The sequence below is a fragment of the Psychrobacter immobilis genome, assembly GCF_003148585.1.
GTDB classification, from domain to species: domain Bacteria; phylum Pseudomonadota; class Gammaproteobacteria; order Pseudomonadales; family Moraxellaceae; genus Psychrobacter; species Psychrobacter immobilis.
Genome location: NZ_QGGM01000004.1, coordinates 160,366 through 218,036, shown reverse-complemented (window position 1 = coordinate 218,036; position 57,671 = coordinate 160,366). Strand labels below are relative to the sequence as shown.

Sequence of the window (57,671 nt, the reverse complement as noted above, 5' to 3'; positions counted from 1 at the left end):
GGTCTTTATCCAGCTTCTTCTTAGTCGTCTTGTCCCAAATACGGCAGCCATCTGGTGAAAACTCATCCCCTAAGACGATACGGTCATGGAACACACCAAATTCTAGTTTGAAATCAACCAGTATCAAATCACCTGCTTCGAATAACGCCTTTAACACTTCATTTACTTGATGAGTCAGCTCTTCCATTCTTGCCAGTTGTGCTTCGGTTGCCCAGCCAAGAGACACAGCAAGTGACTCATTGACCATTGGATCACCCAGCGCATCATCTTTATAAAACAGCTCATAAGTAGGTGGCGTCAATGCTTGCCCTTCTTCTAAGCCTAAACGACGCACCAAACTGCCCGCAGCAAAGTTACGCACCACGCACTCAACCGGAATCATATCCAAACGCTTGACCAATACTTCATCTTCAGACAATTGCTTTTCAAAATGCGTTTCGATACCAGCATCAGCCAATTTTTGCATGATGAAAGCATTAAAACGATTATTGACGACGCCTTTGCGGGCTAACTGTTCAATACGCTTGCCATCAAGCGCTGAAGTATCATCACGGAAATGTAGAATCAAAAGATCATTATCTTCAGTTTCATAGACAGATTTGGCTTTGCCTTTATACAGCAGTTGTTGCTTTTGCATTATGGGAATTCCTGTTCGTTCAAGCTTATGTGGTAAAAACGCGCAGCGACCGCTGATTTTTGTATGACAGAATGAATAATATTTACATTAATCACTGTAAAATGTCAGCGGTATAAATAAGGGAATAGCTTTAATTCGAAGGACTACTGACAGCGCGCTCAGGCTTCGGTAGCTGGTACTGATTACCTGATTCGTTCTGTAATTTCAGCGTATTTGCACCAGCATTAGGAGTTGCATACAAAGGTACAAAAGGCGCTGGTTCTTTGTTAGCAGGCAGCTCTATTGGCACAAGCTTCTTGCTTTGCTGATATTCTAAGCTACCATTGTCACGCTTACTAAGTAAGTTTTTAGCACTTTGGCAACCGCTCAATACTAAAGTACTTCCCAATATTAAGGTCAGCAGCGCAGGGAATATTTTTGCAGTCGGTGATGATGTTTTCATCATATTATCTCTCTGAGTTAGCATTTACACGCATCATTTTATAATAAGTTCGCACGCACCAAGGCGTCATCAATAGTGGCATGATGTTGTTCAGCCAACCATACCAAAGGCAGACGAATACCAGTATCTATCATACCCATTTTATGAAGCGCATATTTTGCTGGGATAGGACTTGACTCAATGAACAAGTCACGGTGTAAATGCTTGACCACATCATGTACTTTATGAGCCGCATCAAAATCACCACGAAGCGCCGCTGTAAAAGTCTCGCTCATCGCTTTCGGGGCGACGTTGGCAGTGACTGAGATATTACCTTTACCACCAAATGTCATCAAATCAAGCGCCGTACTGTCATCGCCAGATAGCACGACGATTCTATCGCCCACTGCTTTGATCAATTGCTCACCGCGAGCAATAGAGCCTGTGGCATCTTTAATTGCGACGATATTATCGATATCAGCCAGACGTTCTACGGTCTCTTGTGCAATATCAACGACCGTACGTCCTGGCACATTGTAAAGCATCTGCGGGATATTTACCGCGCGCGCGATAGCCTTATAATGTTGGTATAAGCCTTCTTGTGGCGGCTTGTTATAATAAGGCGCAACCAATAATGCACAATCTGCACCAGCGTCGGCAGCATCTTGGGTCAGCTTAATGGCTTCCATCGTATTATTGGCACCTGTTCCAGCAATCACTGGTACACGACCTTTGACATGCTGAACAAAGTAGCGAATAACATCGCTGTGCTCTTGCATAGATAGGGTCGCTGACTCGCCAGTAGTACCAACGGCAACGAGACAATGCGTGCCTTGCTCAATCTGCCAATCTATGAGATCCGCCAGACGTTTATAATCGACCGTGCCGTCAGGATGCATGGGCGTTACCAAGGCTACCATTGAGCCTTGTAGTCGGGTTTTGATCTCGTCGTATGCTGTGCTCATAACCGTGCCTTACTGTATTATCCTAGCTTTTTTCAAAGCTGTCACATGATAGGTCGTTGGCAAGTGTCAATGATTACATCTACGCCTGTACTCATATTGTGTACATTCATAGGCGCCATTGGCAATATCTTGCTTGATATTAATGCTGAGTATTTTTTATGATCAATCTTTTTCTATGATAAAAGCGTTCGCAATATAGATGCTCAAAGCCGTCTTAGCTTTATTTTTGCCAATGACCGACAACGCTTATTTAGTGCTAAAAATAGAATAATAAAAACGCCTGCTAGTGTAGCATATTTTGATTTGACCGCTATCAATCAATTAACGTTCAATCAATTGAATTGCTGACATGCCATTACAACCTACAAACCAGTAGCCTTATTATTCAACTCTCAGTTTAGCGCAATGAATCAGCACTGATAAGTCTTTTGAGTCATGTTAACGAATCGTCAACACATCGATAGTGGGGCGATACAAGCGAAAAGGCAGCCCTCGTGTGCCAATACCGCTACTGACAAATATCTGCGCACTGCCATGTTGGTATAAACCCCGCTGCTTGCCCATGCGGCTATTATTCAACAGGGTTGACTGCTCACTACTACGTGCAATATATTTTTGTTTTTGTGCCAACCATATATTTTTTTGAATCGCCTTTGCCGCCCCAGTAATCAATAGTGGTCGTGGCTGCAAGGATTTTGGCAAATCGCTAATACTATCAAATCGTGAAGCCAAGATGATGACGGGCTTCGTGGTATTAGCAATTTCAGCACCAAGCGCGGCTTTATCAGACGCATTTGCCTCTTCAATATCAGCAAACTGTTTAGGAACATCTTGCCAGCCGCAAAGCACGGCGACGGTTGGGCTATTTTCCAAATTTTGCTGTCTAAAACCCTCTTTATTATTTTTAGAATAACTCGCACTGGGCATTACTGGAAGCGCATTAGTAGCCCCAGTACATTTGAGTGGCAGCGACGTACACTGCTGACCGATATAGCTAATATCGAGTACATCAAAGGCACTGGACAACGTATCTTCTAATAGCGGCTGTCCTTGCTTGGTCGTATTAATCGATTGATAACGCAAGTCTGAGGTACTCATCACTGTATAAATAGGCTTATTAACCCCTTTAAACAACATGAGCTGACCCACTAAATCAGCACTTGGATAATACAACCAGTCGCCCGTAATCAGCACCGCATCTGCTGGTAACGCATTGATGGTAGCAACCAGTTTACGGATATGACGCGGCTTGCCGCTATACAAGCCTATGCGTAAATCAGCCAATACGGCAACCGTCAACGGTGTGGATAAATCTAAGTCGATTGCATGATGATCTAAACGTAAACGATTGGGTTGTATCACCACGGTATAAAAATAGAACCCCATTGCAAATACAGCCACTAGCACGAGTGGTAGTGATAGCTGCGCTAGTATCGGCAGCATGTCTTGCGACCAACCTATCACCAACAGCAAAGCCCAAACGGGCATAGTATAGGCAGCATAATATAGTGCCAATTTAAACCAAATACGCATAAAACGTTTGGTAGGATTGGCATTGAACGTTTGTAATCCTGACCACAGTATAATATACGCAAGCAATACTGCTGTCGTAGAGATACTTAGGATATAAAGAGCATGGTCAGTCATAATTACCTGATGGTTACGAGAGAGTATGAGCCGAGCAACTGGCTTACCCTATATTAGAACGTATAGAGCGATAAATAAATCGCTCCATGAATAAGTTAGTGACAATGTTAGATTATTTTAAGTCATGGTTAAAAAATCAGCCATTATAGGGGTCGAGCTCTATCATAGACAAGTAGAATTATTGACGCGCCTGTTATGCCATGCTCAGTTGCTGCCCCGACTACCCATTACCCATTACCCATTACCCATTACCCATTACCCATTACCCATTACCCCTACTAAGCTATCAAAGCTTACTCAATACGTAAACCAATAATCGCGGGAATACCTTGGCGGATAATTTCAATGGTCACTACGCCTTTTTTGGGCAATGATGAAATCGCGCTTGAAAAATCTGTGACCTTTTTAATTGGCTTTTGGTGAAAATTGGTAATCACATCACCTGCCAACAGACCTGAGCGCGCCGCCAATCCCGTTGGGTCAACTGTGGTGACCAAAATACCTGTCTTATTATCCACTGCGATTTCTGCTTGCTCATCAGCGGTCAAGTTACGTAAACGCAAGCCTAACTGCACCTCATCATTCTGCTGATCGCCGCCTTGTGCTCTCACATCATTGGGCGCATAAGTGAGTTTGCCGCTGATGGTCATCTGCTTACCATTACGCTGAATCTGTGCGCGGAAGCTATCGCTCGGTTTGGCACGATTGAGCAAGTTTAATAAATCTGAGGCGCGCATAATTTGCACTTCATTATATTGCAAAATGATATCGCCAGGTTTTAGACCAGCTTTTTGTGCAGGTGAGTCTGGTGATACCCTTGTCAGTAGCGCACCTTGAGGACGATCTAGATTATAAGCTTCTGCTAAATTGCGATCGATGTCCTGCGGATAAATACCTAAATAAGCACGTACCACTTCGCCATCGGTTTTTAGCTGCTCGTAAATATCCATCGCCGCATCAATCGGAATGGAAAACGACAGACCCATGTAACCACCAGTACCACTAAAGATACGCGAATTAATACCAATCACTTCACCGCGCTGATTAAATAGTGGACCGCCTGAGTTACCAGGGTTCAATGCCACGTCTGTTTGGATAAATGGCACGCTGGTATCGCGTGAAAAACTGCGTGATTTAGCACTGACAATGCCCGCCGATGCTGAGTAATCAAAACCAAATGGCGAACCAATGGCTAGTACTGGTTCCCCTACTTTCAGAGCATTTGAGTCGCCGATAGGCAAAGCAGGAAATTGGTTGCCCGAGACTTTTAGTACAGCCACATCAGAGCGCTCATCACTACCAATCAAGGTTGCATCAAGCTCCGTTCTATCGTTAAGAGTGACAGTGATTTTATCAGCGCCCTCCACCACATGATGGTTGGTCAGCATATAACCATCGGCTGTGACAAAAAAGGCCGTGCCATAAGCATGCTCAATCGCTGGCGTGGCAGCCTGATCAGGAATACGTAAACGATCACCAAAGAACTGCCGTAACAATTCGGCTGTTTGGGCTTTGGCAAGCTCAGCCTCGCTGACGGTCTTGGTGACATTTACGCGGGCAACGGCTGGGGTAACTTGCTGTACTAAGTCAGAAAAATCTGCCGTGGTGACGACAGCTTGAGCGCTTGCCATGGCGGTGGCAGTGACGCCAGTAACCATCGAGGTACTGACAGCAAGCACCAGCGCACTACGTTTTAACCAATGCGGCACATAAAACTTAGATTGCGCTGTAAGCATATTGATAGGCATGTTGTCCTCCATATAAGTAATCGTTGTTATTTTTAATGGTTATGTTTTGGCTACTATCGCTAGTGACGTGTATACGATATTTTAATTTTAACCAAGTCCGTATATGACAAACGTTGCATCGGCACTGAATGTTATGACGGCCAACCTTTTTAGTCGCTATCTAGTCGTTTATTAGGTTACTGTTTTTTATACCCTTATGCCATCGACCATTCGCCTTTCCTTATATAAAAACCCCAAAACAATGATAATCCTCGCTAGGTGCATGATAAAGACGGCTACTGTATGATAAGTCATCGTGCTGTTTTGTCATTATTTCAATTATGTAGGATAACCCAAGGCGCAATTATTTGACCCAGTTATTGTATATTTTTATCGCTGCCTACTGATATCGTGCTAGATACGGCCTTGCTCAGCATGAAATAAAAGCATGTTATGATAGCAAGCCAAATAACTTTTTAAGCAAACTAAAGTCTATAAATAATCATTATTGACTATTGTTTTATAAAGCTGGCTATTATCACCCTTATTGTTCATCTTTTGCATTACTAGAATAATGCGATGGTCGATTCAAGATAAATGGATAAAAAAGTCGCGTGACAGTACTATCAATAATAGACTGAGCGAGCTTGATGCCATATGCGATTTATATGAGATTGACGATTTTTTCTAGTAATGCTTTTGTCTTTACTACTCTATAGTAGTTATATCATATCTGGCTCATGTTGTGATTCATGATGGATACCATTGTCGTCGCTTACGTTTTATAGAGATGTGTCTCTATAGCGAGTAGCGTCAACTTATTACTATACTACTGGCAGCCGCTACTCTAAAAAAGCGGTTGATAGCTATAAAATACGACAAGATTATAAAAGGATCAATTTATGGATACCGCCCTATTATTATCTGGCGTGGTTGGGATCGGCATTGCTGCCCAATGGTTGGCTTGGTATTTAAAGCAACCGTCCATTTTATTTTTATTACTGATTGGCATTATCGTGGGCCCAGTGCTGGGAGTCTTCGATCCTGACTTGGTGCTGGGGGAGCTGATGTTCCCCTTCATCTCTTTGGGCGTGGCGATTATCCTATTTGAAGGCTCGCTGACGTTAGAGTTTGACGAGATTAAACAGCATGGCACCGTGGTGCAAATGCTGGTGTCGGTCGGTGTACTTATCACCATTGCTATCGTTGCGTTATCGACTTATCTCTTATTCGATGTCGATCCACTGATTGCTTTGCTGTTCGGTGCGCTCGTGTGCGTCACGGGTCCAACGGTGATTATGCCGCTATTACGTAGTGTGCGTCCCAATAAGACCATCTCTAATATCCTCAAATGGGAAGGTATCATCATTGACCCAATCGGTGCTATTGCCGTGGTTTTGGTCTATGAATACATCATCTCAGGCGGCGAAGCCAGCAGTATCTTATTGTTTGCCAAAATCGTGGTATTAGCGACAGCGATGGGTATGGCAGGCGCTTGGCTGCTTGCCTTCTTGATGCGTCGGCATATGATTCCTGAATTTTTACGCAATGTCTTTACGCTCGCCTTTGTCTTGGTGTTATTTTCAGTATCGAACCATTTAGAGCATGAGTCTGGGCTATTGACAGTCACCGTATTGGGCGTAGCATTGGCGAATTGGCCAAAATTCCCACGCGATACGATTTTAGAGTTTAATGAATCTTTAACCATCCTTCTTATCTCTGTGCTGTTTATTATCCTTGCAGCACGTGTAGAGCTGGAAAGCTTACTTAGCGTTGGTTTCGCAGGTCTGGTGTTACTTGCTATCGTCATGTTTGTGGCGCGACCCTTATCCGTTTGGGCATCGTCTATTGGCTCAAACTTAAAGACCAATGAAAAGTTGATGATTAGTTGGATTGGGCCACGTGGTATCGTCGCTGCAGCTATCTCATCACTGTTTGCTATTCGTCTGCAAGAGTACGATATCCAAGGTGTTGAACTGCTCGTGCCCTTAGTATTCATGGTCATTATTGGCACGGTTATGATTCAGGGCTTGGGGGCAAAAATAGTCGGCAACTTGCTGGGTGTCCGTGAGCCTGAGACCAATGGCATTCTTATCGTCGGCTCAAATCCCATTGCCCTTTTGGTAGCAACTTCTCTAAAAGATCAGGGCTTTGATGTCATCGTCGCACACAACAACTATACCAATATTGCCCGCGCACGCATGAGCGGTCTGCGTACTTATTTTGGCAATCCTATCTCTGATCACGCCGATCATCATCTTGACCTGATCGGTATCGGTCGTCTGTTTGCCATGAGTATGGACAAAGAGATGAATACCTTATCTGAGATTCATTATCGTCATGAATTTGGTGAGCGCAAATTGTACCGTCTCAAGTTCAGCGACGAAAAGGTCAAAAGCGAGCGCGATGATAAGCAAGGTAACTTCCACTCGCAGTGGCTGTTTGGCAAAGACGTCACCTACACCAAACTTGCCAGCATGCTGTCAAAAAAAGCCCGTATCAAGATTACCAACATCACCGACAGCTACAGCTTTGAGCAATACAAAGCCGACAATAAGCAATTCGTGCCGCTGTATACAATCGACAAAGAAGGCAAGCTACACGTCATTACCGATAAGTTTGATGGTATCGTACCACGCGATCGCAAGCTCATCTCACTGGTAGTGGAAGATGAAGTACAGCCAAAACCTGTCGACGTGACACCTAAACAAGAGCAGGCGCGACTGGCAGCTGATGCTAACTTTGAGTCCAGCTCAAAAGCACCTGAAAAGCGTAAAGAAAAAGAGCTGAGCGATGATAGTGTTGATGCAACAGAACAATCCACTGCCACTGATAGCGACAGCGCTAAAGAAATAATTGCTGAGCAGAGAGTCGCTGAGCAAAATGCAGATACTGAGGTATCAAACCATTCAAGCAGCAGTGCTGGAACTAAAACCACGCCAGACACCTTGAATGACAAAGTAATAACGTCAAAAGATAAGTCTATTGACGTCGTTAATAAAGGCGTCATATCAGCCAACTCGACAGCGACTTCGAAGGCAATTCCTAAAAATAAGGTGTCTAACAACAGTAGTACGAATGGTAATGGCAACGCACCTAAAACTAAGAAGGGCGCGCTTGATCCAAATCGTCTACCCGACTCTGGTCAAGATAATACAACCAATGCAAGCTCTGATGGCGATATTACTAAAGACAACATTAACAAAGACAATGTTCAAGAAATTTCAGATAATAAAGCGGTGAATAAACAGGATAAATAATCGTTGCCACAGCTTTGTTTTAACACAGTTTTGACAATATCTTGATGACTGTTTTGATACTTTATAGAATATAACAGTTTATAAAACACAAAAGCCTCAACGCAATGTTGGGGCTTTTTATTTGGCTAGGTGATGGCTGTATAAAATCCGTTACGAAACATCAAATCTGCCTTGTACCGCCTGCCATACTCGCGCGCTCACCTCATCGGCTGTGCCTGATGCGTCAATGCGCTGTATCCGTTCGGGATGCTGAGTCGCCAGCGTGTTAAAGCCTTTATGTACCCAAGTAAAAAATTCGGTCACTTGCTGCTCAAATCTATCAGCGGCGCTACGTTTATTAGCGCGTGCCATGCCTTCTAATACGGGCAAATCCAGCCACAATGTCAGCTCAGGTAGTTGCGGCACAAACTGCTCGATAAGTGATTCAATTTTGGCTCGTACCACCGCATCGCCATGTGCGCGCCCAAAGCCTTGATAAGCAATAGTAGAATCGGTAAAACGATCGCATATTACCCACGTCCCACGTTGTAGCGCTGGCAAAATCACCTGCTGCATATGATCGCAGCGCGCCGCAAATAGTAGCAATAGCTCTGTATCATCATTGATGTCGGTCGCAGGGTCCAACAATATAGCGCGTAAACGTTCTGCAAACGGGCTACCACCCGGCTCACGGGTACGCAGATACGCAATATTGTTATCGTCTAAGCGTGTGCACAGCTGCTCAATGGCAGTCGTTTTGCCTACGCCCTCAGTACCTTCAAAACTGATAAAGCGCCCTTGACTGAGTGCGATATCATTGATGTCATTGCTTGTTTTGAGCTGCTTTGCTTGCGACTGGACTGTTTGAGATACGTGGTCTTGTATAGATGCTGACATGATATGACCTTATGTCATTGATGAGCGTTATGTCGTTATGTAGACAGTTGCATAACGCTCAGTTCACGATAGGTTTGAAGAAAAGATAGAGGATTAAATTACTGCGGCGGGGTTTGTGATTTTTTTTCACGCATGACGCCGAGATATTCTTTTACCGCTTGATTGTGCGCCGCCAAGCTATTGGTAAATTTGTGCCCGCCATTACCTGTCGCCACAAAGTACAATGCGTCACTATCTGCTGGATGCAAGGTCGCTTCGATAGAGGCAGCCGATGGTAGCGCGATAGGTGTTGGCGGTAGGCCATCCATTTGATAGGTGTTATAAGCCGTTTTTTCATCAATGTCTTTGCGGCGAATGTTGCCTTCATAGCGACTGCCCATACCATAGATGATGGTCGGATCGGTCTGCATTCGCATGCCTTTATCTAAGCGATTTCTAAACACCGCAGAGACCAAAGGACGCTCTTCTGCCACACTGGTTTCTTTTTCGATAATAGAGGCCATCACTAACGCCTCATAAGGCGTCTTATAAGGTAAGTTGGGCGCACGATTTTCCCACGCTTCAGTCAATACTTGCTGTTGACGCTTATATAAATCGGTCAGTACCTGCTTATCAGTGCTGCCTTCCCCATAATAATAAGTATCAGGGGCAAACCAGCCTTCAAGATTGTGATTGACGATAGGGTCGCTACTATTTATCACTTCATTTGGCAATATACCGACCAAATCCAACGCTTGAGCAATACCAGCATTGTCTCTATCATTGCCACTATCGTCGGTCAGCACCTCTTTTTTGATGCCTTTATTATCCCTTAATGTTTGATACAAGTCTTTAGAAGTTTTGCCTTCGATGATTTGCACTTTTACCATCGATGCTTTTACCCCTTGCCCAAGTATATGTAGCGTTTCAGCAAAGGTAGGGTTTTCTGGTAATTGATAAATACCAGCATGTAAGGGGCCATCAACTTGTGTTTTCATATAGAGCTTGGCAATCGTGGCAGAAAACAGCGGGATTTGCTGTTGCCACTGCGGCAGTAGGCCGTAATAGCTCTGACCCTGCTCAATGGTGACCATTTGCTTTGGCTGCTCAATCCGCCCAAACAATGTCTGATAGACCATCACTAAGAAAAACGCAGCGATAAGCCCCAGTACTAGCAACACTTGATAACCACGCTGCATAAAGAACGATTGATTATCGGCTTTATATTCGCGTGGCTTAGCCGCTCCACTGATGAGTGACACATCTGTCGCTGGCGTTTCCTCTACTCCATCAACTGCTGGTTGCGTGTCTGGTAGTGTGGTATCGACACGCTCCTCAACACTGCTATCTGGTTTATTCGATGGCGTTTCATTAGGACGTTCAGGAGGCGTTTCAGATGTAGGCTTGCTCATGGCAACTCGCGAGGCAGAAGTTTGCTAGAATTTAGCACTGAACCGTGCGATTTTCAATGGTATTTGCTTAGCTTATGAATTATCTTGGTATTTACGCCTGCTGATATGGGCTAATATTTCTACCTTCTTTTATTGTTTTTCCTTTTCTTTAATAACGAAAACTGGTTATGAATCTACATTTTAATCAAAATCTTGCCAAAAATTACAAGTCGCCTAGTCAAATCATTAGAGTACTCAGTGAAGATTGGGTTGCTAAGCAAAGTTACTGCCCTAGTTGCAATACCGAGCCATTGGCGGAATTTACTAACAATCAGCCTGTCGCTGACTTTTATTGTGCAAATTGTAATGAGCAATATGAGCTAAAAAGTAAGCAAGCAAAGTTAAGCAACATTATCAATGACGGCGCTTATGACACCATGATTGAGCGTATCAGTAGCGACAATAATCCTAACTTTTTCTTTTTAACCTATTCTCAAGAATATAGCGTTAACAACTTCCTGATTATTCCTAAGCATTTTTTTAAGCCTGATATGATTGTCAAACGTAAGCCTTTATCAGTCACTGCCAAACGTGCCGGTTGGGTTGGTTGCAATATTGATTTACGACAAGTGCCCGAATCAGGGAAAGTATTTTTGGTGAAAAACCAGCAAGTCATACCACGCGATAATGTCACCGAGCAATTTCAAAAAACCTTGTTTCTACGTAAGCAATCTACAGCTTCGCGTGGTTGGACACTGGATGTTTGGCAATGTATTGATAAACTGAACGTTAATTTTTCTCTCAATCAAGTTTATGCGTTTGCTGATGAATTACAGCGTAAACATCCTGAAAATAATCACATTAAAGATAAAATCCGCCAACAATTACAAGTATTACGCGATAGAGGTATTATTGAATTTACTGGTCGTGGGCGTTATTGCAAATTATATTAAACGTTTCTCATTGAAGCGTTCAGGTCTTGGTTGCCCTTTATTATTACGGTAGACATCTGCAATTAATTCCTCTCTATCGTCCCATAAAGGTAAACGTGCCGTTGCAACTAAACGGCCATGAAACTTATGCGGTGGATACTCTCCATCAATTTCATCATTGATTTTAAAAAAGTGCTCTTCTCGATAATCGACATAAGCGTGCATTCTATTTTTAACATATTTATTCCAATACCAGACCAGCTGGATAGCTGTGCGCGTAGGTATAGTAAACTGTTTTAAGTTGACTGTAAGCGCACGTGTTACTGGTTCGTCGTTAGGAAAGACTCTAATACGTTGCTCGATAACTTCTTCTCTTGTTTCTGCGTACTCAAACACACCGCCAAACGCGATAAATTTTTTAAAGTCTTTCAAATACATAACACCGAGCGACAATTCAGTGAATCTTGATAAGTGAATAATTTCATCAGGTTGTTTTTTTGCTAATTTGCAAATCTCATCAAAAATTAATAGTCGACGGATTTGTAAAGGTATTCGTTCATCTTCGTAGATGTAGTCCATGGATATCTCTCCTTATCAAAACACTATCATTGATCGATTTTCCTTATCGCACAAGTCTACATAACAAAAGACGATCACTTCTTTTTAAGTGCCTTTGCTAACCTAGAGTATATAAATACTCAAGAAATTTTGATAAGCATATATCGGGAATAGTAATGATGAAAGTAGATAAAAAACTGAAGAGAGCCTTTCAGATAGAGATTGTCGAGACGTTGAATAATATCGTGGAGGTTAACGCAGAGAACGAGCAAGAAGCACTATTAAAAGCGCAAGATATGTATCACAATGAGGAAGTTATTTTGTACCCAGATGACTTTATTGATACCAAGTTTAATATTTTTAAATACGATTAGAATCGCTCAAAAACCCACCACCTCACCCGATAATAACGTCAGGCTACTCATTGGCATGACACCGCGCAGCGCATTGCAAAAGAATAGCTGGCTTAGTCGTGGCAAATCCTCATCTTTTAATGATCTGATAATGACGGGATGTTTGCTAGTCGATAACGCATCGATAAGCACTTGCCGCATCACGCCAGCGACGCCCGATTGCGCCATGGATGGTGTATACCATTGACCAGTGGTTAGATAGTTTGCATTGTCTTCATAAAGCGGTAGCGTAGACAATTTTTCTGATGCCGTTTTTTCTGATGATAGTGTTGATAAAGGCGAGTCTGATAACTGATAGAAGACATTGCTCATCGTACCTTCAACCCAACGACCACTCATATCTCGTAGCAGCCCCTCACTGATTCTGGGTTTGATATTGTCTTCCGATACTTGGGCTTTGATGCTTTGTAGCTCGCCACTTGCCAGCACATTATCAAGGCGATTGAGGCTTTTGAGTCCGGCTAATAGTGGCGGTAAGCAGGTAAGCTGCGAAGATAGGCAAATGGCAGAACTGATAGGCTGCATCGGGATTAAGCATCCATCAGGCAAGCGTAATTGCTCAGTCGTAGTGACGGTCATCGCAGAGGATTTTAGCCAAATCTCACAAGCGCTACCAGATGCGGTTGGCACATAACCATAACCACGGACATCTTGCACGGCGCGAGTCACCATCAGCTTCAGCATGCCTTGTTGTAGTTGCTCGGCATGCGTCCGTATTATAGCCATGATAGAATGATTGTCTAATTCAAGTTGTAAAGCTTCAGCATGGGAAACAAGGCGCTGCTGATGATGAGCCAACCACAGTATTTGCCCATCGATGACCCCCATCGTGGTAAAAAACCCATCGCCATATGCCAACCCACGATTGTCTAGCGATACTGTGTCTGAGATATCCGTCGTAGCACTTGATGGATGTATGCATAGCCAATTACTGAGCGGCATGATAGCTAGCACAGCTTACTTCTTATCTGTTTGGGCAGCAGATTTATTGATGACCAGCATACAACTGTAGAACTCACATTTTGCCAATTCTATTTTTTGTCCACCGATGACTTTATTTTTGATAATTTGACCATTAAGCATATCAGAAATCAGTTGTCCGCCCTCATCACCCATCAGTTGGCGGGCAAGCTTATGCGCTTTTTCGGCATGGTTTTGACTTATCTCTTTTTCTTTATCAGAGTCAGTAGGATTGGCAAAGTACCAGCCCAGTTCGAGATACTTTTCAGAATCAATCAAATCCAAATACGGCGCATCGGTATCCATAAAGCGATATTTGGCGGCTGGATTACTGGCATAGTCGAGGCTGTTCTCATCAGTGCTCATGACCTTACCAAAAGTCGCCTTGATCTCATCTAAGTTATCGACATTCAATGACGCTACATTTTTAGTGCCCCATCCCGCAACGTCATATTTCACTTGTGTACCTTGCTGAGCAGTAGCGCCGTCTAAATCGGCGTTCGGCGCAGCATTGTCCTGTACTAGCGCATCGTCAGCGACGGTTTGCTCGCTCATATCGGCATCTTGGTTTTGGGCGTCGTCTTTGCTGCTATCACAGCCACTGAGCGACACGCCGACTGCCATTATCGTACCGACCAAGAGGGTCTGTAGGCTATTATTCCACATGGGCAATTTACTCACACTTTTAGATGATTCTCAAAATAGTATTAACGAGCAGGCAGATAGGCCGCTGATAATGGACATTATATTTTATAAACAAGCGTTCTTATACTTGGTATTTTATGACTCAGTTTGTTATGTCAGTTTCTTATGACTTGGTTTTTGACAGTTCAGTTACTGATGGTTATGCAACTGCCAAAATATCAATATAAAATTTTCATGCTCTCTAGTTTACCCAACTGCTTAACACTTGACCACCCTTTACGTTACGGATAACGCTCCCAGACAGTACAGATTTGTTAAAGACAGAATCTGTCAAAAAACCTACCTATTCAAGTGTTTACTCGTTAGACCACCGATTTGTCAAATATCGCGTTATCCCTTATGATGATTGTATATCAATGCCCTTCTACTGATCAATTTTTGCCTCTTATCGCAAGCAGACCTATTATGACCCAGCATTTTATCGTTATCGGCAATCCCATTGCCCACAGCAAATCTCCTGAAATTCATACGTTATTTGCAGCGCAGACGGGTATTGAGATTAGCTATCAACGCCAATATTGCCCCGATGATGCAGCCAGTTTTACCGCGGTGCTTGAGGCATTTTTTCAGGGCGGCGGCGTTGGAGCCAACGTAACTGTACCTTTTAAACAAATCGCTTATGACTGCTGCGCGGCGTGCGGTGGTTTATCTGAACATGCCAAGGTTGCAGGCGCAGTCAATACGCTGTTACTAAATAAAGCGCTGGTAAAAAGTGGCGTGCCAATCACCGAGGCATTGTATGGCGATAATACCGATGGACAAGGACTGGTCAATCACATCTTAAGTTTGGGTTGGCCATTGAATGGTGCTCGCGTGGCACTCATTGGTGCAGGCGGCGCAGCACGTGGGGTGATATTGCCATTGATTGAAGCTGGTATCGCACATCTTACGATTGCCAATCGCACGCTGAGCAAGGCAACAGCGTTAGTCACTGAGCTTAGCGCGGCAAGCACTGCTATTCATGAGCAGCAGATTGAAACTTGTCGCACGACTGAATTAAATGGACAGTTTGATATTATCATCAATGCGACTTCTATTGGTTTATCAGCAGATACGCTACCACTAAGCGACACGCTAAACGGTGACTATGCTTATGACATGATGTATGGACGCCCGCTACCGTTTCTGCAGCATTTTTCTGCGCGTGGCGCACAGATTTCTGATGGTTATGGTATGCTCATCGAGCAAGCAGCGCTAAGTTTTGAGCGTTGGACGGGTCATACGATCGATGTTGTGCAAGCGACTGAAACGCTACACAGTCGTTAATCGAAAATCGACATAAAAAAAGTCGCATGAACTCAGCTCATGCGACTTTGATTAATACTTGATTGCAAATGTACTGATGATTTGACACTCATCAATTATCCAAAGCGCGCCAGTAGCCAGTTTTCGATACGCCGTAGCGGTATGCGTAAGTTGGTTGAATGCATTACTACTCCGCCGCTCAGACCCACCAAGCAGCCAATCACAGTATCAAAAAGGCGCGTGCGAATCACTTCTTGATAGGCGGACTCAGAAAACGGTAAACCACTGCCGTATTCTGCAATAAATATCGTCAGCGGCGTGATAAATATGACTGCCAAACCATAATGTCGATCCACCAACGTCTCGATACAAAGCATCATCGTCAGTATCGCCAGTGCGACACCCCATATTGATAATCCCCAAGACAACATCCAACTCGCCAAAACCACACCCAATACTGTACCAAGTAAACGATGTATTTGCTTAATCCACATGGTGCGCAAATGAATACCTTGGATAATCAAAAAGCAACTAACTGCTGCCCAATAGGGGTTGGACAGCTGTAAAGTGACGGCGATGAGCAAGGCTAAACTGACAAAACTGGCGACAATCAAACTTTCAGTAATGGTATCTGGCTCGTAGCGATAAGTAGGCGTCGGCGTCGCTGGGCGCGTTGCTAATAAAAACAACGAATACAGCAATGCCATCACTAAAGCAAAGCCACTGCCAAGCATCACCAGTCCAGTTGCACGTAAGATGTCTTCCAAAGGTAGCGGTATAAATAGCGCAATAGCACCTGCCATCATCACAAACAGTCCCGCTGGCGGTGGCTGACGATAATAACGTCCAAAAATCACAATACCAAACGCCATGAGCGTAAATATTGGCAGTTTTAATAGCGGGACTTGCTGAGCAATTAGACCGAGCGCAAAGCACAGCGACATGGCAAAACCCCAAGCCATCACTGTCACCAATCGATACGGCAGCTTGCCCACTAACGGTATATTCAAAATAACCATCGCCCCCAAAGACGCTTTAATGCCTGACGATAAAGCATCAAAATAAGCGCCCACAAACACAGGGAAACTGATGGCAATCGCCGCGATAATCGGCATATGCCACGGTCTCTTACTACGGTTCACTGTCAGTAAATGCGCCAGCTCCCCATCAATTAAAGCCTTTATGCGAGCAAATAACGCTGTCAGCCAAGATGCTCGCTTTGCCTCGCGCTTGGATGCGCTCATAATTGGCTTTCCTTATATCGTAAATGCAGTTAAAAAATATTTTTCTGATACGGTCACATCTATCATAAATAGGTACTTAACCACAGACACTAATAAAAATCGAATTCATCAATACATAAATTAATGTTTTGATTTAAAATATTAATTATGAATATTAGTTATTAGTTATATATTTGTCGCTATAGAAGATTTATACTGACAGTAACGCCGCGACAGCTGTTTTTTATCAAGGATGCCTTAACGGCAATCAAAATGGATGAGCTGTTTTTGATAAATCTGAATGACGAGCCGTGATATCGTCTATTCTTACCCCAAATGATTAAACACCCTTTACATGAAACGTGGCTCAAATACCGAGCTAGCCATTTATGATAGCGAATAACTAAAGAGAGCGACTATGTTAACTTACAAAGCACCTTTACGTGATATCAAGTTTTTAATAAATGATGTTTTCGACTTTCAAACTCATTATAAAGATTTGGACAATGGCGAAAATGCCGATCCTGAAACCGTCGATATGATTTTACAAGGCTTTGCTGACTTCGCTGAAAATGTTTTAGCACCTTTGTACCAGCCAGCTGATGCAGAAGGCTGTCATTTTGACAATGGCGTGGTTACCACCCCTAAAGGCTTTAAAGAAGCTTATGATCAGTTCGTAGATGGTGGTTGGCAAGGTATTTCGTACCCTGAGGAATTTGGCGGTATGAACTTGCCCATGTCAATCAACCTCATTAAGTCTGAAATGATGGGCACTGCGAACTGGCCTTGGGCGATGTATCCTGGTCTATCAACCGGCTGTATCAATACCATTATGCAATATGGTAGCGATGAGCAAAAAGAAACCTATCTACATAAATTGGTTGAAGGCTCTTGGGCTGGCACTATGTGTTTGACTGAACCACAATGTGGTACGGATTTGGGTCAAGTTAAATCTAAAGCCATTCCACAAGATGACGGCTCTTATAAGCTTAGCGGTACTAAGATTTTCATCTCAAGTGGTGAGCATGATTTAACGGAAAACATCGTTCATATTGTTTTAGCACGTTTGCCAAATGCACCAGAAGGCACACGCGGTATCTCATTATTTATCGTACCGAAATTCTTGCCAACTACTGAAGGTGAAATTGGCGAGCGTAATGGCGTGACTTGTGGGTCGATCGAACACAAAATGGGTATCAGCTCATCAGCGACTTGTGTCTTAAACTTTGATGATGCGGTTGGTTATCTCATTGGTGAGCCGAACAAAGGCCTCAAAGCTATGTTCACCTTTATGAACACGGCACGTATCGGTACAGGCATCCAAGGTTTGGCGCATACTGAATTGTCATTCCAAAATGCGCTACCGTATGCAAAAGACCGTCGTTCTATGCGCACCTTATCAGGCACGAAAGAGCCTGAAAAAGTTGCTGATGCTATCATCAACCATGCTGACGTACGTCGTATGCTATTGACCCAAAAAGCCTTTGCAGAAGGTGGCCGCTCAATGATTTATCATTCTGCGCGCTATGCCGATAAAATGGCACAGGGTATCGCTAACGGTGATGATGAAGAGTTTGAAAAGTGGGATGACAAATTGGGTTTCTACACACCAATCCTAAAAGGCTTCTTAACTGAGCTAGGTATCGAAGCGGCCAAACACGGTCAGCAAGTCTATGGCGGTCACGGCTATATCAAAGAATGGGGCATGGAGCTAATTGCTCGTGATGCTCGTATCGCCACCATGTACGAAGGTACAACTGGTATTCAAGCATTGGATTTACTCGGTCGTAAAGTGATCTTGCAGTCTAAAGGAAAAATCATCCGTGATTACACTTCAAGCATCATGAAATGGTGTGGCGAGTATGCGCTTGATAAAGACATGCGTAAATTCGTTTGGGCGCTCACCAAGCTATGTGCTGAGTGGAATACATTGACTGTCCGCTTGATGCTAATGGCACGTAAAGACCGTGAGATCATCTCTGCTGCATCAGACGATTTCTTGATGTACTCAGGCTATGTCATGATGGGTTATCATTGGGCGCGTATGGCAGCGGTCGCTTATGACAAGCTTGAAAACGGCGGCGCTGAATCACCAGAATTCTACAAAGCTAAGATCCAAACGGCTGAATTCTACTTTGATAAGTTGTTACCACGTACATCGGGGCATGCCGAAGCCATGGTTGCACCAAGTGACAGCATGACAGCAATGAAGATTGAGAACTTTGCTTTTCTAGACTAAGTTTTTTAGACTAAGATAGCATCACAATTAAGCAGTAATTAATAAGAAAAGCGCCTAGCATGTAGGCGCTTTTTTATGCTTAACTAAAAGTACAGACGTTCTCATTAAAGCCTATCGATAATAAATATACATCATAGATGAGAGATAACGAGTAACTCATTATAGATAAACGGCCATTTTAGGAGCCAATCATGTTACCCAGTGATCATCAAAAAACTTCTTTAGCCTCATTATCTATACGAGTGCTACTGCTCAGTACGGCACTGATCAGTTTTAGCGCAACTAGTGCTACGGAGCTGGCTAAAAACCCTGACACTCCTATTAAATTTGCCCAAGGCGCGATCAGTAGTACGGTCACTGGCAAATTAAGCCCCAATGAAGATGAGCGCTGGTATCGCTTTGATGCCACTAGCTGGCAATATGCCGTTATTAATATTGCACCACTTACTGGTACGCCTGAGACAGCCAATGTCGGCGTATTACATATGCCAAATGGTACGCAAGATGGCAGCAAAGGCGGTATCGTGTATCAAGGCTGCCTACCTGCAACCGGAGAATATCGCTTACGTATTGCCCGCAACTTGATGGCGACTGAAGGCAAAACGGCTGGTTATAGGGTTGAGATAATAATATTACCCACGTATGCCAGTAAATCGCTATGTGAATACTTATAGCGATTGATGAATCGTCGTTTCGGACGATATCAGCATTTTAGCTACCCAGCATTTTTTTATGATACACCGCGCTAATTTCTTCAACTTCCACACATATCTGTAAGGCTGCTCGCCCTGATTGCTCTGCGCCTATCTCCTGCTCTATCATCGTCACCAGCAGCCCTGCTAGCTGATTACGAATCACCATGTCACGACCAGTCATTAGTTTTAGATGCGCATAGATAAAGCCATACGTCTGCTCATCATCTTCAACGCCTACCAAAAATGTCTCAATGGGTACGATCCGTGCTTTAATATCAGTCGGCGTGCCAAAGTGCCCACTGTCCCATAATGCTTTATTTAACGCTTTAAGAAATGATTCTTCATGAGCAATACTGACATTGGGCGTCATTTGAATGGTTAAATGTGGCATGAATATTTCCTTATAAAATATGAGTGAGGGAGTAAAATATTAGCCATCGTTTCAGGCTTGATTGAACAGCCCGTTAGCGGCAACGATTTTTAGTCATCAGTAACTTTTTAGTCATCGATAATGGTACTAAAGCAAGCAGCAAGGGTCTCAGCTAATTGTGCTGGTGGCAGCTCAATTTCTAAACCACGGCGACCACCGCTGACATAAATCGTTGTCTGCTCTGCAGCCGAGCTGTCTATGATAGTCGGCAAGCGCTTCTTTTGTCCCAATGGGCTGACGCCGCCTAGCACATAGCCCGTACTACGCTCTACCTGCTTAGGATCCGCCATTTGCACTTTTTTGCAGATCAGCAACTTATTCGAAGATAGCGCCTTAGCCATTTTTTTAAAGTTTAACGTTTTATCCACGGGTAAGATAGCAACGGCAAGCGCACTAGTCTCTGTCGACACCACCAAGGTTTTGAACACTTGTGACACATCCACGCCTAGCTTTTCTGCCGCCTCTAAGCCAAAAGAGGCGGCATTACTGTCATGGACATAGTCGTGTAACTGATAGTTCAGAGCGCGTTGTTTGGCAAGATTAATCGCTGGTGTCATAATATTTCAGCTTATATCAATGATATTAATAGGTAGATTTAAACATAATTACTCTATAGTGACTCTTGGTTGTCGCCGAACTATTATTGCGCTAAATACATTAACTTTCAATTATTTGAGCTTATTAAGAGCGACTTAACTCACTATATAGTAACCAGACCGTATTAATATTAGCAGTATATACAGACACTATATATCGCTTTGGTGGCTTTTATGGCATCATAAGCGCAACATATTTGACTATTTTTGATACTGATTATGATACCGAAGTTCTTAAAAAAACGGATTTTTAAAGCGCCAGTCACAACCGACAGCACTTCTAATACTGACGTCAATCCAATCGCCCCCAAGCCTTATTCCAATGCGCCGATTAATCAAATTTATCGCAAGCTATCGGGGCAGCTACTCGATGTCGCTGTTAAACCTAAGTTATTGGGTGAATTACCTGAGTTCGATACCGACGATCAAACGCTAAGATTTTATGTGTTGCAAGATTATTCGCGCTCCAACAGTATTTTAATTGACCTGCAGACGCAAGAGCACAACCTACCACCAGCATTGGTTGGGGTACATGATGCCGCCCATAATATCAAAGAAAACGCAGCCATCATATTTTTGAACCATCCAAGCGCTAAAGACAGTCAGCTATCGCCGCGCCTGTCACGTTTGGTGTCTGCTGTTTTACAACATCCAGAGCTAAAAGTACGTTTGGTGCCCGTCTCTATTTTATGGGGACGCGCCCCAGAAAAAGAGGATTCACTGTTTAAGCTGCTGACCGCTGACAACTGGCAAGATCCTAGCATCACCAAGCAGCTCTTTAATATCGGAGTAATGGGGCGTGACACCTTTGTACAGTTCCATCCACCTCAAGATCTACGTACCCTTATCAATGATAGCCTTAAAGGTGATGAAGAAGGGTTTTCTATTTTTGATTCACTAGCCGTTGATTCAAAAGAGAACTCTATAAAAGAAGACACTGTAAAAGAAAGCTCTGCAAAAGACAGCAATTTAGACATCAACAGTAGCTTGGGCGATGCCGACGAAGCACCAAACTATGCTTTGGTAGCGACCGCTGACAGCAATCGTGAACTGGTACGTATGCTACAGCAGCGGCTTACGGTTTATTTAGACAAGCAGCGTGCCAGTATGCTCGGTCCTGATTTATCAGACAGACGCAACTTAGTAGACAAGCTAGTGTATTCACCAGCTATCAAACATGCGATAGAGGCAGAAGCCGTAGAATCTGGTATCAGTGTACGTGAAGCCCGTGTCTTGGCTAAAGGTTATGCCAATGAGATGGTCAATGACTATTCACATTCCATCGTGCGCGGTTTTTATAAGTTTTTAACGTGGTTATGGACACAACTCTATGATGGCGTAGAAGTCCATCATTTCGAGCGCGTACGTGAGCTTGCGACTGACTATGAGCTGGTTTATGTGCCTTGTCATCGTAGCCATGTCGATTATCTATTGCTATCTTATGTCATCTACAAGCGCGGTCTGAGCATCCCTTATGTCGCTGCTGGTGACAACCTAGATGTACCCGTATTAGGGCCATTATTACGCGGCGCGGTTGCCTTTTATATACGTCGTAGCTTTCGTGGCAATGCACTTTATACCGCCGTCCTCCGCGAATATATGCACACCCTTATTACACGTAACACACCGATTGAATACTTTATCGAGGGTGGTCGCTCGCGTTCAGGACGTTTATTACCACCGAAGATGGGCATGCTAGCAATGACAGTGCACAGTCAATTACGTCATTCTGAGAAGCCAGTGGTTTTCATTCCGACTTATATCGGTTATGAGCGTATTATGGAAGGTGGCACCTATGTTGGTGAGCTAAAAGGCAAGCCAAAAGAATCTGAATCTTTACTAGGCTTACTCAAAGTTGGTCGTAAAATTGAGCGTATCTTTGGTAATGTACATCTAAGCTTTGGCACACCGCTGCATCTTAGCGACTTTATGACAAAATTCGATGTGCCAGCCAATAGTTTGCCGACGGATCGCACCGATACCCCGCTCGATGATAAAGCCAGCGCGATGGTCGATAACATCGGCGTCAAAATCATGCAGCACATCAATAAGGCGGCGGTTGTGACGCCCGTTTCGTTATTATCATTGGTATTATTATCAGCGCCTAAAGCGGCTTTAGATGAAGAAATCTGTCGTGAGCAAATTGCCCTTTATCAAGGTCTTGCTCAGCAGTTGTCCTACTCAGATGATACCGTCATTACAGATATGAGTCCGCAGCAAATCATTGATTATGGTATCAAACTAAAGCTCATTGAACGTACGCCGCATATTTTAGGTGACATCATTCAGATTGCCGGTAAACAAGCGGCATTGCTCAGCTATTTCCGTAATAACATCCTGCATGTATTTATTTTACTGTCTTTCTTATCAGCATTAGTGGCGCGGAACGGTCGTATCGAGCGTAGTCGTTTGGACAATATTGCTAAGCAACTCTATCCATTTTTACAAAGTGAGCTGTTCTTATATTACCCAGCACATGGCTTGGCTGATACCTTGAACAAAAAAGTCGACAGCCTACTCTCGCATGGTCTAATTGTCGAATTGAGCGATGGCGTACTTAGCGTCCCTGAATCAAACAGCAAATGCTATCAGCAGCTGCAAGTGCTAGCGACGCCTGTCGGACAGAGCCTTGAGCGTTACTTTATGACGCTTGCCCTACTCGCCCAGCAAGGCTCAGGCAATCTAACCGAAAGCGAAGTCGTTGATCTGTGTCATCTGCTGGGTCAGCGCTTATCTGTACTATATGCAGACGATATTCCTGATTTCTTTGACCGCGCCTTATTCACCAGCTTCATCAGTGCCTTGACTCGTCTCGATTACTTGCAAAAAGATGATGAAACCGGCGTATTGACCTTTGATCATCGTATCAATGATATTGCTCGTCATGCTAAGTACGTGCTAACGCCTGACATGATGCAGATTTTGCAGCAAGTCGCCAGCTTAGATGAAGAAGAAATTACTCATGCGATTACTGAGATTAGTAATAAAAAGCAGCGTAAATTTGGGCGTAAGCGTTAATTTGTAACCAGCTACAATATTTAATGAGCTAAACTGAATATATCGAGCAAAAAAAGACCTCTAATTGATTAGAGGTCTTTTTTTATCTTCAAATTTAAAATTTCTAAGTAGCTGTTTTTTCAACAACTACTTTTTAAATAACAGTCCTAGGTCGAAATCTTTTTATATTTCATACGCTTAGGAGTGGCAGCATCACCCATCGTCTTTTTGCGATAAGTCTCAAACTCAGAATAGTTACCATCGAACCAAACTGGGCCTTCATCTTCGAACGCCAAGATATGAGTCGCGATACGGTCAAGGAACCAGCGATCATGCGAGACGACCATGACCGTACCTGGGAAGACCTGAATCGCATCTTCTAGCGCACGTAAGGTCTCAATGTCCAAATCGTTTGACGGTTCATCAAGGAGCAAGACGTTTGCACCCTGCTTCAATGTCTTAGCAAGCTGCAAGCGGTTACGCTCACCGCCAGACAATTGACCGACGTGCTTTTGCTGATCTGAGCCTTTGAAGTTAAAGCGACCGATATAAGCGCGGCTGGGCGTGGTGTAATCGCCAACTGTAATAATATCAAGACCGTCAGACACTTCTTCCCAAACGGTTTTGCTGTCATCTAAGTTGTCACGTACCTGACCAACATAGGCAACTTTAACACTTTCGCCCAAATCGACTGAACCCGTATCTGGCGTATCACGTTCGGTAATCATATTAAATAGCGTGGTTTTACCCGCACCATTTGGTCCGATGATACCGACGATCGCACCAGCTGGCACGTTAAAGCTTAGGTTTTCATAAAGCAAACGATCACCAAATGATTTGGAAATGTTATTCACTTCAATGACTTTATTGCCTAAACGTGGACCAGGCGGAATATAAATTTCAGCTGTCTCATTGCGCTGCTGGAACTCTGTTGAGTTCAACTCTTCAAAGCGCTGTACACGAGATTTAGACTTGGCTTGTTGACCTTTTTGGTTTTTACGAATCCAATCTAGCTCTTTTTTCAGTGCTTTAGCAAATGATTCTTCTTGCTTATTCTGCTGCTCTAAACGGGTGTTCTTTTGCTCTAGCCACTCAGTATAGTTGCCTTCATACGGATAACCATGGCCACGATCTAGCTCCAAAATCCACTGAGCGACGTTGTCTAGGAAATATCTATCATGGGTAATGGCAACGATTGTACCGCTGTAGTTCTGCAAGAACTGCTCTAGCCATGCAACAGATTCGGCGTCCAAATGGTTGGTTGGTTCGTCAAGTAACAGCATATCAGGGCGAGACAATAGCAAACGGCATAGTGCCACACGGCGTTTTTCACCACCAGACAGCTTACTAACATCCGCATCCCAAGGTGGCAGACGTAGGGCATCAGCCGCTTTTTCGAGCTGGGTATTTAAGTTATGGGCATCCCACGCTTGAATGATGTCTTCCATCTTGCCTTGTTCTTCAGCAAGCTTATCAAAGTCAGCATCAGGCTCTGCATATTCTGCATAAATAGCATCTAAACGTGCGAGCGCGTCTAAGGCTTCACGCATACCATCTTCGACATTTCCACGGACGTCTTTGCTGTCATCAAGCTGTGGTTCCTGCGGCAGATAACCTATTTTGGTGCCCGTTTGCGCGCGTGCTTCACCACTAAATTCAGTATCCACGCCCGCCATAATGCGTAGCAAGGTTGATTTACCTGAACCATTGATACCTAGGACACCGATTTTGGCACCTGGGAAAAATGATAAGTTAATATTTTTTAAAATTTCACGCTTAGGCGGAACAAGTTTTGACACGTTGTTCATCGTGTAAATATATTGAGCCATTAACACTCCGATAGACTGCATAAAAGAGGCGAGCAAATCATACTTAGCAATGATGCCAAGCGTGCTGCACCTCAAAATCAGGGTTACAAATTATAAGCCATTATCGCATTGTGGCGCATACCCTGCAAGCCAACAGATTGTTTTAACGATTGTTTTACGGCTTTTGTCACAGAGTGCTCAGCTTTGTAGCTAAAAGCGGTAACGAAACCTACTATCAAACCGTTTCGCTTAACATTCTGACTTATAACTGTTTTATAAAGACCACAAAAAATAGCATCAAAACTTTCGCAAATTTAATCAATAGCCATTAGCATGTTAGGATAGCTTAACAGATTCAAGCGACCTGACCTAAGTGATATCCGCTAAATTTGCGCACAGGTGAACACACTATTTATGATGTCAATCATTTTGATAGTATTAACAAAGGTACTGATAATATGACCAACGGCTATCGCCCTGAAATGATTCAACATGCGTTTATCGATTTTATTGGATCACACTTACAGCCGTTTTGGTCTTTCACTGTCCCAAAGCTGCGCCTTGTTGCGCGATATATCCTTAGCGATGACTTAATAGCGCTCAAATTTGAGACCAATCATGCTTTTCGACGGCAATTAGTGGGTTCGCAACGTGGTTGGCAGGGTGGGCAACATCTTAATTTAAGCGTTCTTATTGAAGGTGTGTATCATCAGCGCAGCTATTCATTATTAGGTTTGGCGCATCAACCGCTCTGGTGGCACGACGTTACTATTGGCAACAGTATTAATAGTGGCGCTCGCAAAAATCAACCACCTTACCTTGCGATTACCATTGCTATTAAGCCACAAGGCTTGGTTTCGGATTATTTAACCAAACATATGGCATTTGGCAGTGTCATCAACAGTAGTGTTCCCAGTGGCTCTTTCACTTTGGCACAAACATCTATAACAGTACAGACAAAATCAGCTGCCGAAAAGCCTGCTTTTTTATTATTTATCGCGGGTGGCAGCGGTATTACGCCCATGTTAGGGCTCATCACGCAAGCACTGGACAACGGACATCAGGTGACATTGCTATATTACAGTCGCACTGAAATGCTCCCGTTCAAAAACCAATGGCAACAACTGAGCACAGCGTATCCAGCTTTCACCTATCATCTGGTCAATACCGAGAAATCTGATACTTATTTGGCTGGCAAGCGACACTTGAGCGTAGACAGTTTGTTGGCATTGAACTTACCGCTGGCAGATACGCAAATATTTGCATGCGGGTCACAGGCTCTTTTAACTGGCTTATATAAAGCAGCGGCGAAGGTAACCTTACCGCACAATAAAAACCTGCGCGATAATATCATTGTAGAAAACTTTGGTCATGCGCTGCCTGATTTCAATTTTGATAACAAACAGGCGCTCGATAGAAAGAAATATACAGCACAACATACTGTTTATTTACGGGCGAGGCAACGGCAGTTTGACAGTAGCACGACATTATTGAATGCCGCAGAGGACGCAGGAATTCGCTTAGTGCATGGTTGTAGACGAGGTATCTGCCAGTTGTGTCGCTGCAATAAAGTCAGCGGCGTGGTCAAAAATATCTACACAGGAAAAATGAGCAGTGATGGTTATGAATCTATTCAAACTTGCATCAACATTGCCATGACTGATGTGGTGCTAGATATTTAGCAACACGGTGATAAAAATAAATGCTCATAACGGCTCATAAGATAAAAACACAGCCTGCTGTTACCTTATAGCCTACGGTAAAAAACTCAAACAACTTATTGAACCGAACCCAGTACCGACTCTCCGTACCATTTCGGTTAAGGATTATTTATGCGCTTGCTACCACCCGTCACTATGGCACAATCTGCTGTACCCGTTTTGACCCCACTAACTGATGCAAAACAGCAGAAAGCAAAGCAGTTGACTCGCTACCCAACGTTGACAGGAGCGCCCTTACCAAAGGCGCAATCTGATGCCCTCGCTCATGAATTAAATGTGCTTTACCGAAGCGTGATGGATTCGTTAGGTAGTGATGACGCACGATACATTAAACGAGTGTATGCCGCGGTAGTCTATAGTGAAATGACAGCGCGTGGCTTACTGGCAGCGGCTGGATGCCTGCAGTCAAAACGTAAAATTGTCGCGACTTGGTTATTGGGTACCTCACTACTGAGTCTCAGCAAAATTCTAAACAATATGGAGCTTGGGCATAATGTCATGCATGGTCAGTATGACTGGATGCAGCACCCGTATCTCAACAGCCAAAAGTTTGATTGGGACATTGTCTGTCCTGCCCCATTGTGGCAACACTCTCATAATTACTTGCATCATACTTTTACCAATATCGTTGGTCGTGACCATGATGTTGGCTATCACTTAATTCGCGTGACTGATGAGCAACCTTGGACGCCAAGCGACCGCCATAATATGTTGAAAACAGCGGTATTGGCTCTAGGTTTTGAGTGGGCGGTCGCCTTTCATGATATTCAAATCAGTGTCGACGAATACGCAGACTCCCCTGATAGACACCAAACCATGCAACAGAAATCTCGCGCATTATTCGCCAAAATCGCACGGCAAGTAGGCAAAGATCATATTGTACTACCCACGTTAGCAGGGCTGACATTAGGTCGGCGTAGTGCTATGACTACACTGAGCGGTAATGTTACTGCCAATATCGCTCGTAATCTGTGGACATGGGCGGTAATATTCTGTGGACACTTTACCGAACAAGCCCATATCTATACCCATCTCGATGCCGATGAGACTAAAGGCGACTGGTATGTGCGTCAAATTCTTGGCTCCAGCAATATTCAAGGCAGTAAGCTGTTTCATATTTTGACGGGTAATTTATCGCATCAAATCGAACATCATATCTTCCCTGATATGCCAGCCAGTCACTATGCTCGTATCGCACCACAATTACAGGCGATATGCCGCAAGTACAATCTACCCTATAATACTGGGCGCTTTGGTACACAATTCCGGCAAATGCTGGGACGTATCCGCCACTTTAGCAAGCCAAGTGCTGAAGAATGGCAGTCTTATTTGCAATCACAAACTACGTCAATCGCTGAAACAAATCATGCCGTAACAGAAAGACCAAAAGAGCTGCCCGCTATACGTGGATTGGGTAAGTATCTTCCCCCTGTCATGCGCCAAGCCTTATTTTATGCTTGATATGCAGCTCATATGGAGATCACTGGTAGACCCCTTTAGTCTTAACATTTACTCTATCGACTCTTACGCTAAAGAACTATAAATGTGAATCGAAAGGACTCATACTTTAGTGAATAATCTATTCGGTCATTCAAGCTTTTTTTATTTAAAAATACGCTTGATCAATACTAAAGAAAACCAATAATATTTAATGATAATAATCAATAATAACGGAGAATATCCATGAAAAATCAAAGCTCTGAACAAAAACTAACCATCACCCATGATGAACAGGCTAAACGCTTTGAAACCTCTATTGACGGTTATACTGGCTATATTAGCTATCAAGAGCGTGACGATACATTAGTTTATGATCATACTATCGTGCCTCATGAGCTAGGCGGGCGCGGTATTGGTTCAGCATTGGTCAAGCATGCCCTCAACTATGCTCGTGAACAGAATAAAAAAGTGATACCACAGTGCTCATTTGTCTCGTCATATATCAGCAAACATCCTGATTACCAAGACTTGCTATAGTCCACTCTTTAGCGATGAGCCATAGAAAATGCAGCATACTAATAAGCATCACGATTTATTTAGAAGTATTTTAAGCATTTATTATGGTTCAGCTTGGCTAATAAAATTGAAGCGTTAATACGCTACTACCCTCCTATTTATTTGCTATCTGCCCTTGTATATTTATCTTTGAATATATGGCAAGATAGCAAATATAGGCGGGTTTTCTGACCTATAATGCAGATAGAACAAAAGGTCTTTACAGTGATGTAATAGCGTCAATGATATAGCTGAAAAAGAGGATTGAAGTTTCGTACAATAGCTCTGACAGCTACAATGTAGTGCCTGATATAGTTTTTAATAAACCAAATCAACATAATAATAAAGGTGATTAATATGAGTAGTTTATCTGATAAGCAAGTAAATTTGCAGTTAGAGGAATTGCCCGGTTGGCAGCGCGAGGGCAATGCTATCGTAAAAACATATCACTTTAGCGATTTCATCGAAGCCATAAGCTTTATGAATCAAGCCGCGTTCCATGCGGAAGCGCTCGAGCACCATCCCGAATGGCGCAACACGTATAACGTGGTAGAGGTGCGCTTGACTACTGGCGATACTGGCGGTATAACCAGCCATGATATTCGTCTGGCTAAACGGATGGAACACATTGTTCAGCCGAAACGTTTATAGTAATGTGTTTTTTTATAATGTTTATAAAAATTTTTCATTAGTAAATACATTCTTAAATACCAAAAAAAGTCCTCAATTGAGGACTTTTTTATTTAACAATCTACAGGTATTGATTACATCTTGCGGCTTACAAATGCCACAATAAATAAAATAACAGCGACTGCTAAGAAAATATATGCCAAATTAGCAGACAATCCTGCGACACCGCCAAAACCCAATAAACTTGCTAACAGTGCGATCACGGCAAAAATAATAGCCCAGCGAAACATAACCTTCTCCTTAAAAATTATTATTAGAAAACCAGATATTTAGATTGATGCAATGGACAATTATTAATAAGAAATAACTACTATTATTAATGAGTACCTTGCTCTCTCTAAGATTCCTTTTTCTTTACTTTTTGTTTTTTTGATATTTATTAATTTTTTAATCATTAATACTGCTTACGACCATAGATTAGCAATATTTATCTTTAGAAAACGTTCATTTTGGTAATGATATCGGTAGGTTATGTAACCTTTGTAGCAAATCTTAACATCGAACCTTTTTTTCATCCCTTTATGGGAGTTATGTGTATAGATGGTTAGTTATTACTTAGCCGTCAACATTTCCATCATATAATCTGCTATAAACAGTAACTTACAAGTCATTTTTACTGGTCAAAAATACTTTAATATATCTTTTTCAGGCAGATATAAGTCATGACTCATTTAGTCATGACTTATATCTATAGTTAACCTGATTGCTATCAAAAAATCAGACCTCAAACTCTGACTGTTAAATGGCAACAAATTTTAAACGTCACACAACTCATCAAAATAGCTATTAAGGATAATAAATATGGATACCAATACCAATACGGATACCTCGAACAATACACGACAGCGCAGCGATGAAAAGCGCCCTTACGCGGTCGTCTTATATGGTGCAACCAGCTTTGTTGGTCAAATTACAGCACACTATTTAACAGAGTTTCTATCTAATACTAAAGACAAAGATGGCGCCGATGTCACGTGGGCGATTGCTGGGCGTGATGAAGCAAAACTGAACGAATTGCAATCTAAACTTGGCAGCACTGTCGATATTATTCTTGCTAATAGTGACGATGCGGACAGCCTTGATGAGATGACCAAACAAACCCAAGTCATCATTTCAACCGTCGGTCCTTATCTCAAATACGGTGAGCCGTTGATCAAATCTTGTACCACTCATGGGACAGATTATGTCGACCTCACCGGTGAAGCCATTTTCATCAAAGACATGATGGACAAGTATCAGGACGCGGCAAAGCAAAGCGGCGCTCGTATTGTCAACTCGTGTGGCTTTGATTCTATTCCATCGGATTTGGGCGTCTACTTTACCCAAACCCAAGCAGAAGAGAAATTTGGTCGCGCTTGTGATGTGATTCATATGCGTGTCAAAGCGGCGAAAGGCGGTCTATCAGGTGGCACCATTGCCTCGATGGCGACTATTTTTGAAGAAGTTGGAAAGGACAAGTCACGTCGTAAGCAGGTAGCAAATCCTTATCTACTCAATGATGACAAAGATGCGCCAAACGTGCGCCAAGCTAATGTCAGTAAGCCAGAATACGATAGTGAGCACAAACGCTGGCTTGCGCCTTTTGTCATGGCCAGTATCAATACCCGTATCGTGCATCGCACCAACCAATTGCTTGGCTATGAATATGGTCGTGACTTTAAATATGACGAAGCAATGTGGATGCAAGATGGTGTGAAAGGTCAATTATCAAGCTATGCAATGAGCGCCGGCTTGTTTGGATTTGCCACTGCTATGATGGTCAAACCGAGCCGTGAATTATTAGCTAAGCACGTGCTACCCAAGTCAGGTTCTGGTCCGTCTGCAGAAGAGCAAGCAAACGGCTACTTTGACATTCGCCTCTTTGGGACAACGGCTAATAAAGACACCATCCATACGAAAGTAACGGGTGACAAAGATCCAGGTTACGGCAGTACCTCGCGTATGCTAGCGCAAGCAGCGTTATGCTTAGCACAAGATATTAGCAAAGAAGAAGTCGGTGGTGGTTTTTGGACGCCAGCCTCTGCCATGGGTAATCATCTACTGGCGCGTTTAGAAGAGCATGCGGGTCTTAGTTTTGAAGTTGTCGATTCGTAAGATTACCCATTTATAAATCGAAGCAATCTACTTCTTAATATCTAAGTAATGACCGTATCTTAGCAACGAGATACGGTTTTTTATTGCCTATTCTTTCTCATTATTCAGATTGCAATTTTTTGAGCGATTGTTAATAAATAATAATAACGTGATTCTTTAGTAAATAATATTGGCACTTCTTGCCTTTTTAACACATTAAGCTACACATTTCTAGAGTAATGTCACAGCCATATTGCAGTGAATGACGTAGGATAAAAAAGGTTAGGCAACTTTTTACCCCATATCTTTTTACCCCATATTACATAGCAGCTTTGAAACGAATAATTGGCTCATTAACATTTCATTTAGACTTTAAACGCGTCAGAGTAATTTTCTAGTGCAATAAAAATCATATTAATAAAAATTAAGTTTTACTTATTTATCATAAATTTGAAATAAATCAATAGACTTCAATCTAATTAAAAGGACATAACAATGAAAATCAATATATTAACCGCTGCTGTGATGACATCTGGTCTTGCTATGTTTGCAAGCTCTGCTAACGCCGCTATGACTACCGATAGCCACGGCAATGTTGGCTATGACAGTTATGAGGAGTGTGTCACCGCTGTCAAAGACGGTTCGGCCAAATTTTATACCCCTTATACTTATCAAAACCCAAAGCGCCAAGCAGGTGAAGCAACTGTCAAAAAAATGCGTTTGTCTGAAGTAATGATTCCTCAAACAATGGTCAATGCAAACAACTTAACAGCCAGTGATTACTCAGCAGGTGCTTGTGATTTAGGGGTTGGGCAGTCAAATGGTCGCTATGGTGTTTCGGGTGCATTGGTTGGGAAATACGTCCCTATCGCCGCTGATATGCCTGTCAACGTCTATATGGATAAAGCTGGCAATCCAGTACGTTTAAGCATGCAGCAGTGCGATAACCACTTTGGTGCCAAGTTTCCAACGCCTATTATGAGCGAAACAAAAGAAGCTACAGCACCAGAAGCACAACTCGCGATTATCGAAGATCGCCTTGTAGAGCCTGTCATCGTTGAAACCACACGTGTTATCCGCCCTACTAAATATAGTGTCAAAGAAGTCATCATTGTGCCGAAAGATCAAATCAAGCGAGTAAACACAGCGTCAGGTACAGCCATTGCTATCGAAGACGAGGCTAACCGTACTGTAATCGTTGGTGAAGAAGCAGATGCGGATGTCATCGACAATACTGAAATCAACCAAACCTTCCCAGTCATTCGTGTTCCTAGTAGCAGCACTCAACAACGCGTCGTTGATCCAAACACTGGCAAGTATATCGTTATTGAATAAGACTCTAATGAAATATAAACGAACAAGATTCATTGAGACATCATTGTTATAAGAATTAGAGATAGGAAAGTAGAAAACAATGCTATTTTCCTATCTGACAATAACCATACAATAGTTGCACAAAGTCACCTGCTAACATCCGTCTGTTAGAATTTTAATCTATGGACTACTGAACTAACGCTTGTTTAGTTGGTATTCTCCCCTTTAGATTTTTATCACTGATTTAGGTCAGCTTATAAAGCTCTTTATCCAAATCCATCATGATAGTCTCTTAATGGTTATCATGATTTTATTTTGTCTATCAATTAAATGTTAGATATATTAAATATATAGATTTGAATTACTAAATGAATGTGTGATATGCAACTGCTGTATACAGCAGTTAGCAACATAAGCGTCAAGTTTGAAATTTTTTAAGCTGACATTATAAGATTGTAAATTAAGGAATTGATTAATGAAAAAAAGTACTCTATCTTTATCGCTACTGATCGGCGCTGCGCTCACTATCCCAAGTTTGGCTATGGCAGCACCTGCTGATACTGCGGCAGTAGATGTGCAAGCAGCGGCTACCGCCACCACACTTGAGACGGAAGGTGACAATACAAATAATGCATCAGCAGACAATCAGTCTAGCCCATTTCAGATTAGTGAGACACAGATTATCTCAAGAGCAAGCGTTAACAACAGTGCTGAGCAACAGCCGATGACTACTGAGCTTCAAGCTGAGCAAGAAGCAATGGCTGCCGAGCAAGAGCTGATTCAAGATTCTGAAGAAGCGATGCAAGAAGAAGACTCGTTAGACACACAAGAAGAATTACAAGAAGCTGAAGAAGCCACAGAAGAATTATAGAATATGAAATAAAGTACGATATGAACCCCGCTGTTAACTGAAATCACGCAGAAGAGGTTATTCAGCGAGTTAAGTTTTGAGTAGTTATTAGTGTTCATTAACAATTTCTATTTTTAGATACATTCCATAAAAAAGGCAGCCTAATGGCTGCCTTTTTTATCACTATTGATATTAACTATTTTTTGGTTTTAGTCACGCCAGCTTCCTGTAACAGCGCCCCAAACGTACCCATTTTGCTAGGTGCTTCTGCTTTATCAGCCCTTGGCGCTTTGCTACGATCGTTATTAGCATTGTCTTTATCCTGACGATTACCGCGAGATTTCGACGGGCGCTTATCAGTCGCTGGACGGCTACTGTTTGGGCGTTTGCTATTTGTATGATCGCTACGTGGACGACTGACTTTCTCATCATTACCAGTACTTTCAGCCGATTTCGCTGCTGGGCGCGCAGGCTTTTCAGATTCTGGCTTCATACTAAAGCCAATACGACCACGTTTTTCATCGATAGAGATGACACGTACCGAGACGATATCGCCCGGCTTGACGCGATTCATCGGGTCTGCAACGAAGTCGTTGGCCATCTGAGAGATATGTACCAAACCGTCCTGATGGACGCCAACATCAACGAAGCAACCAAAGGCTGTAACATTAGTCACTACGCCTTCAAGCTGCATGCCCTCGCTCAAGTCTTTAATACTGTTAACGTCTTCACGGAAGTTAGCAGTCTTAAATTCAGGACGTGGGTCGCGTGCTGGTTTGACTAGCTCCTCGATGATAGCAGTTACACTAATATTGTCATCATTAGCAGCCAGTGCAGTGCTATCTATCGTATTTAGTACGCCGTCATTGCCGATGACTTCTGGCAATGCTTTACCAGTTTGTGCCAATAAGCTATCGACCAGCGCATAGCTTTCTGGATGCACACCAGTGGCATCAAGGGGATTACTACCACCATGGATACGCAAGAAGCCTGCTGCTTGCTCAAAGGTCTTAGCGCCTAAGCGTGGGACATTTTTCAATGATTCACGACTGTCAAAAGCACCATGCTCTTTGCGGTAGGTAACGATTTGCTGGGCGACGTTTTTATTCAAACCTGCAATATGCGCCAAGATAGCGGGGCTTGCGGTATTCACATCAACGCCAACGGCGTTTACGCTGTCTTGTGTGACTTTGTCTAGGCTATCTGCTAATTGAGTTTGGTTAACATCATGTTGATATTGACCAACGCCGATCGCTTTTGGGTCAACCTTAACCAATTCTGACAATGGATCTTGCAAGCGACGCGCGATAGAAACCGCACCGCGTACAGAGACATCTAAATTAGCCAACTCATCACTCGCAAGCTCACTGGCAGAATAAACTGACGCGCCTGATTCATTCACGATAACGGCTTTGGCTTTTAACTCAGAGTTGGCGGCCAAAATCTCTTTAATCATCGCATCTGTTTCGCGGCTCGCCGTACCGTTGCCGATAGCCACTAAATCAACATTATAAGTGCTTAATAATTCATCAATGACTTTTTTAGCTTCGTCCATCTTATTATCAGGAGCAAACGGATAAACGGTTGCAACAACTGGCTTGTCTTCGCTGTCTAACATCACATGACCTTGGGCATCGACAATCGCCATTTTAACGCCATGACGAATACCCGGATCGACACCTAAAATCACTTTACGGCCAGCAGGTGCTGACATGAGTAAATGCTGTAAGTTATTGGCAAATACATCAATCGCATCGGCTTCAGCGGTTAGACGCTTTTCTGTCAATAAACGATGCTCAATATGCGGACGCCATTTCTCTTTCCATAAGCTGGTCGCCGCTTCTGTCAGAAATTCTTGACGTTCTGCTGGCGCTTTGGCATCAATCTCAAAGTGCTTAACAATTTTTTCAATAAAGGGTGTATCTTCGCCTTCGATTTTTAAACCCAAAACGTTTTCTTGGCGACCGCGTAGCATCGCTAATAAACGATGATTAGGCAGACGCGCCAAGCTTTCACTATGTTCAAAGTAGTCTTTGAATTTTTCGCCAACTTCGCGTTTTTCTTCACTGGCAACAGCTGAGACGATACTGGCTGTTTTGGCGAAGCCACTACGCAGATTATCGAGTAAATCCAACGCTTGCGTCCACTCATCAACGATGATGGCTTGTACGCCTGCCAATTGCTTGTCGATATCGCTGAAGTCGACTTCAATCTCATTACCGCTATCATCGGTAATGCTCGATTGAGCTTGATAGTCTGCTAATGCGTCAGTTGGCGTAATCTCTTGCGTTAAGACCGCTTGTGCTGCCACATCAAGACCGGCAGCGCGTGCTTTAGCAGCTGGTGAGCGGCGGCGTGGACGATATGGCAAATAGATGTCTTCAAGCTCAAGTTTCGACGTCGCATTATCAATACGCGCCTGTAGCTCGTCGGTCAAATTGCCCTGCGTGCTGAGCAGCTCAGTAATTTTAAGGCGACGGGTGGCCATGTCACGCTCATAATTGAGTGACTTCTCTAGAGCTCGCAATTGCGCATCGTCAAGATTCTGCGTCTTTTCTTTACGGTAACGGGCAATAAATGGAACGGTCGCGCCTTCATCGTAAAGTTTGACAAACGCATTGACTTGAGCAGTCTTAATGCCAAGCGCGCGAGCAAGCTTGTCGTGAATATTCGCGTGTGTGGTTGCATCCAAAACCTGTGCATTTGTCGAGGTTTGAGATGGCGTTAAGGTATCAGTGCTACTCATAGACGTATCAATCGTTGAGAAATGTAGTTTTGCATTATAGCAAAAGCTGCATGAATAAAAATCCTTTTTATCTTTTCGTTATTTATCGCTAGTTTTATGACGAAAATCGTCTCATATCATAGGTTCTGTCGCTTTGTTAAACAAACGCATACAGCATTTGTCCTGATGGGTGATGCAATTAGTGGTGCAATCTTATACACTAAAGTATCGAAGGCGCAAATATTGGTACGCGCTGACGCATTGAACAATAGTATTCAAATTTATGATGGATTGAGACGGACCTTTACTTTTGACCACTCATTGAATAAAGACAGTTTTTTTGCTCAGGTTTTTTTGTATAGTCGATTCAAGATAATTTAGCGATGAGGACAGCACGTTGAGTCTACTATAAATAGTAGACTCAACGTGCCTGACACCGTATTTTCTTTATATCATTTTAACTATATAACCTTTAGCCTTGACTGTTAACGATAATTTCTACTAATAATAATTTTTATAAGAGGATGCCTGTATGTCTGAAAATAACAGCCCTGATACCTTAACTCAACGAATTTTAGTCGTTGATGACGATGCACGCTTGCGCTCTTTATTACAGCGCTTTCTAGAAGACGACGGTTTTGTCGTTCGTACCGCTCATGATGGTAGTCAAATGGACAAACTGTTACAGCGTGAGCTTTTCTCGTTGGTGGTACTCGATTTGATGCTGCCAGGCGAAGACGGCATCAGTATCTGTAAGCGTCTACGTGAAGACAATGGTGACATTCCTATCATTGTGCTGACAGCCAAAGGTGGTGATGCCGATCGTATCGCTGGTCTAGAAGCGGGCGCAGATGATTATCTGCCAAAACCATTTAATCCAAAAGAGCTATTGGCTCGTATCAAAGCGGTATTACGTCGTCAAAATCGCGAGCTGCCTGGCGCACCAAGCCATCAGCTTGAAGTGGTTGAGTTTGGACCGTGGACGCTTGATTTATCGACACGTACGCTTAAACGTGACGGCAATGTGGTCACTTTGACGACAGGTGAATTTTCGGTGCTAAAAGCACTGGTGCAGCATCCACGTGAGCCATTAACCCGTGACAAACTAATGAACCTTGCGCGTGGTCGTGAATGGGGTGCGATGGAGCGTTCTATCGACGTACAGGTATCACGTTTGCGTCGTTTGATTGAAGACAACCCGTCACAAGCGCGTTACATCCAAACCGTTTGGGGTGTAGGCTACGTATTCGTTCCTGACGAAGCTGAAGTAGAAACCGTTAAAAGTGAGTAACTTTTGACTATGTGTGTCCTCATTTTGAAAATTTCGATTATCGATTGAATTGAGGACACACGCTAATATCATTTCCTTTTAATATAGGCCGTGTTTGATTACTCACAAATACGGCCTATATGATGAGTGTCTCTGTGAAAAAACCTATTATTTTCCAAAACATACCCTGCACCTTGGTGACAGGGTTTTTGGGTGCTGGCAAGACCACAGTGATTAATCAGCTGCTTGCTATCAAACCTGCCGATGAGCGCTGGGCATTACTAATCAATGAGTTTGGTCGTATCGGTATTGATGGTGCGCTGCTGGCAAGCGCGCAAGATAATATTGCGATACGCGAAGTCAGTGGTGGCTGTATTTGTTGTACCAGTCAGCTGCCATTACAAATTGCTATCAGTCGGCTACTTAGTGAGCATCATCCACAGCGGTTGCTCATCGAACCTACAGGGCTTGCTCATCCACGTGAGCTTATCATGCAACTCAGTGCACCGCATTGGCAAACAGCGCTCAATATGCAAGCAGTAATAACGGTATTGAGTGGCGTACAATGGCAGCAAGACAAATATCGTCATCATGACGGTTTTCAAGCGCATGTCCGTGATGCCGATGTGTTAGTCATTAATCGCTATGCTCAATTAAGCGATAGCGAAAAACAAGCACTGCAACAATGGATAGCCAAGCTCAATGCACAGGTAAAAATTATTTGGGCAGCATCTGAGCAGATATCTCATGATACAAATGACTCATCCAATATTCTTTTATCAGAATCAAGCGTGTCAGAGTTGAAAACTCAGCTAACCAAGCCCAGTCAGGTTATCTCGAAACAACGCACAGTCAATATTGTTCACCCTCAAAAATCGATTACTAGCTTGCAACCACAGAGTAATGCCCTATCGATATCGACCACCTTGTCATCCAACGCTTTTACAAACAAAGATGATTCGCAGACCGACACAGATATTGAGCTACCTTATCGTTATCATGAGAAACAGCAAGAGTTACAGTTGGCGGGTTGGCGACTGCCAGCGCACTACATATTAAAAGCGGATGAGTTACAGAGTTGGTTATTAGCGCTACCGAACTGGCAACGTATCAAAGGTGTGGTTCATACGTCTGATGGCTGGCTACAAATCAATTTTACCCCTGACAGCTTAACCACCAGTACGGTCAGCGCACAAGTTGATAGTCGGCTAGAGATTATATTACAGTTGGAGGCAAATGCTAATAACGACAACGATACAGCGGTAGAAAGCGACCGCTCAGAAGAAAAAGATAGGACAGCATTTTTATCTTCTATAGAGACGCTACCTTCTATCGATTGGGATACCTGCGACCGTGAACTAATGGCACTGGTTATATAGTAATAGACAAAAAAAGGGCAGACATTGCTGTTCGAGATAGCAATGTCTGCCCTTTTTCTTTTTTAACGTAATTGGCTGTCTTTGCTACCGCGCCGGTTAAACAACTCGGCGGCTCTCGCCTCTTGTTCAAGTTCTGTCTGACAGCTGACGCAATGCTGAATACCAGGCACTGCTAACCGCCGTGCTTCTGGAATAGGCTTGCCGCATTCATCACACATCTCGGCACTGATGCCAGTTGGCAACGCACGTCTTGCCCGCTCTAATGCATCATTTACCGTTGCATCCATTTGCTCATGCTCAGCACCATCTCTTGACCAACCACCTGCCATAACTTCATCCTACTTACGATAATCAGATATTACAAATCGCTTTAATAACAAATAGATGGGGTTGTTTATAATTAATTGCAACCTACTAGAGCATGCCTCAATCTGAAAGTATGCGAATAAATGCGCTAAATAATGACATTTTCTAGCAAAAAATCACATGGCTAATCTTTTGGCTGTAGCTCAACCACTTGCCCGCGTACCCCGATACTGGCATCACTCATCAGACAAACATAGCCTGCCATGATATCTTCAGGCGTTTTTAAGCTCATAGGACTCTCTCCTGGATAAGCATGGGCGCGCATATTGGTACGAGTGCCACCAGGATTGACACAGTTAAAACGTAAATTAGTCGTATTCTGCGTCTCTTGGGTAAAGATATCACTCATGCCTTCTACGGCTTGCTTGGACAGCGCATAAGCACCCCAGAATGCGCGAGGATGTGTACCGACCGTGCTAGAGGTGAAAATAATAGAGCCATTCTCAGCATCTTTAAGTAGTGGTAGCAGCGCTTGGGTAAGCATAAACGTCGAGGTAAAATTAACCTTCATAACTTGTGCAAAAGTATCGACGTCATACATCTCAAGTGGGGTTAGCTGCCCAAGCATACCCGCATTGTGCAAGATACCATCGAGCTGACCGACTTCTTTATTAATCAACCCCTCTAACTGCTGCATCTCAGCATAAGTTGCTCCTTCTAAATTCATCGGTAGCATGGCAGGCTGTTTGCCGCCAAGACTTTCAATCTCATCATAAACATATTCAAGCTTGCTGCTGGTACGTCCCAATAACAGGACTGTCGCTCCATAGCGAGCATAAGTCAGCGCGGCAACGCGGCCGATACCATCACCTGCACCTGTGACCAAAATAGTCTTACCGTCTAAACAATTATCAGATGGTACAAAGTTGCGAATATCGTTATGAGTTAACGGTTGAGTTAGACTTTGAACGGTTTTTTGGTGGTCTTGCTGACTAGCTGACTGGTTAATATTGTCACTCATGGCATTGCTCACTGCTTATCGTTTAATAGTTGGGATGCTAAGTATTTATCGTATTTCTTTAAAAACACAGAGTGTGGCGAACTCGATTTATAATTTTATTTATAAATAGTCAAATTTACCAGAAGAGAGCAACAGTTTATTTAATTGCTCAGGCGTATCAGTAATATAATCTGCACCCCATTTCTTCAGGTTTTTTTGATCTTCAGGCGGAATATAACCATAAGCAGCTAGAATCGTCGGCATGCCAGCCGCGTTGCCAGCTTCAATGTCACGGATATGATCGCCAACATAAATCACGCTTTCAGCGGCGCCGCGAGGGATACCAAGCTTCTCTAACGCCGCATACATAGGCTCTGGGTCAGGTTTTGAGCGAGACACATCATCAGGACAGACCAAAGCAGAACAGCGCCTGTCTAACTGCATTTTGTCTAGTAACTTCTCTGCCAGATAACGCGGCTTGTTGGTCACAATACCCCATGGCACCCCTTTTTCTTCAAGAGCAGTCAACACATCTTCTAATTCAGCGAACACACAACTATCGACGCATATCTCAGCTTCATAATCATCTAAAAACTGTTGGCGAAACTCCTGCAAAGCTTCTTCGCTAACCTCAATTTGATCGTTATGACGTAGCATCAACTGTACCATCGCTGAGGCACCAGCAGAAACTTGCTCGCGAATTTCTGTTTCAGGGGGTGCTTGCCAATCATTTTCGCGGCTCATTTTACCGATAATACGGACAAAATCAGCAGCCGTATCGATTAATGTCCCATCGAGATCAAATAAAACCGCTTTTACAAATTGGCTCATAGTGAATGCTCTTAATATAGATAAGGTGTTGAGTGAAATAGTATGGCATGAAAACAACCAAATACGGCATTCAGCTTAAGCCAGTGGCTTGTGTACTGCCATCATGTAATTGACATCGACATTTTGAGCCAGCCAATAGCGCTTGGTCAGCGGATTATAATGCAAGCCAATGATATCTTGACGTGTGAATCCAGCATCAATTGCCATTTTGTCTAGCTCAGCTGGCGTAATAAATTTGGCATAGTCATGAGTGCCGCGATCGAGCAAGCGCAATACATATTCTGCCCCAACGATGGCAAATAGATATGATTTAGGGTTTCGATTGATCGTCGATAGCACACAAACACCGCCTGGTGCCAATAACTCAAAACAAGCCTGCACAATCGAGCTGGGATCAGGCACATGTTCGAGCATCTCCATGCAAGTCACCACATCGAACTGACCTGCCTGAGTTTTGGCTAGTTCTTCTACTGGAATATGCTGATAGCGCAACGTCTCATGTAAAGCGCTTTGCTCTGCATGCAGCGCTGCCGCTTTTAGGTTTTCGGTACCCAAATCAATCCCCGTCACATCCGCACCGCGACGTGCCATAGACTCTGACAATATACCGCCGCCACAGCCGACATCGAGCACTTTTTTTCCAGCCAAGCCGGTTTCAGCCGTTTTATGAATATCTGTATCAGCACTGTCATTTTGATAACTGCGCTTGACGTTGTCTTCTATCCAATTTAAACGCAGTGGATTTATTTCATGCAAAGTCGCAAATGCACCCGTCTTGCTCCACCATTCGCTTGCCAACTTATTAAACTTGTCGACTTCGCTAGGATCTACATTAATGGCGGTAGCCGTTGTATCATCAAGACTGCTGTTTGCTTGCTCATTCAAAGAAGGCGAGGAAGATAGAGCTGAGCTCATTGCATTTTTCCTTTATTGTCATTATCGTTATAATCATATACAGTGCACAATTATGTGCCTAATATTAGCATGAGAGCGGTAGCTTTGTCGTGAGTACATCGTCACCGATTGTGAATACTCTTAGCAAACGTTCATATTTTCTGTACCATTTTTTTAGAGGATAGATGCCTCAAACAGCCCAAAACCTAAATAATAAAACGCTAAAAAAATTCCAAAAAATGCGGTGAAATATGCCTTAAATAATGGCTCACAGCTTTACAACCATTAGTTAAGAATCGGATTCACAATCAACCATGTTTTACGTTATTATAGTCGATACGTCACTATAGTTCGATTATACTCGACGCTGTCTCGTTTGGGCACTTTAAAAACCTGTGCGCTATACCCAAAACCATACGATACTAAAACATCTCAACAAACCCTAAGTTTTCACACCTCAAGGATAAAGTATGAAACGTGTCATCACACTGACTAGTCTGGCCATGGCCATTGGACTTGCCACTATGGGCGCACAAGCTGCCGACTATGTCGCCGGAAAAGACTATCGCGTGCTAGACAATCCAGAAAAAATCAGCGGTGATGCTATCATTGTTCGTGAGTTTTTTTGGTATGGTTGCCCGCATTGTAACGTTCTTAACCCACATATGGAAAAATGGGCTAAAAACAAAGACAAAGACGTTGCCTTTTTCAAAACGCCAGCAGCGCTTAACCCTGTCTGGGAAGCGAACGCTCGTGGTTTCTATGCCGCTCAGCTGCTAGGGTTTGAAGACAAGACCCATGACGCGCTATTTGATGCCATTCACAAAGATGGTAAGAAAATCTTTGACCAATCATCATTAAGCAAATGGTATGCATCGAAAGGCGTTAATGAGAAGAAATTCAATAGCCTTTATAATTCATTCGCCGTTGGTACGAAAATTGGTCGTTCACAAGCAGGCGCTAAGCGTTATCAGCTCTCTGGTGTGCCAGCAGTCGTCGTGCAAGGCAAATACGTTGTAACTGGTGAAAGCGCTACTGTACCTAAAGTCGTTGACTATTTGGTTGACAAAGTGCGTGCTGAAAAGAAATAGGTTAAGTACTAATATAAATTAAGTACCGTTATAAATTAGGGACTAGCATTTATCTATAAGTGTCATTTGTACCTAAATGCTCTTACCCATAAAAAAGCCAATCATCAAGTGATTGGCTTTTTGCATTTGTAGACTACATTAATTTATAAGTGGAGATATTGTATAAATAGTGCTCAAAGTTATTTAGCCGCTATCATCTTATTACTTTTCTTTTTTCAATTGCGACAAAATAGTGACTTCACGAATATAACTGGCTAAGTCTGCTTTAGACTCTGCCATCAGCTCATCATCTTGGGTATGCTTGGCGTACTCAATCCATAACAGTAATTGATACATACTATTTTGTTCAGATGCTTGGTATTGTTTAACGAACTGCTTAAGCGTCCCTTCATCATTAATATTTAAACGCTCAAACCAACTTTCTATTTTTGAGACCTGTTCTTTAGGGAAAAATGCATCAAATAATGCTTTTACCAATTCGTGGCGGTTTTCTTCACTAATCAGCTTACCAACGCGCTTGGTTTGGCGAATACGAGCATTAGCGCTGGTGATATCGGCCAATGCCATAAGTTCTGCCATAAAATAGTCACTGGCTGGCAGATTTTTGAGCTGCTTTTTCGATAAGCTGGCAAGTGGTATCGACAACTTCTGCAAGCGCTCATGGGCTTTTTTGAGTTCAGTGCGCGAAACGCGCATATCCTGTTCTTTCCAGTCAATCATAAAAGCTTTCCAAAATAATAAATAATAAAATTAACAGGGGCATGCTCTCATTTTAGGAATAGTCATAAAAATGAAGATATGCCCCAGTGTTTACCAATAACTACCAACGATTTTTTTCACGATGTTTCGCCAGCACTTTTATACTTTGCGGCATAACATCGGCAAGACGACGTTGTAAATTATCGGTGATGAATACTGAACGATGCTTACCACCAGTACAGCCAATAGCCACTGTCACTGTATGGCGGTTATTGTGTAAAAATTCGGGTAACCAACGGGTTAAAAACTTATCTATATCATCAGTCATCTCAGCCACTTCTGGATAGTCGGCAAAAAATGCGGCAACTTCCGTGTCTAGACCTGTCGAAGTACGCAATTCAGGATTCCAATGCGGATTCGGCAAAATTCTCACATCAAAGACAAAATCTGCATCAATAGGACTGCCATATTTAAAGCCAAAAGACAGCAGATTAATCACAATCTGATTGTCCACGCCGACATGTTCACGCAAGCTGTCTTTCAATTGATGAATATTCAAATTGCTGGTATCAATTCTGATATCGGCATGACCTGCGATAGGCTCTAACAGCTCCACTTCTTTTTTAATCGCGGCAGGTAGATTAAAAGCAATGTGCTTGGCATTGTCACTATCGATATCCTGTGACATCAGCGGATGTACGCGGCGTGTCGCATTAAAACGTGCTATCAAGGTACTTTCTTGCGCGGTCACATACACCACTTTTACCGCATGCTCCCCGTATGTTTTTTTTAGGGATGCATGCATCTCTGCAAAGTTGGATAGGTCCGCTCGCGGTGTTCGAATATCAACACCAAGCGCAATACGACGAATCCCACTTTCATTGACCAATTTATGCGCAGCATCCGGCAATAAGGATAACGGTAGGTTATCAATAGAATAATAGCCTAAATCTTCTAAGATATTCAATACTGAGGTTTTACCTGAGCCTGAACGTCCTGATACCACTAGGATACTGAGCTTATCGGTTGCTATTTTACACGCTGCCTGCTCAGATTGACTGTTATTTTCACCCTGACTCACATCCATGATTCACCCATTCTAGTCCATTGCATCCTGCAAATTACTATGTCACAACGATTGATCCACCGTCACCAATTGATTGTCTAACAAACGTGCACGTCCTAGCCAAGCAGCGACTAAAATCATCAAACTCTTATTTTCTGCATTAAAAGTTACAGTATCATTAGTGAGTGACTCTAACGTATCGGTTCTAATGTCTAAATAATCAATAATGAAGCCAGCATCCGTAATATGCTGATGCGTTTCTGCTAACAACGATTGAACAGCTTGTTGGCTCTGTTCGCCTCTCTCTAACTGCTTTGCTAAATATTGTAGCGCTTGATGGATAACAGGTGCTACCTCACGTTCAGTAGCACTTAAATATTGGTTACGCGATGAAAGCGCCAAACCATCTGCAGCGCGGACAATAGGTGCCCCTCTAATTTCAATCGGATAACTTAAATCACGTACCAATTGCTTAATAATCGCTAATTGCTGATAATCTTTTTGTCCAAAAACAGCCATATCTGGTTGTACGATATTGAACAGTTTAGAAACGACAATACCAACACCGTCAAAATGGCCAGGGCGTGATTGACCACATAATTGAGTGGTAATAGCACCTGCAAGAACAGAGGTCGGCGGCGGTAAGACTGGGTACATCTCTTCAATACTGGGCGCAAACACATAATCAGTATCGACCGTTGCTAGCTTAGCGACATCCTCATCAAGCGTGCGAGGATAACTATCAAAATCCTCTCCCGCGCCAAATTGAGTAGGGTTGACAAAAATACTAACCACCACGATATCAGCATGTTGCTTGGCTATTTTTACTAATTCAAGATGGCCGGCATGCAGATTGCCCATCGTTGGCACTAAAGCGATACGCTGTGGGCCATCTTGATTGTCATTTTTTTGTCCACGATAAGACTGTAAAGCCGTACGCAATGCGGAGATATGATGATGAATGATTGGCATGGTTAACTATTCTTCTACTGATAATCGTAAAAACTAAAATGTTAGCTAAACTGGTGCTGCTCGGTTGGGAAGCTGCCTTCACGTACTGACTGCTGGTAAAGGGCAAATGCGCCTTCGATACTGTGCGTGCTATTACGCTCATCGGTCAAAAAGTCATGAATAAAGCGCGGGACACGGCCGTGCGCCATACCTAGCATGTCATGCATGACCAACACTTGACCATCCGTATCTGCACCAGCACCAATTCCAATAACTGGCACTGCGACGGCTTCTGTCACTGCTTTTGCAAGCTCAGCAGGTACGCACTCTAACACTAGCAGCGCAGCACCTGCCGCAACGACTGCTGTCGCATCAGCAAGCAATTTATCAGCCGCTTCGTCACCACGACCTTGGATTTTATAACCACCAAACACATTGACTGATTGCGGTGTTAATCCTAAATGCACACAAGTAGGCGTCCCTGCTTGCGCCAAAGTCGTGATTAAATCACAAAGCTCACTACCGCCTTCAATCTTAATCACATGCGCGCCCGCCTGCATCAGCTGGCGACTATTGGCAACCGCTTCTGGTAGGGTGACATAGCTCATAAATGGTAGGTCAGCCAAAATCAGCGCGTGTTTATTGCTACGGGCAATATTGGCTGTATGATAAGCCATGTCATTGACAGTCACGGGTAACGTTGAATCATGACCTTGTACCACCATGCCCAAACTGTCACCTACTAAAATCGTATCAATCTCTGCTTTTTCCATCATGCGTGCAAACATCGAGTCATAGCACGTTAAGCAAGTAAACTTGGTGCCGTCTTTTTTGAATTTTTTTAAAGTAGATAACGTCGTCATATGATCCTCGATTAACCTTTAGCTGTCTCTAGCTATTATTCTGATTGTGATCAAAACTTTTAGCAATCGTTTGTTATAGGTGATTCACCTTAAAAGAGGTAAGCGTTTTCACTCTTTTATAGTAGATTGGCTACAGTAATTTTAAGCCTGTCCAATCTTTGCTAGGCGGATAGTCATCTATCGACTTGCTAGCAATGATAAGCGCTGGGGTTAACTCTCGCAGTGGTAATAAGACAAAATTACGCTCAAACAATCCAGCGTGCGGTACGGTTAATTGTGGCTCAGTGATTTGCGCCTCACCGTATAACAAAATATCGACATCCAAACTACGCTCACCCCAACGCCGTATTCGTGCACGCTTAGCCTCTTCTTCTAACTGTTGACAGTAAGCAAGCAACTCAAAAGGCGGCAATATCGTCTCAAACCCAGCGACGGCATTAACAAAATCAGGCTGATCTTGCGGCCCCATAGGCGCTGAAGCATAAAACGAAGAAACACGAACCGCACGTATTTGCTTATGCTCTTGCATCGCTGCGATTGCCTGCTGCAAATGTTCTACTGGTGAACCCAAGTCGTTAGACAAATTGCTACCCAAACCTACGTAGCAGGTTACCCAATCCGCGTTGCCCGCATCATTAGTAATATTAGACATTGTCAGTACTAGGTTGGCGACGGCGACGTTTCGATGGGACAGGACCTTTATTGTCATTCACACTACTCGTACCGACATTGCCGTTAGCAGCTTGGCTGGTGTTAGCAGACTTTGCTTCTGTCGTTTTGGCTGGCTTTTTAGCGCTTACAGGTGTCGTAACCTTCGCCACTTTTTTGCGCTCAGCCGTTTTTTTAGCCGGAATATCTGTTTTATCAGTAGGCTGGGCTGCTGGCTTAGGTGCTTTTTTTGCATACTTTGCTGCAGCTTTAACGTCGTTGTTAGTCGTTACTTGCATCTCTGTGTTACTAGCAAGATTTATACTCTCTACACTCGGCTGACGACGGCGACGCTTATGGGGTATCGGCTCGTTATTCATACTGACGAGGGCAGGCGATCTTGCTACCGAACGAGCCACAGATGAAGGCGTAACCTTTGACTGTGTTGCTTTTGGCTGCTGAGCTTGATTTGAGCGATCAGGCTTACTGTCAGCCTTACTATAAGAGTTAGCATCAGAACTGACATCCTGATTTTTTAGTTCTTTCTCAGCCGATACACTCTTATGGACAGGTTTTTTCTGCGCAGCCCCTTGACGACTATCAGGTTTATCACCATTTGATAGCTGCTTCTGCAATGGTGGCACGACTTTTTCATACTCGATTACAAAAAGTGGTGCAGGCTTGGAATGATGGCGTTTATTTGCCGCTTGGTTGCTGCTATTGGCAAGAGATAGCTGTCGTAACTGAGCAAGCTCATGGCTGTCTTGACTTACTTGCTGCGATTCATAGTGCTTGTTGTTGTTATTGCCACCAGATTGCTTAACAGAGTCTGACTGACTGACAGCGCGGCGACGGCGTGCTGGAATATTTGACGGGTCATTTACCATATTCTGATCATTCCTACCCTGCTCAGCAGTATCATTGGCTTTGCTGTGCTTGGTATTTTTTTGATGAGATATTGAGTGATCGATGCTATTTGACTCTGGATTTTGACGATTACGCCCACGACCACGCTGCGCTTGTTGCCCTTTTTTATAGGCACCGCGACGAATATTTTCATCAAAATCATCAATGGCTTGCTGCTGCTCTCGCTCAGACAATGTCTGATAGGTCTGCCACCAATCGCCCATACCATTGGTCGACTCTGATAACGGATGCTCAGCATCACCGCATTGCTCACGCAATAACAAAAAGTCAAAACCTGCGCGAAAGCGTGGATGCTCAGAGAGTTGGACGATTTGTTTGCTACGCGGGGCTGCAAGTCTTGGCTGCAATATCCAGATATCACGGATAAACTGCTCTGCAAATTTAGGAATCGCGGTCTTGATACGTTGACGATCAATCACTTTACCAGCGGCGTGCATTTGCGCTTCAGCAAACGGCATATTGCGCTTCTTGGCTTTTGCCAACTGATGCAGATAGTTTTCCCACAATAGCGCAGCATAAAAGAACGCCGGATTGATGCTTTTGCCAGCAGCAATACGTTTGTCGGTATTAATAGCGACTTGATTGACTAGTGCACTTGGCTCAGACGGTGGATAGATGATTAAGCTATCAATCGCGCCAGACTCAAACAATAATGGCAACAATGGTACTAGATAACCACCAGTAAACATCTTCTGGGTTTCATCATAGAGACGATGCGGTGATATTTGCTCAAGCAATGCCCAATTACCATCATGAAACTGATCGGCTAACTCGTCATCAAACTCAAAACCGAGCTTGGCTTTGAAACGTAAAGCACGCAACAAACGTACTGGATCTTCTTCGATACGCACTGGCGCATGGCCGAGCAGACGAATGATTTTATTATCAATGTCGTCAAGCGCACCGCAAAAATCATGAACCACGCCTTTAAGTGGTTGATAATAAAGCGCATTAATAGAGAAATCACGACGAGAGAAGTCTTGTTTGATATCACCCCAAACATTATCACGCAGGATCATACCGTCTTGATTGGTATTAGCATCATTGGTTGGTGGACCACGGAAGGTAGCAACCTCAATCAACTCACGGCCTGAATACACGTGCGCCAACTGAAAGCGACGACCGATAATGCGGCAGCGCTTGCCAAAGACGTCTTTGATCTCATGCGGCTTGGCATCAGTGACAGCGTCAAAGTCTTTTGGACGTAAACCCAATAAGGTATCACGCACACCGCCACCGACGATATAGGCATCAAACCCAGCTCGGTTTAAGGTGGCAATCACTTCAGTAATGGAATTGGGTAATTCAGATTTATTCAGTTCTAACTGCTTGGCGGCACGCTCGGCCATGCATCTACTCCTCGCCGGTATTCTTTAACCACCCCTGATGAACACAGCGTTTATCAGGCGGATGTACCTGCTAGTTTAACAAATTTTGCGCCTAGTAGGTGTGTTATGACTGATACTTACGTGCTATTTTGTCAATATTGGGGTTAATTAAAGCAAAATACTGCCCTTAATCTTGTACGCGTAAACGTCCTCGATTTTTCTCAACCGTTTTTGCACCAATACCCTTGACCTTTGCTAACTCATCCACTGTCTTAAAATTACCAAACATCTCACGATATAAAATAATCGCTTGGGCTTTGCTGCTGCCGATACCGTTTAATGAAACGAGCTCGCCTTCACTAGCACGATTGATATTTACAGTGGCTTGGTCACGTACCTGTATTTTGGCACTTTCTTGCGCCAATAGATATTCATAAGCCCTTTGAGGATTATCAAAACAAGGCGCAGCTTGAACACTGTTCAACATAAAAACCGCCAATATTAAACTGACAACAGCCATATTGACTAAGCTAGCAAACGAGGCCGTATGATAAGCGTTCATGACGATCGTTCATATTGTTTCGCCGCTTCCCATAGTGCATCCATCTCGTTAATATCACTATCCTCTAAACGCTTACCAGCCGCGGCTAACTGCGCTTCAATATAACCAAAACGTGATTTGAATTTATGCACACACGTTAAGGTGGCTGCTTCTGCATCAAGATTGAGTTTACGCGCCACATTGACGAGCGCAAACATACAATCACCCAGCTCTTTTTCAATATCGCTAATATTGGCTTTGCTTGTGTTATATTCAGCAGCATCTTTTGATTTATCTATCAATTCAGCCTTTAACTCGGCAATCTCTTCATCTAGCTTATCAAAAGCACCGCTAACGCCCTCCCAGTCAAACCCTAACTTTGACGCCTGTTTTTGTACATCTTGCGCTTGCATAAGCGCACTGCCCGCTTTGGTATTGTCTAAACGACGTTTTGGTTTGCCTCGTGCCTCGCGCGCTTGCTGCTCCTCCGCTTTAATCTCATCCCAACGAGCTTTTACCGCCGTGTCATCTTCAAGGGTTTCTGCCTCAAACACATGCGGATGACGCCGAATCAGCTTTTCTTGTAAAGTAGTAATGACATCGCTCATATCAAAGCGCCCTTGCTCCGCATACATCTGGCAATGAAAAACAACTTGCAGCAACACATCACCTAGCTCGCCTTTGATATCCTCATCGTCATTACTTTGTACCGCCTCGCCCAGCTCATAAGCTTCTTCAATCGCATAGGGAATTAGGCTGTGATTGGTTTGTTTTTTATCCCACGGACAGTCAACACGTAGCCGCGCCATCAAAGCCAATAAATCGTCTAATTCACCACTAGCAGTTGGCGTTCCTTGTGCTGGCGTAGGCGCTACTATTTTATTGTCGAGAGTATTCATAAGGGAGGCTCTTATATTTTTGCTTATCGTTCAATTTAGCAGTTAGTGTATCATTGAACCTTGATTGGCTTATAATTGTGCTATCTACTTTATTATTTTATCATTGCACACGCGCAAGGAATTTTATCATTATGTCTACGTCTGCGACCATTCGTTATCAGCCAGAAACTGCATTTAATCCCATTATTATTGATTCATTTAAAGCTTATGATATTCGCGGCGAGCTTGGGGTAAATCTAAACGAAGCCATTGCTTACCGTATTGGTCGTGCTTTTGCACAGATTTTATTTCAGCGTTATGGTGCGGCGGTCGAGGCTCATGACAATGATATGGTAAATCTAAAACCTGCCATCGTTATTGGTAGTGACATTCGCCATTCAAGCGAGCAATTAAAACAAGCGACCATCGCTGGTATTGTAGATGCTGGTGTCAATGTGATTGACTTGGGCATGAGCGGCACAGAAGAGGTCTATTTTGCCACCAGTCATTATCAAGCATTGGGTGGTATTGAGGTCACAGCCAGCCATAATCCTATTAACTATAACGGCTTAAAATTGGTTAAGGAACATTCAAAGCCGATCAGTGCTGATGATGGTTTGGCAGAGATTCAAGCATTGGCAGAGTCTGGGAAATTTATCACTAAAAACCGATCAGGAACGTTGCAATTATTAACTGATAAAAGCGCTTATATCAATCATGTCATGACTTTTATTGATACCGATAAGCTCAAATCGCTTAAATTAGTGATTAACTCAGGCAATGGCAGTGCGGGACCCGTAGTTGACTTGTTGATTGAAAAGCTTGCACAAGCTGGTGCGCCAATTGAAGTGATTAAACTGCATCATACACCAAATGGTAGCTTCCCCAATGGCATCCCCAACCCTATGATTGAAGCCAATCGAGTGGCGACTCAGCAAGCTGTTTTGGAAAATAAAGCCGACCTTGGCATTGCCTTTGATGGCGACTTTGACCGCTGCTTTTTATTCGATGAACATGGTGAATTTATTGATGGCAGTTACATCGTCGGCATGCTTGCCCAAGCATTTTTGAATAAGTACCCAAATGAGTCAATCGTCTACGATCCACGGGTCATTTACAATACTGAAGCCGTGATTAAAGAACATAACGGTAAGGCTGTCATCAGTAAATCTGGACATTCATTTATTAAGCAAGTCATGCGTGACTCTGGCGCGGTTTATGGCGGCGAGATGTCTGCCCACCACTATTTCCGTGACTTTTTCTATTGCGATAGCGGCATGATTCCATGGCTGCTCACCATTGAGCTGTTGTCTGTCACTGGTAAGACTTTATCAGAATTGGTTACTGGCTATATTCAAGCCTATCCAAGTTCAGGCGAGCTTAATTTTCGACTCACAACAAATGGTGCGCCAACTATTATTAGCGCTATTGAGGAAAAATTTAGCAGCGAAAATCCGACCAAATCAACTCTTGATGGCTTAAGTCTTAACTTCGGCGAGTGGCGCTTTAATCTGCGAGCCTCCAATACCGAACCACTTATCAGATTAAACATTGAAAGTCGTGGCGATAAAGAGTTATTAGCTATTAAAATTCGAGAGATTCAACAGTGGCTTGCTAGCCAAGGTGCTATACCAGCGTAAATGAATACGATTTAATATGGGTGATTTCGACTAAAAATCAAAAAAGCTCGCTGATAATTATCAACGAGCTTTTTTAGCAACTGAAAAACTTGAATAACGCTATTTAGACCGACCAATGCCCATATAGTCACCTACCAGATTATCGATCTGCAATCGTGTCAGTGCATTTTGCGCATCAAATACTGGCATCGCGTGTTGATTAAGCTTGGCAATATCTAGTTGATCTTGTGGCGACCAACTAATGATAAAAATCGCCTGTGCGGCACTTAGCTGCTGATAAGGATTATTAATCAATTGCAATAATGATTGCTGCTGATAAAGCACAGCGAGTTCGGCCTGCGCTTTGTCACTATAGACTATCGTACGAATATTATAAGACCATAATAACGCTAGCAATGGATGTATGGCTGAGCCTGCGGTACGTCCTGAGCCTGATTTATAACTACCGCCCCAAATCATCACCGTTTTATTATCAATAAAACCATCAAAATATTGCCAGAATTTGCGGAATATCAGCTCTTTTTGATCTTCGTTGATGTGCATGACTGACTGCAACAGCGGCATCTCTAAACTGTGCGTTTGGCTGGACTGCTGTAATTTAGCCAGCTCGGTCGGTAGTGTGTTACCACCAAAGCCCCAGCCTGCTTGCAGATAACTGCTGCCGACCCGCGCGTCTAGCCCCATGACACGACTGACTTGCTTGATATCTACCTGTTGACTGTCCGCCAAGCGTGACATCTCATTCATAAAACTCACTCGCGTCGCCAGCATCGCCATGATACTGCTACGGGCAAACTCTATCGTTGCGATATCAGCGTGATGAGCGGCACGCGCATGCTGCATTAACGGCTTCAATACTTCTAGATGCTGGCTACTATTGGCTGTTTTTTCACCAAGCAACCACAGTGAGGGATTTAACATTGAGCTATAAGCATCACCGTCTTGCAAGAATACAAACGGCACATAGTAGACCCACGCGCGCTGCAAATTTTGCGCCAGTGCTGAGACCACCCCTAGTTTCTCAATGCCACTTATAATCACGGGTAGCGATTGCTGATGACTATGGTTGAAGGCAGTAATCCAGCTGGCTTCTGCCCATACTGGCTTGATACTGTCTAAAAATAACCAATAAAGCGCAACGGTGCTTTGGCTGTCAATCTTACTAATCTCATTGCTCTCATTGCTCTCATTGATGTGACGACTGTCACTAAAATTTGCCGTTTCATAATATTGTATTAGCGTGTCAGCGCTAGCCGGTAATGCTGTACTAATTATAACCTGCTGCTGCTCATACATCTGCCACAGTGCTTGCAAATGATGCTCAAAGCCATATTGTTGTATTTGCTGCGTCAATAGCTCAATATCTGCATAAAGATGCACGCGCTGACCTAGACTTGCCAGCACCACGGCGCTAGTAATGGCCTCAATGCTATGACCAATAAGCACACAAACTTGCTTGCTTGCAGTGCTTTGTGATTTAGATTCATGCGTATATTTAGGTGTATTGTCATTTATAGAAACAGCGCTCATGCGTTCACCTTTAATGATTATCGACTTAGTAGCAAAACGATCAAGACAACTGCTGAATATGTTTTAACAGCTGGTTAGTGGAGCTGTCAAACTGACTCTCACCTGCTTGCTGCATGGCTTGATGTACGGACTCCGCCATTTGCTTGCCCATCTCGACGCCCCATTGATCAAACGGGTTAATATCCCAAATGCTGGCCATAACATAGACTTTATGCTCATAAAGCGCAATCAGCGCTCCCAAACTATGCGGCGTCAGCTCATCGATTAGCAATGTCGTTGAAGGCTGATTGCCACGGTAATATTTGTATTTATCAGCGGCAGAAGCTACTTGAACCTCAGACTCTTGAAGCGCGGCATTACCAAAAGCCAGCACTCGGCTCTGTGCTAGACAATTGGCCAAAGACAGCTCATGCTGCTGCTGTAATGGCGCATTTTGCGATTGACCACTATAGCGGCTCACACAAGCGATAAAGTCACAAGACACCTGCTGTGTGCCTTGATGTAGCAACTGATAAAAGGCATGCTGAGCATTAGAGCCAATCTCGCCCCACAGAATCGGACAGGTATCGTAGTCAATATGATCACCGTGCTGGGTGACCGATTTACCATTACTCTCCATCTCAAGCTGGGTTAAGTAGCTTGGTAAATAGCTGAGACGACCATCATAGGGCAATACGGTATGAGCATTTACCTGTAAAAAGGTACTGTTCCAAACAGCAAGCAAACCCAACAATACTGGTAAGTTTTCTGCAAAATCTGCTTTGGCAAAATGCTCATCCATACTATGAGCCCCAGCCAATAACGCTTTAAACCCATCTATACCGATACGAATAGCAATAGCAAGACCAATCGCCGACCATAAAGAAAAACGCCCACCAACCCATTCCCAAAGCTGTAGCTGATGCTCAGGATGAATACCCCACGCACTCATTTTTTCACTGTTAGCGGAGATACCAATAAAGTGGCGGCGTAGCACACTGTCTTCAGTACCTGCACGCAGCTTGGCAGTGGCAAGCAGCCATGATAATGCTGTTTTAGCATTAGATAACGTATCAACCGTACCAAATGACTTGGACGAGATGATAAACAAGGTCGTTTCAGGATTGAGGTGCTTGAGCAAATTATCAAGCTGAGTACCGTCCATATTAGAGACGAAATGTACTTCAATGTTGGTATCTGCCCACTCATCCAGTGCGGTCGTCGCCATAAGCGGGCCAAGATCAGAGCCACCAACGCCAATATTGACCACATCCGTGATGGCTTTACCAGAAAATCCGCGCCATGTACCACTACGGACACGTTCAGATAAACGTGCTACTTGCGACAGACTATCATGCACATCAGCGACGACATTTTGCCCATCAACGTCTAGTTTTGCAGACTCTGGCAATCGTAGTGCTGTATGCAAGGCAGCACGCTCCTCGCTGGTATTGACCATCGCCCCTTGCATCAGTGCATCAATCCTTGTGGACAATTCACAGCTTTCTGCTAGCTGCAACAGACTTGCTAGCACCTGTTCGTCAATACATTGCTTGCTATAGTCCATATATAGCGCGCCTGCTTGCATGCTAAAAAGCGTTGCACGACTGTCATCTTGTGCAAACAAGGCTGCCAGTGACCATGGCTGCTTCGCAAGCATTTGTAGTTGCTGCCAGTATGTAGAGTTCCGAGCACTTTTATAAGCGCTATTGCCCTTTATCTCAGCCATCAGCTATTCATCTTCTGCTAATTGCTGCTCGGCAAAATAGATAAATGCTTGCATATATGAGCGCATATCACCGGCATCATAGCTATCGCCGCGCATGGTCGTGACATTCACGCCGTATTCACTAATCAACGCATCAATCGCATCGGTCAGCTGAATTTCACCACCAACCGAGGCTTTGGTATTCGCCAGATAGTCAAAAATGTGATTGCTAAAGACATAACGACCAACGACTGCTAATTTTGAGGGTGCATTGGCTAAGTTGGGCTTTTCTATAAATCCTGCGACTTTGAAGCTGGCATTACTGTCTGCTTCACCATCTTCCCTGCTCACCTCACTAAACGCTTCATGCAGTTTGGCAATACCATATTTATGCACATCTTCATCAGCGACTTTATCGACCAATATCTGTGAATGGTTGTCTTCAGCAAAAGCATCAATCATAAAGGCTAAGTTATCAGCAGCCATATCGCCCGTAAAAGGATCAAGCACAACATCGGGCAATAATACGGCAAAATCATGCTCACCAATAATGGGGCGAGCCGCGAGTACCGCATGACCCAAACCTAATGCTTTACCTTGACGTATCATCGATACGGTCACATCGTCTGGCAGCCAGTTTAAGCTATCGGCTAGCTCATCTTTACCTTTGTGACGTAATTGATTATCTAGCTCAGCATTGATATCGAAATAATTTTCAATCGCGCTCTTTTGTGCATGACCAACCAAGACAATATGCTTAATACCAGCAGCAATCGCCTCTTCAACCACATAGTGAATAGCGGGACGGTTACCAAGTGGCAATAGCTCTTTTGGCACAGCTTTAGACAATGGCAACATACGAGTACCAAAGCCTGCAACAGGGATAACGGCGTGGGTGATTTTTTTCATAATTTTTAAACTGTATTAAAAGAGAATAAGATAAAGGTTATATTTTATAAAAACTAAGCTAGATTATAACCATTCGGATTCATACTTTGCCAACGCCAGCTATCTTGGCACATCTCAGTAATTGATAATTTTGCTTGCCACTCTAACAGGTTTTTCGCTTT

49 protein-coding genes (1 of these 49 running past the window's edge) are annotated in these 57,671 nt (G+C 43.4%); 18 read left to right on the top strand and 31 right to left on the bottom strand.

The window, feature by feature from the left end; genetic code table 11:
* The 5 genes from purC to C8D84_RS05700 form a co-directional block, all read right to left on the bottom strand.
* A protein-coding gene (gene purC / locus C8D84_RS05725; RefSeq protein ID WP_109590721.1) for a phosphoribosylaminoimidazolesuccinocarboxamide synthase crosses the window boundary here: on the bottom strand, positions 1–637 show its 5' portion. It extends 77 nt beyond the left edge of the window; the window shows 637 of its 714 coding nt (coding positions 1–637); the start codon lies at positions 635–637; the stop codon falls past the left edge of the window.
* A gap of 130 nt (positions 638–767) precedes the next feature.
* Positions 768–1,082 (bottom strand): hypothetical protein, encoded by a 315-nt coding sequence (locus C8D84_RS05720; RefSeq protein ID WP_227676039.1) that lies wholly within the window; start codon positions 1,080–1,082, stop codon positions 768–770.
* Positions 1,083–1,117: 35 nt separating this feature from the next.
* The gene (dapA, locus tag C8D84_RS05715) at positions 1,118–2,023 is read right to left on the bottom strand and encodes a 4-hydroxy-tetrahydrodipicolinate synthase (protein WP_109590717.1); all 906 of its coding nucleotides are present in this window, start codon (positions 2,021–2,023) and stop codon (positions 1,118–1,120) included.
* A gap of 438 nt (positions 2,024–2,461) precedes the next feature.
* Positions 2,462–3,670: a metallophosphoesterase family protein gene (locus C8D84_RS05710; protein ID WP_109590715.1), complete on the bottom strand. Its 1,209-nt coding sequence runs from the start codon at positions 3,668–3,670 to the stop codon at positions 2,462–2,464.
* 293 nt (positions 3,671–3,963) lie between these two features.
* Positions 3,964–5,328, bottom strand: a complete 1,365-nt coding sequence (locus C8D84_RS05700; protein WP_406947495.1) for a Do family serine endopeptidase — start codon at positions 5,326–5,328, stop codon at positions 3,964–3,966.
* A gap of 971 nt (positions 5,329–6,299) precedes the next feature.
* On the opposite strand from C8D84_RS05700, the gene C8D84_RS05695 reads away from it, so the two are divergent.
* Positions 6,300–8,657, top strand: a complete 2,358-nt coding sequence (locus C8D84_RS05695; protein WP_228244482.1) for a cation:proton antiporter — start codon at positions 6,300–6,302, stop codon at positions 8,655–8,657.
* A gap of 150 nt (positions 8,658–8,807) precedes the next feature.
* Here C8D84_RS05695 and tmk read toward each other — a convergent pair whose 3' ends face one another.
* Both tmk and mltG read right to left on the bottom strand, forming a co-directional pair.
* The gene (gene tmk / locus C8D84_RS05690) at positions 8,808–9,533 is read right to left on the bottom strand and encodes a dTMP kinase (RefSeq protein ID WP_109590709.1); all 726 of its coding nucleotides are present in this window, start codon (positions 9,531–9,533) and stop codon (positions 8,808–8,810) included.
* Between the two features lie 98 nt (positions 9,534–9,631).
* Positions 9,632–10,924, bottom strand: coding sequence for an endolytic transglycosylase MltG (mltG, locus tag C8D84_RS05685; protein WP_109590707.1), 1,293 nt, complete (start codon positions 10,922–10,924; stop codon positions 9,632–9,634).
* Positions 10,925–11,091: 167 nt separating this feature from the next.
* On the opposite strand from mltG, the gene C8D84_RS05680 reads away from it, so the two are divergent.
* Complete coding sequence (locus C8D84_RS05680) at positions 11,092–11,856, top strand: DpnI domain-containing protein (protein ID WP_109590705.1); 765 nt, start codon at positions 11,092–11,094, stop codon at positions 11,854–11,856.
* Here C8D84_RS05680 and C8D84_RS05675 read toward each other — a convergent pair.
* Positions 11,848–12,414 (bottom strand): hypothetical protein, encoded by a 567-nt coding sequence (locus C8D84_RS05675; RefSeq protein ID WP_109590703.1) that lies wholly within the window; start codon positions 12,412–12,414, stop codon positions 11,848–11,850. The two genes, C8D84_RS05680 and C8D84_RS05675, sit on opposite strands and share 9 nt — an antisense overlap.
* Before the next feature lie 155 nt (positions 12,415–12,569).
* Between C8D84_RS05675 and C8D84_RS05670 the strand changes: the two genes are divergently transcribed.
* Positions 12,570–12,767, top strand: a complete 198-nt coding sequence (locus tag C8D84_RS05670; protein ID WP_228244480.1) for a DpnD/PcfM family protein — start codon at positions 12,570–12,572, stop codon at positions 12,765–12,767.
* A gap of 6 nt (positions 12,768–12,773) precedes the next feature.
* Here C8D84_RS05670 and C8D84_RS05665 read toward each other — a convergent pair whose 3' ends face one another.
* Together C8D84_RS05665 and C8D84_RS05660 are read right to left on the bottom strand one after the other, a co-directional pair.
* The gene (locus C8D84_RS05665; RefSeq protein ID WP_228244478.1) at positions 12,774–13,760 is read right to left on the bottom strand and encodes an aminotransferase class IV; all 987 of its coding nucleotides are present in this window, start codon (positions 13,758–13,760) and stop codon (positions 12,774–12,776) included.
* Between the two features lie 3 nt (positions 13,761–13,763).
* The gene (locus C8D84_RS05660) at positions 13,764–14,432 is read right to left on the bottom strand and encodes a hypothetical protein (RefSeq protein WP_045452725.1); all 669 of its coding nucleotides are present in this window, start codon (positions 14,430–14,432) and stop codon (positions 13,764–13,766) included.
* 444 nt (positions 14,433–14,876) lie between these two features.
* Here C8D84_RS05660 and aroE point away from each other — a divergent pair, with 444 nt between their 5' ends.
* The gene (gene aroE / locus C8D84_RS05655) at positions 14,877–15,737 is read left to right on the top strand and encodes a shikimate dehydrogenase (protein WP_109590701.1); all 861 of its coding nucleotides are present in this window, start codon (positions 14,877–14,879) and stop codon (positions 15,735–15,737) included.
* A gap of 95 nt (positions 15,738–15,832) precedes the next feature.
* On the opposite strand, the gene C8D84_RS05650 is transcribed toward aroE, so the two are convergent.
* The gene (locus tag C8D84_RS05650) at positions 15,833–16,960 is read right to left on the bottom strand and encodes an FUSC family protein (protein WP_109590699.1); all 1,128 of its coding nucleotides are present in this window, start codon (positions 16,958–16,960) and stop codon (positions 15,833–15,835) included.
* 397 nt (positions 16,961–17,357) lie between these two features.
* Here C8D84_RS05650 and C8D84_RS05645 point away from each other — a divergent pair, with 397 nt between their 5' ends.
* Positions 17,358–19,178 carry an acyl-CoA dehydrogenase C-terminal domain-containing protein gene (locus C8D84_RS05645; RefSeq protein ID WP_109590697.1) on the top strand — a complete coding sequence of 607 codons (1,821 nt, stop codon included), beginning with the start codon at positions 17,358–17,360 and terminating at the stop codon, positions 19,176–19,178.
* A 191-nt stretch (positions 19,179–19,369) separates the two neighbouring features.
* Positions 19,370–19,852: a hypothetical protein gene (locus C8D84_RS05640; protein ID WP_109590695.1), complete on the top strand. Its 483-nt coding sequence runs from the start codon at positions 19,370–19,372 to the stop codon at positions 19,850–19,852.
* A gap of 37 nt (positions 19,853–19,889) precedes the next feature.
* On the opposite strand, the gene C8D84_RS05635 is transcribed toward C8D84_RS05640, so the two are convergent.
* Both C8D84_RS05635 and ybaK read right to left on the bottom strand, forming a co-directional pair.
* Positions 19,890–20,264, bottom strand: coding sequence for a 5-carboxymethyl-2-hydroxymuconate Delta-isomerase (locus C8D84_RS05635; RefSeq protein ID WP_109590693.1), 375 nt, complete (start codon positions 20,262–20,264; stop codon positions 19,890–19,892).
* Between the two features lie 107 nt (positions 20,265–20,371).
* Positions 20,372–20,860 (bottom strand): Cys-tRNA(Pro) deacylase, encoded by a 489-nt coding sequence (ybaK, locus tag C8D84_RS05630; protein ID WP_109590691.1) that lies wholly within the window; start codon positions 20,858–20,860, stop codon positions 20,372–20,374.
* 258 nt (positions 20,861–21,118) lie between these two features.
* Between ybaK and plsB the strand changes: the two genes are divergently transcribed.
* Entirely contained in the window at positions 21,119–23,917 is a 2,799-nt protein-coding gene (gene plsB, locus C8D84_RS05625; protein ID WP_109590689.1) for a glycerol-3-phosphate 1-O-acyltransferase PlsB, read from the top strand.
* A 146-nt stretch (positions 23,918–24,063) separates the two neighbouring features.
* Here the strand turns inward: plsB and ettA are convergent, their stop codons facing one another.
* On the bottom strand, positions 24,064–25,725 hold the full coding sequence (gene ettA, locus C8D84_RS05620) for an energy-dependent translational throttle protein EttA (protein WP_045443195.1): 1,662 nt from the start codon (positions 25,723–25,725) through the stop codon (positions 24,064–24,066).
* Positions 25,726–26,162: 437 nt separating this feature from the next.
* Between ettA and C8D84_RS05615 the strand changes: the two genes are divergently transcribed.
* From C8D84_RS05615 to C8D84_RS05600, 4 genes are all read left to right on the top strand, one after another.
* A complete protein-coding gene (locus C8D84_RS05615) occupies positions 26,163–27,386 on the top strand; it encodes a flavin reductase family protein (RefSeq protein WP_109590764.1) in 1,224 nt (407 codons plus the stop codon).
* A 150-nt stretch (positions 27,387–27,536) separates the two neighbouring features.
* Positions 27,537–28,886 carry a fatty acid desaturase family protein gene (locus tag C8D84_RS05610; protein WP_109590687.1) on the top strand — a complete coding sequence of 450 codons (1,350 nt, stop codon included), beginning with the start codon at positions 27,537–27,539 and terminating at the stop codon, positions 28,884–28,886.
* A gap of 222 nt (positions 28,887–29,108) precedes the next feature.
* Positions 29,109–29,402 carry a GNAT family N-acetyltransferase gene (locus C8D84_RS05605; RefSeq protein WP_109590685.1) on the top strand — a complete coding sequence of 98 codons (294 nt, stop codon included), beginning with the start codon at positions 29,109–29,111 and terminating at the stop codon, positions 29,400–29,402.
* A gap of 375 nt (positions 29,403–29,777) precedes the next feature.
* Complete coding sequence (locus C8D84_RS05600) at positions 29,778–30,071, top strand: 4a-hydroxytetrahydrobiopterin dehydratase (RefSeq protein ID WP_055123632.1); 294 nt, start codon at positions 29,778–29,780, stop codon at positions 30,069–30,071.
* A 113-nt stretch (positions 30,072–30,184) separates the two neighbouring features.
* Here the strand turns inward: C8D84_RS05600 and C8D84_RS05595 are convergent, their stop codons facing one another.
* Positions 30,185–30,340 carry a DUF1328 domain-containing protein gene (locus C8D84_RS05595; RefSeq protein WP_021814049.1) on the bottom strand — a complete coding sequence of 52 codons (156 nt, stop codon included), beginning with the start codon at positions 30,338–30,340 and terminating at the stop codon, positions 30,185–30,187.
* A gap of 571 nt (positions 30,341–30,911) precedes the next feature.
* Between C8D84_RS05595 and C8D84_RS05590 the strand changes: the two genes are divergently transcribed.
* The 3 genes from C8D84_RS05590 (at position 30,912) to C8D84_RS05580 (ending at position 34,368) form a co-directional block, all read left to right on the top strand.
* A complete protein-coding gene (locus C8D84_RS05590) occupies positions 30,912–32,204 on the top strand; it encodes a saccharopine dehydrogenase family protein (RefSeq protein ID WP_109590682.1) in 1,293 nt (430 codons plus the stop codon).
* A gap of 474 nt (positions 32,205–32,678) precedes the next feature.
* Positions 32,679–33,518 carry a hypothetical protein gene (locus C8D84_RS05585; protein WP_109590680.1) on the top strand — a complete coding sequence of 280 codons (840 nt, stop codon included), beginning with the start codon at positions 32,679–32,681 and terminating at the stop codon, positions 33,516–33,518.
* Between the two features lie 454 nt (positions 33,519–33,972).
* Positions 33,973–34,368, top strand: coding sequence for a hypothetical protein (locus tag C8D84_RS05580; RefSeq protein WP_109590678.1), 396 nt, complete (start codon positions 33,973–33,975; stop codon positions 34,366–34,368).
* 175 nt (positions 34,369–34,543) lie between these two features.
* Here C8D84_RS05580 and C8D84_RS05575 read toward each other — a convergent pair whose 3' ends face one another.
* On the bottom strand, positions 34,544–37,093 hold the full coding sequence (locus C8D84_RS05575; RefSeq protein ID WP_109590676.1) for a Tex family protein: 2,550 nt from the start codon (positions 37,091–37,093) through the stop codon (positions 34,544–34,546).
* Positions 37,094–37,604: 511 nt separating this feature from the next.
* Between C8D84_RS05575 and ompR the strand changes: the two genes are divergently transcribed.
* Positions 37,605–38,363 (top strand): osmolarity response regulator transcription factor OmpR, encoded by a 759-nt coding sequence (gene ompR, locus C8D84_RS05570; RefSeq protein WP_109590674.1) that lies wholly within the window; start codon positions 37,605–37,607, stop codon positions 38,361–38,363.
* Between the two features lie 122 nt (positions 38,364–38,485).
* Positions 38,486–39,721, top strand: a complete 1,236-nt coding sequence (locus C8D84_RS05565; protein WP_201554980.1) for a CobW family GTP-binding protein — start codon at positions 38,486–38,488, stop codon at positions 39,719–39,721.
* 62 nt (positions 39,722–39,783) lie between these two features.
* On the opposite strand, the gene C8D84_RS05560 is transcribed toward C8D84_RS05565, so the two are convergent.
* From C8D84_RS05560 to ubiG, 4 genes are all read right to left on the bottom strand, one after another.
* Positions 39,784–40,050 carry a DksA/TraR family C4-type zinc finger protein gene (locus C8D84_RS05560; protein WP_045443167.1) on the bottom strand — a complete coding sequence of 89 codons (267 nt, stop codon included), beginning with the start codon at positions 40,048–40,050 and terminating at the stop codon, positions 39,784–39,786.
* A gap of 161 nt (positions 40,051–40,211) precedes the next feature.
* On the bottom strand, positions 40,212–41,048 hold the full coding sequence (locus tag C8D84_RS05555; protein ID WP_109590762.1) for a YciK family oxidoreductase: 837 nt from the start codon (positions 41,046–41,048) through the stop codon (positions 40,212–40,214).
* Positions 41,049–41,147: 99 nt separating this feature from the next.
* Positions 41,148–41,858, bottom strand: coding sequence for an HAD family hydrolase (locus C8D84_RS05550; RefSeq protein ID WP_109590670.1), 711 nt, complete (start codon positions 41,856–41,858; stop codon positions 41,148–41,150).
* Between the two features lie 75 nt (positions 41,859–41,933).
* Entirely contained in the window at positions 41,934–42,773 is an 840-nt protein-coding gene (gene ubiG / locus C8D84_RS05545; RefSeq protein ID WP_109590668.1) for a bifunctional 2-polyprenyl-6-hydroxyphenol methylase/3-demethylubiquinol 3-O-methyltransferase UbiG, read from the bottom strand.
* 449 nt (positions 42,774–43,222) lie between these two features.
* On the opposite strand from ubiG, the gene C8D84_RS05540 reads away from it, so the two are divergent.
* On the top strand, positions 43,223–43,843 hold the full coding sequence (locus tag C8D84_RS05540; protein WP_109590666.1) for a thiol:disulfide interchange protein DsbA/DsbL: 621 nt from the start codon (positions 43,223–43,225) through the stop codon (positions 43,841–43,843).
* A 201-nt stretch (positions 43,844–44,044) separates the two neighbouring features.
* On the opposite strand, the gene yjgA is transcribed toward C8D84_RS05540, so the two are convergent.
* The 8 genes from yjgA to mazG form a co-directional block, all read right to left on the bottom strand.
* Complete coding sequence (yjgA, locus tag C8D84_RS05535) at positions 44,045–44,563, bottom strand: ribosome biogenesis factor YjgA (protein ID WP_045443152.1); 519 nt, start codon at positions 44,561–44,563, stop codon at positions 44,045–44,047.
* Positions 44,564–44,663: 100 nt separating this feature from the next.
* The gene (rapZ, locus tag C8D84_RS05530) at positions 44,664–45,629 is read right to left on the bottom strand and encodes an RNase adapter RapZ (RefSeq protein ID WP_109590664.1); all 966 of its coding nucleotides are present in this window, start codon (positions 45,627–45,629) and stop codon (positions 44,664–44,666) included.
* Between the two features lie 42 nt (positions 45,630–45,671).
* On the bottom strand, positions 45,672–46,580 hold the full coding sequence (panC, locus tag C8D84_RS05525; RefSeq protein WP_109590662.1) for a pantoate--beta-alanine ligase: 909 nt from the start codon (positions 46,578–46,580) through the stop codon (positions 45,672–45,674).
* Positions 46,581–46,621: 41 nt separating this feature from the next.
* On the bottom strand, positions 46,622–47,422 hold the full coding sequence (gene panB, locus C8D84_RS05520; RefSeq protein ID WP_109590660.1) for a 3-methyl-2-oxobutanoate hydroxymethyltransferase: 801 nt from the start codon (positions 47,420–47,422) through the stop codon (positions 46,622–46,624).
* 130 nt (positions 47,423–47,552) lie between these two features.
* Positions 47,553–48,074, bottom strand: coding sequence for a 2-amino-4-hydroxy-6-hydroxymethyldihydropteridine diphosphokinase (folK, locus tag C8D84_RS05515; RefSeq protein ID WP_109590658.1), 522 nt, complete (start codon positions 48,072–48,074; stop codon positions 47,553–47,555).
* Positions 48,067–50,346: a polynucleotide adenylyltransferase PcnB gene (pcnB, locus tag C8D84_RS05510; RefSeq protein WP_109590657.1), complete on the bottom strand. Its 2,280-nt coding sequence runs from the start codon at positions 50,344–50,346 to the stop codon at positions 48,067–48,069. The genes folK and pcnB overlap by 8 nt, the downstream gene beginning before the upstream one ends.
* Positions 50,347–50,512: 166 nt before the next feature.
* Positions 50,513–50,812 carry a ComEA family DNA-binding protein gene (locus C8D84_RS05505; RefSeq protein WP_407691872.1) on the bottom strand — a complete coding sequence of 100 codons (300 nt, stop codon included), beginning with the start codon at positions 50,810–50,812 and terminating at the stop codon, positions 50,513–50,515.
* Positions 50,813–50,883: 71 nt separating this feature from the next.
* On the bottom strand, positions 50,884–51,765 hold the full coding sequence (gene mazG, locus C8D84_RS05500) for a nucleoside triphosphate pyrophosphohydrolase (protein ID WP_109590653.1): 882 nt from the start codon (positions 51,763–51,765) through the stop codon (positions 50,884–50,886).
* A gap of 131 nt (positions 51,766–51,896) precedes the next feature.
* On the opposite strand from mazG, the gene C8D84_RS05495 reads away from it, so the two are divergent.
* Positions 51,897–53,384: a phosphohexomutase domain-containing protein gene (locus tag C8D84_RS05495; RefSeq protein ID WP_109590651.1), complete on the top strand. Its 1,488-nt coding sequence runs from the start codon at positions 51,897–51,899 to the stop codon at positions 53,382–53,384.
* A 99-nt stretch (positions 53,385–53,483) separates the two neighbouring features.
* Here C8D84_RS05495 and C8D84_RS05490 read toward each other — a convergent pair whose 3' ends face one another.
* Genes C8D84_RS05490 through C8D84_RS05480 form a run of 3 tightly spaced genes read right to left on the bottom strand, consistent with a single transcriptional unit; the run spans position 53,484 to position 57,510 of the window.
* Positions 53,484–54,914 carry a UDP-glucose/GDP-mannose dehydrogenase family protein gene (locus C8D84_RS05490; RefSeq protein WP_109590649.1) on the bottom strand — a complete coding sequence of 477 codons (1,431 nt, stop codon included), beginning with the start codon at positions 54,912–54,914 and terminating at the stop codon, positions 53,484–53,486.
* 40 nt (positions 54,915–54,954) lie between these two features.
* Positions 54,955–56,622, bottom strand: a complete 1,668-nt coding sequence (gene pgi / locus C8D84_RS05485) for a glucose-6-phosphate isomerase (protein WP_109590647.1) — start codon at positions 56,620–56,622, stop codon at positions 54,955–54,957.
* Positions 56,623–56,625: 3 nt separating this feature from the next.
* Complete coding sequence (locus C8D84_RS05480; RefSeq protein ID WP_045455428.1) at positions 56,626–57,510, bottom strand: UTP--glucose-1-phosphate uridylyltransferase; 885 nt, start codon at positions 57,508–57,510, stop codon at positions 56,626–56,628.
* Positions 57,511–57,671 lie beyond the last annotated feature (161 nt).

Coding starts and splice junctions, on each gene's coding strand:
- C8D84_RS05720 (WP_227676039.1), bottom strand. CDS start 1,082: ATGATGAAAACATCATCACCGACTGCAAAAATATTCCCTGCGCTGCTG.
- dapA (WP_109590717.1), bottom strand. CDS start 2,023: ATGAGCACAGCATACGACGAGATCAAAACCCGACTACAAGGCTCAATG.
- C8D84_RS05710 (WP_109590715.1), bottom strand. CDS start 3,670: ATGACTGACCATGCTCTTTATATCCTAAGTATCTCTACGACAGCAGTA.
- C8D84_RS05700 (WP_406947495.1), bottom strand. CDS start 5,328: ATGGTTACTGGCGTCACTGCCACCGCCATGGCAAGCGCTCAAGCTGTC.
- C8D84_RS05695 (WP_228244482.1), top strand. CDS start 6,300: ATGGATACCGCCCTATTATTATCTGGCGTGGTTGGGATCGGCATTGCT.
- tmk (WP_109590709.1), bottom strand. CDS start 9,533: ATGTCAGCATCTATACAAGACCACGTATCTCAAACAGTCCAGTCGCAA.
- mltG (WP_109590707.1), bottom strand. CDS start 10,924: ATGAGCAAGCCTACATCTGAAACGCCTCCTGAACGTCCTAATGAAACG.
- C8D84_RS05680 (WP_109590705.1), top strand. CDS start 11,092: ATGAATCTACATTTTAATCAAAATCTTGCCAAAAATTACAAGTCGCCT.
- C8D84_RS05675 (WP_109590703.1), bottom strand. CDS start 12,414: ATGGACTACATCTACGAAGATGAACGAATACCTTTACAAATCCGTCGA.
- C8D84_RS05670 (WP_228244480.1), top strand. CDS start 12,570: ATGATGAAAGTAGATAAAAAACTGAAGAGAGCCTTTCAGATAGAGATT.
- C8D84_RS05660 (WP_045452725.1), bottom strand. CDS start 14,432: ATGTGGAATAATAGCCTACAGACCCTCTTGGTCGGTACGATAATGGCA.
- aroE (WP_109590701.1), top strand. CDS start 14,877: ATGACCCAGCATTTTATCGTTATCGGCAATCCCATTGCCCACAGCAAA.
- C8D84_RS05650 (WP_109590699.1), bottom strand. CDS start 16,960: ATGAGCGCATCCAAGCGCGAGGCAAAGCGAGCATCTTGGCTGACAGCG.
- C8D84_RS05645 (WP_109590697.1), top strand. CDS start 17,358: ATGTTAACTTACAAAGCACCTTTACGTGATATCAAGTTTTTAATAAAT.
- C8D84_RS05640 (WP_109590695.1), top strand. CDS start 19,370: ATGTTACCCAGTGATCATCAAAAAACTTCTTTAGCCTCATTATCTATA.
- C8D84_RS05635 (WP_109590693.1), bottom strand. CDS start 20,264: ATGCCACATTTAACCATTCAAATGACGCCCAATGTCAGTATTGCTCAT.
- ybaK (WP_109590691.1), bottom strand. CDS start 20,860: ATGACACCAGCGATTAATCTTGCCAAACAACGCGCTCTGAACTATCAG.
- plsB (WP_109590689.1), top strand. CDS start 21,119: ATGATACCGAAGTTCTTAAAAAAACGGATTTTTAAAGCGCCAGTCACA.
- ettA (WP_045443195.1), bottom strand. CDS start 25,725: ATGGCTCAATATATTTACACGATGAACAACGTGTCAAAACTTGTTCCG.
- C8D84_RS05615 (WP_109590764.1), top strand. CDS start 26,163: ATGACCAACGGCTATCGCCCTGAAATGATTCAACATGCGTTTATCGAT.
- C8D84_RS05610 (WP_109590687.1), top strand. CDS start 27,537: ATGCGCTTGCTACCACCCGTCACTATGGCACAATCTGCTGTACCCGTT.
- C8D84_RS05605 (WP_109590685.1), top strand. CDS start 29,109: ATGAAAAATCAAAGCTCTGAACAAAAACTAACCATCACCCATGATGAA.
- C8D84_RS05600 (WP_055123632.1), top strand. CDS start 29,778: ATGAGTAGTTTATCTGATAAGCAAGTAAATTTGCAGTTAGAGGAATTG.
- C8D84_RS05595 (WP_021814049.1), bottom strand. CDS start 30,340: ATGTTTCGCTGGGCTATTATTTTTGCCGTGATCGCACTGTTAGCAAGT.
- C8D84_RS05590 (WP_109590682.1), top strand. CDS start 30,912: ATGGATACCAATACCAATACGGATACCTCGAACAATACACGACAGCGC.
- C8D84_RS05585 (WP_109590680.1), top strand. CDS start 32,679: ATGAAAATCAATATATTAACCGCTGCTGTGATGACATCTGGTCTTGCT.
- C8D84_RS05580 (WP_109590678.1), top strand. CDS start 33,973: ATGAAAAAAAGTACTCTATCTTTATCGCTACTGATCGGCGCTGCGCTC.
- C8D84_RS05575 (WP_109590676.1), bottom strand. CDS start 37,093: ATGAGTAGCACTGATACCTTAACGCCATCTCAAACCTCGACAAATGCA.
- ompR (WP_109590674.1), top strand. CDS start 37,605: ATGTCTGAAAATAACAGCCCTGATACCTTAACTCAACGAATTTTAGTC.
- C8D84_RS05565 (WP_201554980.1), top strand. CDS start 38,486: ATGAGTGTCTCTGTGAAAAAACCTATTATTTTCCAAAACATACCCTGC.
- C8D84_RS05560 (WP_045443167.1), bottom strand. CDS start 40,050: ATGGCAGGTGGTTGGTCAAGAGATGGTGCTGAGCATGAGCAAATGGAT.
- C8D84_RS05555 (WP_109590762.1), bottom strand. CDS start 41,048: ATGAGTGACAATATTAACCAGTCAGCTAGTCAGCAAGACCACCAAAAA.
- C8D84_RS05550 (WP_109590670.1), bottom strand. CDS start 41,858: ATGAGCCAATTTGTAAAAGCGGTTTTATTTGATCTCGATGGGACATTA.
- ubiG (WP_109590668.1), bottom strand. CDS start 42,773: ATGAGCTCAGCTCTATCTTCCTCGCCTTCTTTGAATGAGCAAGCAAAC.
- C8D84_RS05540 (WP_109590666.1), top strand. CDS start 43,223: ATGAAACGTGTCATCACACTGACTAGTCTGGCCATGGCCATTGGACTT.
- yjgA (WP_045443152.1), bottom strand. CDS start 44,563: ATGATTGACTGGAAAGAACAGGATATGCGCGTTTCGCGCACTGAACTC.
- rapZ (WP_109590664.1), bottom strand. CDS start 45,629: ATGGATGTGAGTCAGGGTGAAAATAACAGTCAATCTGAGCAGGCAGCG.
- panC (WP_109590662.1), bottom strand. CDS start 46,580: ATGCCAATCATTCATCATCATATCTCCGCATTGCGTACGGCTTTACAG.
- panB (WP_109590660.1), bottom strand. CDS start 47,422: ATGACGACGTTATCTACTTTAAAAAAATTCAAAAAAGACGGCACCAAG.
- folK (WP_109590658.1), bottom strand. CDS start 48,074: ATGTCTAATATTACTAATGATGCGGGCAACGCGGATTGGGTAACCTGC.
- pcnB (WP_109590657.1), bottom strand. CDS start 50,346: ATGGCCGAGCGTGCCGCCAAGCAGTTAGAACTGAATAAATCTGAATTA.
- C8D84_RS05505 (WP_407691872.1), bottom strand. CDS start 50,812: ATGTTGAACAGTGTTCAAGCTGCGCCTTGTTTTGATAATCCTCAAAGG.
- mazG (WP_109590653.1), bottom strand. CDS start 51,765: ATGAATACTCTCGACAATAAAATAGTAGCGCCTACGCCAGCACAAGGA.
- C8D84_RS05495 (WP_109590651.1), top strand. CDS start 51,897: ATGTCTACGTCTGCGACCATTCGTTATCAGCCAGAAACTGCATTTAAT.
- C8D84_RS05490 (WP_109590649.1), bottom strand. CDS start 54,914: ATGAGCGCTGTTTCTATAAATGACAATACACCTAAATATACGCATGAA.
- pgi (WP_109590647.1), bottom strand. CDS start 56,622: ATGGCTGAGATAAAGGGCAATAGCGCTTATAAAAGTGCTCGGAACTCT.
- C8D84_RS05480 (WP_045455428.1), bottom strand. CDS start 57,510: ATGAAAAAAATCACCCACGCCGTTATCCCTGTTGCAGGCTTTGGTACT.